The organism is Streptococcus sp. HMSC074F05 (assembly GCF_001808725.1).
In the GTDB taxonomy this organism is placed as follows: Bacteria; Bacillota; Bacilli; order Lactobacillales; family Streptococcaceae; genus Streptococcus; species Streptococcus parasanguinis_I.
This window is the reverse complement of sequence record NZ_KV794411.1, coordinates 812,486-870,156: the sequence shown is the minus strand read 5'-3', so window position 1 is coordinate 870,156 and position 57,671 is coordinate 812,486. Positions and strand designations below refer to the sequence as shown.

Sequence of the window (57,671 nt, the reverse complement as noted above, 5' to 3'; positions counted from 1 at the left end):
TTCGGATGGCTTGTCGAGTAGATTTTGAAAGATCTTGCTCGGTGAAAAACTCTTTGTGGATATTTGCTTGAAAGCGTGGTTGGATATTTTCTGCCATATCACTGGTTCGGCCAGTCCATTCAACCCCTTCTTTAGTTAAGGTGTCGATCATCGCTTGCACAGTAGGAGCTTCCGTCTTTTCTTGTCCAATCAAGTGTTTACTCAAGAAAAGACTTGGATCAAATTTCACAAACAAGGCCTTGTATTGTTTGGCTATCTTTTTAAGGGACTGGATCACAAATGAAACCAGCTCTTTGTTTTGGTAATCCATGATTGGACCTCGAGGAATGTAGAGCATGGAAAAGCCAAGTGGCAGGGGTTGAATCAAGATGCTAGCAACAGCGACTAATTGGTCTTCTTGATAAAAACCAACCCGTTCATTTCCCCAATTATCTTTGATTTTTGCCCATGAGCTGCTTTGTAAGAGATTAGTTTGGTCACTCTGAATAACAAAGTCATCATGCTCACTAGCAGAAATTCCTAGCTGGTAATGGTACATTTCTTATAATACCCACTTTCTAATGGCGTATGCAACGCCAGATTCATCATTTGATTTGGTAATAGTTGTAGCAATTTTTTTAAGAGCTGGATTGCCATTCTCCATAACGACGGCATGTCCCACGACTTCTAGCATGGAACGGTCATTTTCCTCATCTCCGATGGCCATGGTTTCTTCTTGCTGAATTCCAAGTCGTTCAGCTAGATGAAGAACAGCTGATCCCTTATTGGTTGTTTTCCCTAGAATTTCTAAATAAAAAGGGGCTGATTTGACCATAGTGAAGCGATCCTTGAATTCTTTAGGGATTTTTGCAATCGCAGCATCTAGAATATCTGGTTCATCGATATACATGGCCTTGACAAATTCTTTCTCACGAACTTCTTCAGGCGTCCGGTAATAAAGGGGCATATTGACCAGTTGAGATTCATGAATGGTGTAGCGTCCGATATCGCGATTGCTGGTATAGATGCCGTCTTTAGTAATAGCATGAGAGTGGATTTGGAGTTTGTTAGCAAGAGACTCGATATCGAGATAGTCCTCATAATGTAAAAGGTCTTTGATGAGTTCTTTTCCAGTAGCAGTTTCTTGCACCAGACCGCCATTAAAGGTAATGACATAGTCTCCAGGATCCATCAAATGGAGTTCTTTTAAAAGTTTTGAGACCCCTGCGATAGGACGACCGGTTGTGATCACGATTTTAACGCCTGCGGCTTTAGCATCTTGAATGGCTTCAAATACGGAAGGTGTGATCTCTTTTTTTGAATTGAGGAGTGTACCATCGATATCGATCGCAACTAATTTAATGGACATCCGTCTCTCCTGTAAAATAATCATTGGTAATGTAAGAAGTGAATTCTTCTACTTGCTTACTGAAAAGTCCATTAACCTCCAGCATTTCTTTTGGAAAATAGAAGCGGTTGTCCCCATAGCGAGTTCCTGCTAAAGCAGCGACGAGTGGAGACAACTGAGATAATTCAGCGAGACTCCCATCTTTTCGGATCATCTCGATCTGGGTCCGCGGTTTTTCAAGCTCTGGTCGATAAATATCGTAGGGCAGATCGAAATTTTGATGAATAGCGGTGTAGTAGGTTGGATTAAACCCAACCTCTTTAATCAGTTTTTCAAGGATTGCTAAGTCTTTTCGTTTATCTTCTGTAAATAGAATCGATTTAAAGACTTTCCGATTAATATATCGCTGAGCAAGATCAGACAAGATGGTATCCGGACTATCCATCCAGACTTGGAAATAGGTATTCATCACACCGTCATCTAGATTTAGGTAGTCTTGAATGGTGACCTCTTCTTCAAAAAATGGAATCAAGCGAGGTGAAGTCAGTTGAAAATACTCTTTCTGATCTGGATAAATGGTTCTAGCTCGTTTGAGAAGATTTTGAAGGAGGACTTCCATGGCACGAGTAGCCGGGTGGAAGTAGACCTGCATATACATTTGGTAACGGCTGACCACGTAATCCTCGACAGCGTGCATGCCATTTTGTTGGAAGGCAATGCCATTTTCAATCGGTCGAATGACGCGCAAAATACGGGTCAAGTCAAATTTTCCATAGGAAGCACCCGTAAAATAGGCATCCCGCAGTAAATAATCCATTCGGTCCACATCAATCTGACTAGAAATTAATTGCACCACTTGTTTATTGGGATAGGTATGATCAATGACGCTGGCTACACGATTTGGGAAATCAGGAGCCACTTGCAAGAGGATCTGATTGACCTCCGTCTCTGGGCTGGTGATGATCAGCTGGGTCATTTTTTCATGATCGGTTCCAAAGAGTCCTTCGAAGGTATGAGAATAAGCACCATGTCCAATGTCATGAAGAAGAGCGGCTGTCATGGTCAGTAAGTTTTCATCAGAATTCCATTGCTCTGCATACTTCTCCTCAAAAATGGATAGAATGCGTCTTGAAATTTCATAGGCGCCAAGACAGTGAGAAAAACGACTATGCTCCCCACCGTGGAAGGTAAAACCAGATGTCCCCAGTTGTTTGATGCGGCGTAGTCGTTGAAATTCTTTACTATTAATTAATTGATAAATGATGGGATGATCCACATGAACGTAATCATGCACGGGATCGCGAAAGACTTTTTCATTCATGGGTCTATTATAGCAAAAAAAAGCCTATTTTGCGATATAGAGGCTAATAGGGGCAGTCAAAATGCGTAAAATTTGATAGAATAGTAAGGCAAGAAAAGAAGAGAAGGAGACAAAGATGCAGATTCGCATTCAAAATACCATTCGATTTGGAGAAGAAATGGAAATCGTTGATCAGTACTATCAAGGTGAATGGAAGGAAAAAGCAGGTTTTCAGTATCTCTTGTATACCAATGAAGAAGATGAAAAGGTTGCTTTGAAATTTTCCAATGACGAATTGGTCATGACACGTTTCTCAAGTCCTAAATCCATCATGCGTTTCTACAAAAATGAAGATGGTGGGGCAATCATCCCAACTCCGATGGGCATTCAGCAGTTTTTGATTACAACAGATTTCTTTCAATTAGAAGCAGGTCATTTGCAAGTCTCTTATCGCTTGTTAACTCTCGATGGAGAACAGGAATTTGCTAATTATCAATTACTAGTGGAATGGGAAGAATAGACCTCATTAAATTATTAGAGATCCCGCTTGCTTTATTCTATAAAAATGGTATAATAAAACCACTCAAGGGAGTAGCTGGCGGTTTTCCGCGATAGTGTCGTCATTACGAATTATTTCCGGCACTATATTAAACAGCGAGACTTGTTTTTTTAAAAAACAGGTCTCTTTTTTTGTAAAAAGAGGCCAAAAAGGAGGAGACTGTTTTGTCAAAAGAACAAAATAAAGATTTGTTTTACACGCAATCTTCTGAGGAAGTCCTAAAGAACTTGGACTCATCTGTCGAAGGTTTGTCAACCGCCCAGGCTCAAGAACGCTTAGCGAATTATGGTCGTAATGAGTTGGAAGAGGGTGAAAAACGTAGCCTACTAGCTAAATTCCTTGATCAATTTAAGGATTTGATGATTATCATCTTGCTTGTGGCAGCGGCACTTTCTGTGATTACAGAAGGAATGGACGGTCTAACGGATGCCATGATCATCTTGGCCGTTGTTGTCTTGAATGCTGCCTTTGGGGTTTACCAAGAAGGGCAAGCAGAAGCAGCCATTGAAGCTCTGAAAAATATGTCTAGCCCCATGGCTCGTGTTCGTCGTGATGGCCATGTTATTGAGATTGACTCAAAAGAATTGGTACCCGGAGATATCGTCTTGCTTGAAGCGGGAGATGTCGTGCCTGCAGATATGCGTTTGTTTGAAGCAGCTTCTCTTAAAATTGAAGAAGCAGCTCTTACAGGGGAGTCTGTGCCAGTTGAAAAAGATGTGACAGGACTTGTTGAAGCAGATGCTGGTATTGGGGACCGCGTTAATATGGGTTACCAAAACTCAAATGTAACTTATGGTCGTGGTATTGGTGTCGTAACAAACACTGGTATGTATACAGAAGTTGGTAAGATTGCAGATATGTTGGCTAATGCCGATGAGACTGAAACACCATTGAAGCAAAGCTTGGAACAATTATCTAAAGCCTTGACTTACTTAATTGTTGTGATTGCGGTCATTACTTTCTTAGTTGGTGTCTTCGTTCGTGGGGAACATCCATTGGAAGGCTTGATGGTAGCTGTTGCCCTTGCGGTTGCGGCGATTCCAGAAGGACTTCCTGCCATTGTAACCATCGTTCTTTCTTTGGGAACAACAACCCTTGCCAAACGCAATTCGATTGTTCGTAAATTGCCAGCCGTTGAAACACTTGGTTCAACAGAAATCATCGCATCTGATAAAACAGGTACTTTGACCATGAACCAAATGACGGTTGAAAAAGTCTATACCAACGGTCAATTACAAAGTGCAGCAACTGAGATAGCTGCTAGCAACAATACCCTTCGTATCATGAACTTTGCCAATGATACCAAAGTGGACCCATCTGGCAAGTTGATTGGGGACCCAACAGAAACTGCCTTGGTGCAGTTTGGCTTAGATCACAACTTTGATGTTCGTGAAGTCTTGAAGGATGAGCCACGTGTAGCTGAATTGCCATTTGACTCAGACCGTAAGCTTATGTCTACCATCCATAAAGAAGAAAACGGTTCTTACTTTATCGCTGTGAAGGGTGCGCCTGACCAATTGCTCAAACGTGTGACGCGTATTGAAGTCAATGGGGAAGTTCGTCCTATCACGGATGAAGATAAGAAAGCTATCCTTGCTACCAACAAAGACTTGGCTAAACAAGCCCTTCGTGTCTTGATGATGGCTTATAAGACAAGCAAGGAAATTCCAACTTTGGAGTCTGAAATTGTTGAGTCTGACCTGATCTTCTCTGGTTTGGTCGGTATGATTGACCCTGAGCGTCCAGAAGCTGCAGAAGCTGTCCGTGTCGCTAAGGAAGCGGGTATCCGTCCGATCATGATCACTGGTGACCACCAAGATACAGCAGAAGCTATTGCCAAACGTCTGGGAATCATCGATCCAAATGATACCGAAGACCATGTCTTCACAGGGGCTGAGTTGAATGAACTCTCTGACGAAGAATTCCAAAAAGTCTTCAAGCAATATTCTGTCTATGCGCGTGTATCACCTGAACACAAGGTTCGGATCGTGAAAGCTTGGCAAAATGAAGGCAAAGTTGTTGCCATGACAGGGGATGGGGTCAACGATGCACCATCACTTAAGACAGCTGATATCGGTATCGGTATGGGGATTACAGGTACAGAAGTTTCTAAGGGAGCTTCAGACATGGTCCTTGCAGATGATAACTTTGCAACCATTATCGTAGCGGTAGAAGAAGGACGGAAGGTCTTCTCAAATATCCAAAAATCTATCCAATACCTCTTGTCTGCCAATATGGCTGAGGTCTTCACCATCTTCTTTGCAACCCTCTTTGGTTGGGATGTATTGCAACCAGTGCATCTTCTCTGGATCAACTTGGTAACCGATACGCTTCCAGCCATCGCTCTTGGTGTGGAACCAGCTGAGCCAGGTGTCATGAGCCACAAACCTCGTGGACGTAAATCTAACTTCTTTGACGGTGGGGTCTTCGGAGCTATTCTTTATCAAGGTATCTTCCAAACCATGCTGGTTCTTGGTGTTTATGGCTGGGCTTTGCTCTCTCCAGAACATGCGACTCGTGCCGAAATCCATGCAGACGCTTTGACCATGGCATTTGCAACTCTTGGTTTGATCCAATTGCTCCATGCCTTTAACGTTAAATCGGTTTACCAATCGATCTTTAAAGTGGGACTCTTCAAGAACAAGAGCTTTAACTGGTCGATTCCAGTTGCCTTTGTTCTCTTGATGGCGACCATCATTGTCCCTGGATTTAACAAACTCTTCCATGTCTCTCATTTGAGTTTGACACAATGGTTAGCAGTTATGATTGGTTCGCTCTTGATTGTTGTTCTCGTTGAGATTGTTAAAGCCGTTCAACGTGCACTTGGAAAAGATAAAAACGCCATTTAAACATAAAAAAAGTCATCTTTGGATGGCTTTTTTTGCGGGCAAAATAGACTGGGCATATTTCTTGAGGTACGTGTGGATTTTTGATAAACTAGTCAACAGTTTGAAGAAAGGAAACTTAGTTATGAAAAAGTTTTTTGCTGAAGTAATCGGCACATTTATGCTTGTCTTTATCGGGACTGGCGCAGTTGTTTTTGGAAATGGGACAGAAGGTCTGGGACATTTAGGAATTGCCTTGGCATTCGGTTTATCCATTGTTGCAGCAGCTTACTCAATTGGGACTGTTTCTGGTGCCCACTTGAACCCGGCTGTTTCGATTGCCATGTTTGTGAACAAACGCTTGTCTTCAAAGGACTTGGTTAATTATATTGCAGCGCAAGTAGTGGGTGCGGTTCTCGCGTCTGCAACAGTTCTCTTCCTCTTGTCAAATTCAGGTATGTCAACAGCTAGTCTTGGTGAAAATGCCTTGGCTAAAGGAGTGACTCCATTTGGCGGTTTCTTGTTTGAAGTGATTGCGTCCTTTATCTTTATCTTAGTCATCATGACAGTGACATCAGCTAGCAAAGGTAATGGGAAGATCGCTGGTCTTGTGATCGGTTTGAGCTTGACTTTGATTATTCTTGTTGGTTTGAACATTACAGGACTTTCTGTTAACCCAGCTCGTAGCTTGGCGCCTGCCCTCTTTGTTGGTGGTGCGGCTCTTCAACAAATTTGGATCTTTATCTTGGCTCCAATTGTCGGTGGTGTTCTGGCTGCAATCGTTGCAAAAAATCTCTTGGATACAGAAGAGTAAAAAATTGGTTCCGAAGGAACCAATTTTTTTATAGTTTAAGGATCGTCATGGCTTGAGAAAATTCATGAGCGAGCTGTTTTTTCTTGTATGCTTTAAATTCGGGGAGGTCTTTGATTCTGCGATAGCGTTTGTAGGGATCGTATCGTTTTGGAAAATCATATTCAGGAAAAGCTTCGAAAAATTGCTTGCAGAGCTCCCATTCTCGGACATAGCCTAAAGGTCTGGCATGATAGGTGATGGTGTCAATCGTTGTTGCTGGCATTCGGTGATGGCTATGACCAAAAATCACTTCTCTGACAGGATATTGTCTAAACAGTTCATGAAAGGCTTGGCTCCCTAGAAAAGCATTAAAGCGTTCAAAATAAGGGTGGCGCAGGAGAAACTGACTATGAGGAACAAAGTGCATAGCGATGATCAAGGGTTGGTCTACACGCATGAGTTCTGTTTCGAGCTCTTGCAACAGACGTTGGGTAATGGCTGGATCAGATCCCCTTCGTTGGAGACGTCTGTCAAACCAAAACAGATTCTTGGTTTGGAGATGTTTTTGGGGAGAGATAGTAGGAACAAAGCTGTAGTCATACCAGCCCGAAAAGGCAAGGAGTGTATGCTTTGAAAAAGGAATCTTTTGAAATTCAAAAGGTCTCATGGCTTCTTCTGATAGGCCCAGCATATCATGATTTCCCAAGCTAAAGGTCACTGGAAGATGACAATGAAGTTGGTCTAAAAATTTCTGTGAGGTCTTTTCAAAGCCGTTGGCAATATCTCCTGCAATATGGAGATGTTGAATTTTTTTGTCCTTGAAAAGAGTGATCAGGGTCTCTAATTCTTCTTTACCGAAGTTGTTCGAATCAATATGTAAATCGGACATAAAAGCTACTATTGTCATGCTACCAGTCTAGCATAAGAGGATCTTTTTTTCTAACAATTAGGTTACAAATGAATGGAAAAATGTTGAAAATTAGCTGGCTTGGCAGTAGTCAACCAGCAGATCCAATATTGGAAGGTGGGCAAATAGTGAAGGTTATGATATAATAGACTAGATACATAGAAAGAGGTACTTATGGACATTTCAGAAATTCGTCAAAAAATTGACGCAAATCGTGAAAAATTAGCTTCTTTCAGGGGGTCTCTTTGACTTAGAGGCATTGGAAGAAGAAATTGCCATTTTAGAAAATAAAATGACAGAACCTGATTTTTGGGATGATAATATTGCTGCGCAAAAGACATCTCAAGAATTAAATGAACTCAAGCAGACCTATGAAAATTTCCATCAAATGGTGGATCTCTTTGATGAGTCAGAAATCTTACTGGACTTTTTGGCAGAAGACGATTCGGTCAAGGAAGAATTGATCGAGAAGTTGGAGGAGCTGGATAAACGTATGACCAGCTATGAGATGACCTTGCTATTGTCTGAACCCTATGACAATAATAATGCCATCCTAGAAATCCACCCAGGTTCAGGAGGAACAGAAGCTCAGGACTGGGGCGACATGCTTCTTCGGATGTATACTCGTTTTGGAAATGCCCACGGATTTAAAGTTGAAGTCTTGGACTATCAGGCTGGAGATGAGGCTGGAATCAAGTCTGTGACCCTATCCTTTGAAGGGCCACATGCATACGGTCTTCTGAAATCTGAAATGGGCGTTCACCGTTTGGTTCGGATCTCTCCATTTGACTCCGCTAAACGTCGTCATACCTCCTTTACATCTGTTGAGGTCATGCCCGAATTAGACGATACCATCGAAGTCGAAGTTCGTGATGATGATATCAAGATGGACACCTTCCGCTCTGGTGGAGCTGGTGGACAAAACGTCAACAAGGTCTCTACAGGGGTGCGCTTGACCCACATTCCGACAGGGATTGTAGTGGCGTCCACCGTGGATCGGACCCAATACGGGAACCGTGATCGTGCGATGAAGATGTTGCAAGCTAAACTCTACCAATTAGAGCAAGAGAAAAAAGCAGCAGAAGTGGATTCTCTAAAAGGGGATAAAAAAGAAATCACCTGGGGAAGTCAAATCCGCTCCTATGTTTTTACCCCTTATACCATGGTTAAGGACCACCGGACCAACTACGAAGTAGCGCAGGTGGACAAGGTGATGGATGGAGATATCGATGGCTTTATCGATGCCTACCTTAAATGGCGTCTCCAATAACCTCGAGGGAATCAACCAGAAAAGAATGAGAGGAATTTCATTACATGTCAATGATTGAAATGAAAGATGTTGTCAAAAAGTATGACAACGGGACGACGGCCCTTCGCGGGGTCTCTGTCCAAATTGAACCAGGAGAATTTGCCTACATCGTAGGACCTTCTGGTGCAGGGAAGTCGACCTTTATTCGACTTTTATACCGTGAAGTCAAACACGATAAAGGAAGTTTGAAAGTAGCTGATTTTGATTTGGATAAAATCAAAAAACGCGATATTCCTATGTTGCGACGCAATGTGGGAGTGGTCTTCCAAGATTATAAATTGCTTCCAAAGAAAACCGTTTATGAAAATATTGCCTACGCAATGCAAGTTATCGGTGAGCGCCGTCGCAATATTAAAAAGCGTGTTATGGAAGTTTTGGATCTTGTCGGATTGAAACACAAGGTCCGCTCATTCCCGAATGAATTGTCCGGTGGGGAGCAACAACGGATTGCGATTGCTCGTGCGATCGTCAACAATCCGAAAGTCTTGATTGCGGATGAGCCAACGGGGAACTTGGACCCAGATAATTCATGGGAAATCATGAATCTTTTGGAGCGGATTAATCTGCAAGGGACCACAGTATTGATGGCGACCCACAATAGCCAGATTGTAAATACTTTACGTCACCGTGTCATCGCGATTGAAAATGGTCGTGTAGTGCGTGATGAAGCGGAAGGAGAGTACGGATACGATGATTAGAAGATTTTTCCGACACTTAATCGAATCGCTTAAAAGCTTGAAACGAAATGGTTGGATGACGATTGCAGCGGTCAGCTCGGTTATGATTACCCTTAGCTTGGTTGCTATTTTCGCCTCAGTTATTGCCAATACCATCAAGCTTTCAGATGATATTCAAAACAGTGTGCGGGTTGTAGTATACATGCGCAAGGATATTCAAGATCAGAGCGAGCAGATTGAAAAAGACGGTCAAACCGTGACCAATGAAAACTACCATAAGGTCTACGATGCTCTGACAGCCATGAAGCATGTTGACAAGGTTGATTTTTCTAGCAAGGAAGAGCAGTATGATAAACTGATCAAAACGGCTGGGAACAACTGGAAGATTTTTGATGGAGATGCCAATCCTCTCTATGATGCTTATTATGTAGAGACAACAGCTCCTAAATATGTAAAGCAAGTTTCGGCTGATGCCAAAAAAATTGAAGGGGTCTCTGAAGTTAAAGATGGTGGGGTCGATACCCAACGCTTGTTCGCTCTTGGAACCTTCATCCGAAACTGGGGCTTGATTGGTGTAGCTTTATTGATCTTCATCGCAGTCTTCTTGATTTCAAATACCATTCGGATTACCATCATTTCACGTAGTCGTGAGATTAAGATTATGCGACTGGTAGGAGCAAAAAATGGCTATATTCGTGCACCATTCCTTTTAGAAGGTGCTTGGATCGGTCTTTTGGGAGCCTTGGTTCCTTCAGCTTTAGTCTTCTACGTTTATAATGTTGTCTATACATCTATGAACAATAATTTGGCAGATCAAAACTTGTATCTCTATAGTCCTCATCTCTTGGTACCGATCATGGTCGGTGGCCTCTTTGGATTAGGAATTTTGATTGGAGCGATTGGTTCTTCAATCTCCATGAGACGTTTTCTTAAGATATAATAAAAAAGCAAGTTCGCACTTGCTTTTTTTGTTTACTTTGATGAGGACAGGAAGGATGATAAGGACTCTTTAGGATTATCTAAAGAAGGGATTGAACATCTTCTCGTGACCAATAGAAGTTTCAGGGCCATGACCGGGATAGACAGTGTAGGAAGATGGAAGGGTAAAGAGCTCTTCTCTGATACTGCTAAGTAACTGTGTCGCGTTCCCTGTCGGAAGATCGGTCCGTCCGATAGTTTCGCGAAAAAGGGCATCACCGGATAGAACCAGGTGATCCTCAGGAAAGACGATAGAGACTCCTCCTGCAGAGTGGCCTGGTGTCTCCAGAACATAAAAGTGGAAATCAGCTATTTGGTAATCAGAGCGAATGTCATAAAGGAAGTCGGCCTCCTTGCATACAACATCTTCTAAATCCGCATGACGATCCAAACCAGATAAATTATCGACAGGAGAAGACAACCAACTGGCTTCTGCTGGATGGACATAAACAGGTGGGAAATGATAGGTCTGACGAACCTTTTCAAGACTCATAATGTGATCATAATGCGTATGGGTTAAAAGAATTGCTACGATTGGTTTTCCGATGCGATCTATTTGTTTTTGAATAGTCGCCCAGTCGCTCCCTGGATCGACAAGAATGAGGGAGTGATCATTTTCAAGGTAGTAGGTGTTTTCATAAGCTATAGGATTAACAGTACGATAGATTTTCATAAGGACTCCTTTCTAGAATAGTGTATCAAATTGTAAGGAAAATAACAGGATTGAAGTCAGCCTGAAAGGAGAAAAAAATCTGCAGAGCTTGCTCAAACGTGATATAATTTTAAGTATTATGACAAGACAGAAACGGAAATATGCCATTGTGGATCTGGAAGCGACCAGTGCTGGAAGCAATGCTAAGATCATTCAGGTTGGGATTGTCATCATCGAAGATGGGAGGATTATGCAATCCTATGAGACGGATGTGAATCCCCATGAACGATTGGATGAGCATATCAAACAATTGACTGGCCTGACAGATGCTCGCTTGAAAAAAGCACCAGAGTTTGCACAAGTGGCAAAAGAAATTTTTGAATTAATAGAAGATGCCGTCTTTGTGGCCCATAATGTCAAATTTGATGCGAATTTATTAGCAGAAGCCCTCTTTTGGGAAGGATTTGAGCTAACGACTCCTCGGATTGATACGGTTGAATTGTCTCAAATTTTCTATCCGACTTTAGAACGCTACAATTTAGGAGCGCTTGCAGCTGAACTGGAAATTGAGTTGCACCATGCTCACTCCGCTTTAGCGGATGCTATGGCAACAGCCCAGCTGCTGTTGAAATTGAGAGAGAAAATTGCGAGCTTACCAAGAGGATTGATCGAAAAACTTCTTTCGATGGCAGATTGTTTGATTTATGAATCGCGACTCTTAATAGAAGATGCGCTTAAAGACAGTAGCCTTTTTTTACCAGCTCATTTAGTAGAAGTTCATGGTCTCTATCTGCGCAAGCCACAGCAGTTCTTAGAAAGTCACTATTTGTCTGAACAGTTTGAACTCAATATGCAGTTGTTGGGAATGGAAGCTTATCCGGAGCAGAGAGAATTTGTTGCCTATATCGAGGACAGTTTGCACCAGCCGCTTCCAAGTTTTATCGAGGCGCCAACGGGAATTGGGAAGACCTACGCTTATCTGTTAACGCTTTTGGCGAAAACCTCCAAGCGCATTCTTGTGAGTGTTCCAACTAAAATTCTTCAGGATCAAATTATGAAGAAAGAAGGAAAGACCATCCAGGATCTTTTCCAAATTCCCTTTCATAGCCTTAAAAGTCCCAAGGATTATATCCAACTCGATAAATTTTATGAGACCTTACAGATTGAGTCAGATAATGGGATGATTCGACGCTTTAAAATGCAACTGTTGGTTTGGCTGACCATGACTGAATCAGGAGAGTTCAGTGAAATTGGCCAACTCTATCGTCATCTTCATTTTGTAGCTGACATTTGCCACGATGGTCAATTGTCGAAACGTTCACTGTTTTATCAGGAAGATTTTTGGCGTCTTGGTCAGGAAAAAGTGAAAACTAGCCGTGTGATTTTGACCAATCATGCTTATCTGCTAACCCGTCTAGAAGATGATAAGAGTCTACTTCAAGAGTCTGTTCTGGTCGTGGATGAAGCGCAAAAACTCTTCTTTGCTTTAGAGCAATTTTCACAGAGAGAAGAAACCTTGCAATCTCTTCTTTTAAACTTGCAACACGCTATTGAAGAGGAAAAAGATCTTCTACAACGACGTTTGCTGGAGAGTATTCAATTTGAGTTAAATGCCTGCTCCAAAGAAGTCGTGCAAGGAAAAACGGCAGTCTTATCAGATCAAACGGTGGCAAAAATTCGGCAGGATGTATCGGAATTGAAAACCGAATCTCTAGAGAATCTAAAGGAATTGTTTGATGAGCGCTACCAAACCTTTTGGATAGACAAAGAAGTGGTTGAAAGCCACCAGATTCTTCGTCTCCATGGAGGAGTGGAGGACTTACTATCCTTTAAGGAATTTGTACCTGAAGAAGTGACCGTGCTCTTTGTATCAGCGACGATTGCTATCAGTAAAAAAGTGCATTTACCTGCTCTTTTAGGATATCAAAAGCAGCAAATCTATCGGGTACCGATAACAGTCAAACAACACCAGGAATTGCTGGTGCCGATTGATTTTCCAGATGTTGTTTCTTTATCTTCAGTGGAATACGCAGGGGAGATTTGTCAGCTCGTCGGTGAACTCCTTCCTTTACGAAAGCCAATTTTTCTTTTGTTTACTTCAAAAGAATTGTTACTGGAGACGTCAAACGCATTGAAGTTTCCTCACTTGGCCCAGTATCGAAATGGGGATGCAGCCAATATTAAGCGACGATTTGACCGAGGAGAAAGCTCCATTTTATTGGGAACAGGAAGCTTCTGGGAGGGAGTCGATTTCTCCCAACAAAAAGAAGTGATTCAAATCATCACGCGCCTTCCTTTTGACAATCCTAAAGATTATATGGTTCAAAAGCTGAATACAAAACTCAGAGAACAGGGGAAAAATCCCTTTTACGACTATAGTCTTCCAGTCGCGATTTTAAGGCTCAAACAGGCTATTGGGAGAACCAGCCGTTTTCAAGATCAGGAATCTTTGGTGCTTTTATTAGATCAGCGGGTGGTAACCAAGCGATATGGAAAACAAATTTTGGATGGTTTGCAACAAGTGTTGCCCCTTCACACGACAGTGAGAGAGCGGCTTGTTGAGCAAGCAGCTGACTTTTTTGAAAGGAATTGAGAAAATGAAAAATAAAGGATTTGGACTTGCAATTGCATTTGTACTGGCACTTTGTGCTATGTTGTTGGGAACTTTCTTTCCCATTATTGGCTCCAGTGTTTTTGCCTTAATTTTAGGAATTGTCCTTAATGAATTTGTGGATTTGCCGGAGAATTCACGACCAGGCTTGAACTGGTCCGGTAAGAAATTGTTGCAGTATTCGATTATCTTCATGGGATTTAGCTTGCCCATTGCGACAGTTGCCTCTACAGGTTTGTCTTCTTTAAAGATTAGTCTGCCAACGATAACCGTTGCCTTTCTTGCAGCTATTATTTTTGGGAGAGTCTTCCACCTGAAATCTCATCTACGGACCTTAATTGGGTTTGGTACAGCTATTTGTGGTGGATCTGCTATTGCAGCAGCAGCGCCGATCATTGAAGCAGACGAAGAGGAAATTGCCCTATCTATGTCAACTATTTTCTTCTTCAACATTTTGGCTGTCTTTATCTTTCCAGTATTAGGGCATTTATGGCATATGTCTAATTTCCAATTTGGCCTCTGGTCAGGAACAGCCATTAACGATACGTCATCTGTTGTAGCAGCAGCATTTTCTTACAGTAAAGCAGCGGGGCAAATGGCTACAATTGTTAAGTTAACACGCGCCCTGATGATTGTACCAGTTTGTTTGGGCTTGATCGGTTTAAAATGGTATCGGAGTAAACAACAAGGAAGAAACAAAGGAATGTTAAAGAAAATTATTCCTTGGTTTATTATCTGGTTTATTGTGGCTTCCATTCTTTCTTCTATTGGCCTGGTACCTAAAGTGGTCCTACCTTACCTAAATGACCTTTCTCACCTCTTTATGGCCATGGCCTTGGTTGGAATCGGAAGCAAGGTTTCTTGGAAACAGTTCCGTGCAGCAGGAGCAGCCCCTCTTTTAGTAGGGTTGATTGCTTGGTTTTGTGTAGCAGGATCTAGCTTGGTTCTACAAATGTTGTTCTATTAATTGATTTGATGATTCTCACAGAAAGGAACGTGAATGAAGAAACATCATTTTTGGACGATTCACCTGGATTATTCCATCATTGGGATTGTCTTCACCCTTCTTATGATTGGGATCTTATCTGTTTATGTAGCAGTTTCTCACGACTATCCCCAAATGGTGTGGTCTTTTTTAGGGCAGCAATTGGCCTGGATTGGTGTGGGATGCGTCATTTGCCTGATTGTGACGATTTTTAGCACGAAATTTCTTTGGAAAATCACTCCCTTTCTTTACCTGCTTGGCCTAGCCTTGATGGTTCTTCCCCTTGTGTTTTATAATCCCAACTTGGTAGCTTCAACAGGAGCTAAAAACTGGGTGGCTTATGGGAACATCACCTTATTTCAGCCCTCAGAATTTATGAAGATCCCCTTCATCCTGATGCTGTCACGCTCTATTGTCCGATTTTTGCAAAGAAATAAGGGGCGTGAGCGATTATTACGACAAGATTGGTTTTTGATTCTAGAGTTGACCATCTATACGATTCCGGTCTTTGCCTTATTGGCTCTCCAACAGGACTTGGGAACGGCCTTAGTATTCTTGGCCATTTTTGCGGGCTTAGTGCTCGTTTCAGGAGTTTCCTGGAAAATTATCTTGCCGGTCATCTTGCTTCTGGCAGGTGGGTTAGCAGGCTTTCTCTTCCTCTTTCTTTCAGAAGGGGGGCGAGCTTTTCTGCACCAGCAAGTAGGGATGCCAACCTATCAGATGAACCGTATTTTAGCCTGGTTAAATCCTTTTGACTATGCACAAACCACCACCTACCAGCAGGCGCAAGGACAGCTAGCTATTGCTAGTGGTGGTCTCTTTGGGCAAGGCTTTAATGTCTCCAATTTATTGGTTCCCGTACGGGAAAGCGATATGATTTTTACGGTCGTCGCAGAAGACTTTGGCTTTGTTGGAGCTCTGGTGCTGTTGATTTTATATGTGACCCTGATTTACCGCATTTTAAAAATTACCCTCCAGTCCAATAACCAATTTTATACCTATATTTCCATCGGATTTATCATGATGCTGGTCTTTCATATTTTTGAAAATGTCGGAGCAGTAACGGGTCTTCTCCCTTTGACGGGGATTCCCCTCCCCTTTATCTCACAAGGTGGATCGTCTATTATTAGTAATCTGATTGGTATTGGTCTGGTCCTCTCAATATATAATCATAGTAGCAAAAAGAAAGAGCCAGAAGAAGGGCCTCCAATCCGTAAAAAAGTAGTCCTTAAAAAGGCGCAATAGATAGAAAGAAGGAATGAAAATGAAAAAAGTAGCAACGATTTTAGCAAACGGTTTTGAAGAAATTGAAGCCTTGACCATTGTCGATGTTTTGAGACGCGCTGGGATCGACTGTGACCTTATTGGCATGGAAGAAACGGTCACAGGTTCTCACCAGATCACAGTGGAAGTCGATCGCCTCTGGAATGGGGACCTGTCAGATTATGATGGAATCTTTTTACCAGGTGGGATGCCAGGAGCTGCAAATTTGCGTGATAATCCGGAATTGATTGCAGCTCTTCAAGAAGAAAGTAGGAAGGGAAAAATCATTTCTGCGATTTGTGCAGCACCAATTGTCTTGGCGCGTGCCGGCCTCTTAAAAGATAAACACTATACGTGTTACGATGGTTTTGAAGAAGAGATTCAAGATGGACACTATCAGAAAGAAACAGTAGTGAAAGACGGGAATCTCTTGACCAGTCGTGGTCCTTCAACGGCACTTGCCTTAGCCTACGCCTTGGTAGAGCAATTTGGAGGAGATGCCCAAAGCCTTCGTCAAGGAATGCTCTATCAAGATGTCTTTGGAGATGCTTAACAAAGCTCTTTTGGACACCATATTTTCTGGTGAAAGATCACATTCTATGTCGGAAAATGACTTCTCTTTGATTTAAAATGAAATGACCGTAAAAAATGGCTAAAATCCCCCCTAAATGAGGGTTTTTAGCTTATTTTTTTGTCCATTTGTGGTATAATATTGACTATGAATTATCATGATTTTATATGGGATCTTGGTGGGACGCTATTGGATAATTACGAAACGTCCACAAATGCCTTTGTAGCGACATTGAAGGACTTTCACATCCAAGCTGATCATGATTCTGTTTATGCAGCATTAAAAATCTCAACACAGGATGCAATTCAAACCTTTGCCCCTCATATTTCCAATTTTCGTACGGAATACAAGAAAAAAGAAGCCTTGGGCTTGCAAGAGCCGGTCTTATTTGAGGGAGCAAAAAAGTTACTAGAAGAGATCCAAGCACATGGAGGACGCCATTTTTTGGTATCTCATCGGGATCGCCAAGTTTTGACCCTTATTGAACAGACAGGTATTGCACCCTACTTTACGGAGATTGTAACAGCAGACGAGGGCTTTCCTCGAAAACCAGACCCAGCCTCTATGCTTTATTTGAAAGAAAAATATGGCATTCAAGACGGTCTGGTCATCGGAGATCGTCCGATCGATATAGAAGCTGGGAAGGCTGCAGGGCTTTCGACCTATTTATTTGATTCCATGCCACGCTTACACCAGTTTATATTTGAATAGAAAAGGGAAATTATGACAGAGGATAAACAGCAAGAAAATCAAGCACAAGAATATGATGCCAGTCAGATTCAGGTCTTGGAAGGACTAGAAGCCGTTCGGATGCGTCCGGGAATGTATATTGGTTCTACCTCAAAAGAAGGTCTTCATCACCTGGTCTGGGAAATCGTAGATAACTCGATTGACGAAGCCTTAGCTGGTTTTGCTAGCCATATTGAAGTTTTCATTGAAGCAGATAATTCTATCACGGTTGTCGATGATGGTCGTGGGATCCCAGTGGATATCCAAGAAAAGACAGGTCGACCTGCCGTTGAAACTGTCTTTACCGTGCTTCACGCCGGAGGAAAATTCGGCGGAGGTGGCTACAAGGTTTCTGGTGGTCTTCACGGGGTAGGATCTTCCGTAGTAAATGCCCTCTCCACATCCCTCGATGTTCGTGTCTATAAAAATGGCAGTATCCATTACCAAGAATATCGACGCGGACATGTTGTAGATGATTTAAAGATCATTGGAGAAACAGACCGCACAGGAACAACCGTCCACTTTATTCCAGACCCAGAAATCTTCACGGAAACCACCGAGTATGATTTTGAAAAATTAAATAAACGAATTCAAGAACTAGCCTTTTTGAATCGTGGCTTGCGTATTTCTTTGACGGATAAGCGAGAAGGCCTAGAGCAAGAAAAGCATTACCACTACGAAGGTGGGATCTCAAGTTACGTCGAATACATCAATGAAAACAAAGATGTCATCTTTGAAAAACCAATCTACACAGATGGTGAAATGGATGATATTACAGTTGAAGTAGCTATGCAATATACCACAGGCTACCATGAGACGGTCATGAGTTTTGCGAATAACATTCATACCCATGAAGGTGGAACGCATGAACAGGGCTTCCGTACAGCTCTCACTCGTGTGATCAATGATTACGCTAAGAAGAATAAACTCTTAAAAGAAAACGAAGACAATCTAACTGGGGAAGATGTTCGAGAAGGCTTAACAGCAGTGATCTCGGTTAAACATCCAAATCCACAGTTTGAAGGACAAACCAAGACCAAACTTGGAAATTCAGAAGTTGTTAAGATTACCAATCGACTCTTTAGTGATGCCTTTTCTGATTTCCTTTTGGAAAATCCGCAAATTGCTAAGAAAATCGTCGAAAAAGGGATTTTAGCAGCGAAAGCTCGCGTAGCTGCTAAGCGAGCGCGTGAGGTGACCCGTAAGAAATCAGGGCTTGAGATTTCCAACCTACCTGGTAAATTGGCAGATTGTTCTTCAAATAATCCACAAGAAACAGAACTCTTTATCGTCGAAGGGGATTCAGCCGGAGGATCTGCAAAATCTGGTCGAAATCGGGAATTCCAAGCGATTTTACCAATCCGTGGTAAGATCTTGAACGTTGAAAAAGCAAGTATGGACAAAATTCTAGCCAATGAAGAGATCCGTAGTTTATTTACTGCTATGGGAACTGGATTTGGTGCCGAATTTGATGTTACAAAAGCGCGTTATCAAAAATTAGTCATCATGACCGATGCCGATGTCGATGGCGCTCATATCCGAACCCTTCTATTGACTTTGATCTATCGCTATATGAAACCAGTCTTGGAAGCGGGATATGTTTACATTGCGCAACCACCAATCTATGGGGTCAAAGTCGGTAGTGAAATCAAAGAATATATCCAACCTGGTGCCAACCAAGAAGCCGAATTAGCTGCAGCTTTGGAACGTTATTCAGAAGGTCGCTCAAAACCAACCATCCAACGCTATAAAGGTCTTGGAGAAATGGATGATCACCAATTATGGGAAACAACCATGAATCCAGAACACCGCTTGATGGCACGAGTATCAGTAGACGATGCTGCGGAAGCAGATAAGATCTTTGATATGTTGATGGGGGACCGTGTGGAACCACGTCGTGAATTTATCGAAGAAAACGCTGAATATAGTACACTCGATGTATAAAATTCACCGAACGCTTCCCATTAATGGATATTTTATGGTATAATTACTAGGATTACGTTCAAGTAATACGATGAAGGAGTTTTTATATGTCTAGTGGACTAATTGTTCTCATCTTTATTGTCGCCCTTATCTTGATTGTAGGATATGTGGTTGCAGTCATTTTGAGAAAACGAAATGAAGCCTTACTGGCAGCACTGGAAGAACGAAAAGAAAAGTTATACAACCTTCCGGTCAACGATGAAGTAGAGGCCGTAAAAAACATGCATTTGATTGGTCAAAGTCAAATTGCATTTCGTGAATGGAATCAAAAATGGGTAGATTTATCCTTAAATTCATTTGCTGATATTGAAAACAATCTGTTTGAAGCGGAAGGCTATAATAATTCTTTCCGTTTCATGAAGGCTAAACAAGCCATTGACAATATCGAAAGTCAGATCCAGTTGATCGACGAAGATATCAAAGCGATTCGCCAAGCCCTTTCAGATCTTGAAGAGCAAGAACAAAAAAATAGCGGACGCGTGGTTCATGCCTTAGATATGTTTGAAGAACTTCAAAAAGAAGTCACTTCAGATCCAGATCGTTATGGCAGTGCGCTTCCTGAAATTGAAAAGCAAATTGGAAATATTCAATCTGAGTTTTCACAATTTGTCACCTTGAATTCTTCAGGTGACCCTGTTGAAGCAGCTGAAATCCTTGATACAGCTGAGAATCATATTGTGGCCTTAAAACAAATTGTTGAGCGAGTGCCAGAAATTGTCACCGCTCTTCAGTCAAAACTTCCAGACCAATTAGAGGATTTGGAAAGTGGCTACCGCAAGCTTTTGGAATCTGGCTACCACTTCACTGAAACAGATATTGAATCTCGTTTCCAACAGTTGCATGCTTCCTTGAAGAACAATATGGCAAATGTATCCGCCCTTGAATTGGACAATGCTATTTACGAAAATGAGCAAATTCAAGAGGAAATCGATGCATTGTATCACATCTTTACTCGTGAAATCGAATCACAAAAAGTCGTGAAGAAGTTAGTGAAACAACTGCCTGGCTATTTGAAACACGCAAAAGATAACAATAGCAACCTTGCAGCAGAAGTGGAACGCCTTAGTAAAACATTCGTCTTGAATGAAAGCTTCAGCCAACAGTTAAAAGAGTTGGAAGCTGAGCTATCTTCACAAGAAAATGTGGTAGAAGATGCCTTGAAAGATTCATCTGAAACACAAAAGGCCTATTCTATTGTAGAAGAAGAATTAGAAGCTATTGAAGCTCGCTTGAAAGAAATCGAAGATGAGCAAATTGGCTTAAGTGATTCCCTTTCAAAAATTGAAAAAGACGATGCCAATGCTCGCCAAAAAGTTAATATCTATGCCAACCGTTTGCATGCCATTAAACGCTATATGGACAAACGAAACTTGCCAGGAATCCCTCAAGAATTCTTGGAATTATTCTTCACAGCAAGCAACAATACAGAGGCTTTGATGGATGAGTTGGAAGGGGATAAAATCAACATCGAATCAACCAATCGTTTGTTAGATATTTTGACCAATGATATGAATGAATTGGAAGAAGCGACTTATCGAATTGTACAAAATGCTACTTTAACGGAGCAGTTGTTGCAATATTCAAATCGCTATCGTTCATTTGATGATCATGTTCAAGCTGCCTTTGATGAGTCCCTTTATATTTTCGAAAGAGAATATGACTATGCGGCTTCCTTCAAAGTCATCTCAGATGCTTTGGAGATGGTAGAAGCTGGAGTGACCGATCGCTTTGTTACTTCGTATGAAAAAACTCGGGAGCAAATTCGCTTCTAATAACAAAAAAACGACTTTTTAGGAGGTCGTTTTTTTATCTTCAAATGATCATTGAAACTTGAAATTTAAACCCTATTTTTGTATAGTAAGGGAGAAATAAGAAAGGAAAGCGATGAAAGAAGTAACCGGTCTCCTCGTTATGGATGTAGATGGAACTTTGATCCAACAAGAAGGAATTGATTTACTAGCTCAAGAAGCTGGCGTGGGACAAAAAGTAGCAGAGATTACGGCACAAGCAATGAATGGAGAGTTGGATTTTAAAGCATCTTTACAGGCGCGTGTCGCTTTATTGAAGGGATTAGAGGCCTCTATTTTTCCGAAAATTGTAGAGCAGATGGACGTCACACCGGGAGCTAAGACCTTAATCACGGAACTTCATCAAAGAGGTTACAAGGTTGGCCTTGTTTCAGGGGGATTTCATGAAGTCATCGACCCCATCGCGAGGTCTTTAGGAATTGATCTGGTCCGCGCCAACCGTTTGCAGGCTTCTGATGGTTGTTTGACAGGTAAAGTCCTCGGTGGGATAATCACACCTGAAAGGAAAAAAGAGTCCCTCCTGACATGGGCGAAAGAAAATCATGTCCCACGAAGTCAGACGATTGCGATGGGAGATGGTGCCAATGATCTTCCGATGATTGAAACAGCCGGTATCGGGATTGCCTTTATGGCCAAGCCAATCGTCGCTGAGCGAGCCCTATATCGTATTGAGAAGAGGGATTTAAGCCTTGTTCTTGAAATTTTAGACCAGCATAGAAAGGAAACAGCATGCATATCCTACTAGCCCCGGATTCATTTAAAGAATCCTTATCTGCCAAACAAGTAGCAGAAGCCTTGAAAAAAGGATTTCAAGAGGCTCTACCAGATGCAACTTTTGACCTCCTTCCTATTGGGGATGGTGGCGAAGGCACCATGGAAACCCTAGCTGGAGTTCTGGATGTAACGGAGTACCAAACTCAAGTAACCGGACCATTTGGACAGCCTGTTTCAATGTCTTACTACCAAAAAGATGAGATGGCTTTTTTTGAGATGGCTTCACTTGTTGGTTTAGGCTCCATTCCAGCTGAAAAACGAAATCCTCTTGAACTGGAAACACGAGGAATTGGTGAACTCATTTTGCAATTGGTTGACCAAGGGGTTAAAACGATCTGTGTGGGAATTGGCGGTTCTGCAACGAATGATGGTGGGATTGGGATGGCAGCTGGATTAGGGGTAGCCTTCTATGATGATCAAGGCCATCTGCTTCGTCCTGTTGGGGCTTCGCTCGGTCGTGTGGCTAGAATAGATACCAGTGCGATTCCAAAAGCTTTAAAAGACATCGAGCTCCAAGTCTTAACGGATGTAACCAATCCTCTCTGTGGCAGTCAAGGAGCAACCTATATCTTTGGCGGGCAAAAGGGTTTGAATCCCCTTCTGTTTCCAGCTGTCGACCAGGCTATGCAGGATTTTTACCAGCTAGCAGATGCCCGAATTTTATCCATGGCTGGCGCCGGAGCTGGAGGTGGCATGGCAGCAGGCTTGGTCGCTTTTGCGGGAGGTCAGATTTCCTCAGGAATTGAGAAAAGTTTGGATCTAATCGACTTCGATCGTAAGGTTCAAAAAGCGGATCTGGTCGTCGTGGGAGAAGGTAGGATGGACCTCCAATCTTTGTCTGGAAAAGCTCCTGTCGGGGTAGCCAAACGAACACCAGAGAAGATCCCAGTGCTTGCTATTTGTGGCGCCTTATCAGAGGATTTGCCAGCTTTCCCAAGTCATCATATTGAGGCTGCCTTCTCTATTGTACCAGGTCCTTGTGAGGTGGCAGATGCACTCACTCATGCTGAAAAAAATCTGATTTCCTGTGCCCGAAATATTGGGAACCTCTTAAAAATGAAAGCAAACTAAAAAACCAATTGAAAAGGAAATTCCTTTTCAATTGGTTCTTTCTTTAGCCAAAGAGGCGTTTCCAAAATGATTTTTTTTCAGGTGCTGTGCTCTCTTCTTTCTTTTCAAACAAATTTGGATACTGGAGGCTGATATCGGTTGGAGAAATTCCAGATGGGTGGTCAGTATGGATGATGAGACCAAAGGGAGAATGGCGACAGTCATCCGAAACGATGCTTGCCACAAGTCCAAGATCCTTGGTTTTTTTCAAATATTGTAGCTGGCTGCTTTCATCTAAAGCTGGGGAGATCTTGACCAAAACAGGATGAAAGTGCTCTGAAATATCAGAGAGGATTGTCGAATACTGCTCCAGGTATATCTTGTCCCTTGCCTCCTCCAAGGTGCATGAAGCAATCACCCGCTCCTCATAAGTCTCCAAAAATCGACGTTGCTCATCCGGATTGAATCGAGTAGGACCAGCAGCTTTTTCTAAAATTGTTTTATTAATATCTGTCATAAGCTTAGTATAGCATAAAGCGCAGCAGAAGAATAGAAGAATGCGAAAAAATTAAATAAGGAGGGGAAATGGCAGAAAATAAGATAGTGGAACCGTTTTCTTGTTAAAAACTTCTCAATTTTCGTAGATTTCCTTGTTTTTTCTTGAAAAAATAGCCTAATTACGATATGATAGAGGAGTAAAAAATATAACTCAATAAGGAGAGTAAGAAATGTCAATTATTACTGATGTTTACGCTCGCGAAGTCCTAGACTCACGCGGTAACCCAACACTTGAAGTAGAAGTTTATACTGAATCAGGTGCTCATGGACGTGGTATGGTTCCATCAGGAGCTTCTACTGGTGAACACGAAGCAGTTGAACTTCGTGACGGTGACAAATCTCGTTACGGTGGTCTTGGTACTCAAAAAGCTGTTGACAACGTAAACAACATTATTGCTGAAGCTATCATCGGCTATGATGTACGTGATCAACAAGCTATCGACCGTGCTATGATCGCTCTTGACGGTACTCCTAACAAAGGTAAATTGGGAGCAAACGCAATCCTTGGTGTGTCTATCGCTGTAGCTCGTGCTGCTGCTGACTACCTTGAAATCCCACTTTACAGCTACCTTGGTGGTTTCAACACTAAAGTTCTTCCAACTCCAATGATGAACATCATCAACGGTGGTTCTCACTCAGATGCTCCAATCGCTTTCCAAGAATTCATGATCGTACCTGCTGGTGCACCAACATTCAAAGAAGCTCTTCGTTGGGGTGCTGAAATCTTCCACGCACTTAAGAAAATCCTTAAAGGTCGTGGTCTTGAAACAGCCGTTGGTGACGAAGGTGGATTCGCTCCTCGTTTCGACGGAACTGAAGATGGTGTAGAAACTATCATCGCTGCTATCGAAGCTGCTGGTTATGTTCCAGGTAAAGACGTATTTATCGGATTTGACTGTGCATCATCAGAATTCTACGATAAAGAACGCAAAGTTTACGATTACACTAAATTCGAAGGTGAAGGAGCTGCTGTTCGTACTGCTGAAGAACAAATCGCTTACCTTGAAGGATTGGTTGATAAATACCCTATCATCACTATCGAAGATGGTATGGATGAAAACGACTGGGACGGTTGGAAAGCTCTTACTGAACGTCTTGGTGGTAAAGTTCAATTGGTTGGTGACGACTTCTTCGTAACAAACACTGACTACCTTTCACGTGGTATCGAAGAAAAATGTGCTAACTCTATCCTTATCAAAGTTAACCAAATTGGTACTCTTACTGAAACATTCGATGCTATCGAAATGGCGAAAGAAGCTGGTTACACTGCCGTTGTATCACACCGTTCAGGTGAAACTGAAGATTCAACAATCGCTGACATCGCAGTTGCAACAAACGCAGGACAAATCAAGACTGGTTCACTTTCACGTACAGACCGTATCGCTAAATACAACCAATTGCTTCGCATCGAAGATCAACTTGGTGAAGTAGCTGAATACCGTGGATTGAAATCATTCTACAACCTTAAGAAATAATCTAGTTTACTAGACTAAAAAGATCCTTGAGTCTTCTCAAGGATCTTTTTTGCGATTGGTATAAACAAAAACTCCTCAACTAAAGCGTTGAGGAGTAGTTCTATTAGAACAAGCCTTTGATTTTGTCCAAGGCACCGCTGACCATTTCATTTCCAGATACAAGCCCTTTGGCTTGTTCAAGGTAGTCACCGAGGTTGTCTTTGTTGTCATCAACAAATTTCTTTGCAGCGTCGAAATCTTTCTTTTCGATCATTTCTTTCACTTGGTTAAATAAGTCCAATGGATTCATGTTAGGGTCTCCTAAAATATAAGTTGTGAAGTCAGGCTCACGCCTTTTTCTCATCTATTTAATCATTTTTTTAGAGGTTTGACAACTAAAACGACTTAATGAAAAACCGTACAAACGGCCTCTGGAACATAGAAGTCGTCGGATAGAAGGGTCAATTTTCCGCTAGCAGAATCTCGTTTGAAGACGGTGGCATTAGGTGAATCTTGATGGGCTGCGATCAAATAGTTTTGATCAGGACTAAGTGTGAAATCACGTGGATTGAGCCCTTGAGTTGGAACAATTTCAATCAGTTCTAGGCTACCATCAGCCAAAACTTTGAAGACAGCAATGGAATTGTGAGCACGGTTAGATGCATAGAGGAATTTTCCATCAGCTGAGAGCTTGATCGCAGAAGCCCATTTTTGACCATCGTAGTCTGATGGAAGTGTGGAAACAGTTTGGAAGTGTTCGAATTCACCCATACCGTCATAAAAGAGTACATCGATCGTAGCATTTAATTCATTGATGAGGTAAGCAGTCTTATAGTGGGGATGAAAGACCAGGTGACGAGGTCCTGCTCCTGGAGCTGTTTGATACTGATTGATCAGGGTTAGGTTTCCTTCCTCACTGACATCATAGACATGCAAACTGTCTGTTCCTAGGTCACACGTGATCAAGTACTGATCTGGTGTAAGGTCTGCATAGTGGGTATGTGGACTTGCTTGATTGGCATGAGGACCACTTCCTTGGTGAGTGTCCTCATCGACAAAGGACAAACGCCCATCTGACTCTAGCTGATATACGAGAACTTGGCCTTTGTGATAGTTGGCTCCATAGACCAGTTGACGCTTGTCATCGACAGAGACATAGCAGAGTGGTGCTCCCTCTTCAACAACGTGATTGAGCGGCTGAAAATCAGCTGTAAAACTTGCGATTCCTCCTTTTCCCTCTTCAGCTCCGACACTGTAGAGGTTGCCTTTTTCAGAAAAAGCGATATAGGTTGGATTGGGCTCAGCTGCCACTAGTTCAAGTTGGCTCAATGCTCCTGTTTCAGGATCAAATTGTGCCTTGTAAATTCCTTTGGATTCTTTTTTGGTATAGGTACCGAAATAAATGGTTTGAGACATAGGTCACCTCGTATGATTTGTTAGGTTTATTATATCAAAGGTCCTATTGGAAGGCAATTGCTAGTTAAAAAGGCGAGGGCCTTTCTTTCTTATTTTGCTAGTTTTTTCGTAACTTCAAGCTCAAAAAATGCTAAAATAGAAACAGATTGAAATGAAAAGGAGATCTCTGTGGATAATAAAGAAAAACAGTTTAGTTTATCCTGGTTTTTTAGATGGTTTTTAGACAACAAGGCCATTACCGTATTTTTAGTTACCTTGCTGTTGGGCTTGAACCTTTTGGTTTTGAGTAAAATCACCTTTATTTTTATTCCTATTTTTGAGTTTGCAGGAGCAGTCATGCTGCCTGTCATTATTTCTGGTTTGCTCTATTACCTGCTTAACCCCATTGTTGACTTTCTTGAAAGAAAAGGACTCAAGCGGATTTTTGCGATTTCCTTAGTCTTTTTCTTGATTGCAGTGCTTTTAATCTGGGGTCTAGCTGTAGTGATTCCATCCGTCCAACGACAAGTGGTGAGTTTCTTTCATAACCTGCCAACTTATTTGGAAAAGGCCAATGCAACCATCGATGATTTTCTAGATAATCGCGTCTCCTCTGATATCAAACCCCAGTTAGATGAGATCACCAAGGAATTGTCTGCAAACATTACTTCTTGGGCCAGTTCGATCTCTGGGCGGGCTGTCAATTGGGTCAGCAACTTGATTGGAGTGGCTTCGCAAGTCATTGTTGCCTTGATCATCATGCCTTTTATTGTCTTTTATCTTCTTCGAGATGGAAAAAATTTAAAGGGCCACATTGTTCGCTTCTTACCGACTAAGATTCGTAAACCGGCTGAACAGGTTCTCTCAGATGTCAATACCCAGCTCTCCAATTATGTTCGAGGGCAAATTACGGTAGCCATTGTCGTCGCCATTATGTTCATCATCTTCTTTAAGATCATTGGTTTGCGCTATGCGGTAACGCTTGGGATCTCTGCGGGGATCTTGAATTTGATCCCTTACTTGGGTAGTTTCTTAGCCATGTTACCTGCTTTGGTATTGGGCTTGGTAGCAGGGCCAGAGATGTTTATTAAGGTCTTGATTGTATTTGCAGTGGAGCAAACCATTGAAGGACGTTTTGTATCACCTTTGGTTTTGGGAAGCCAGTTAAATATCCATCCGATTACCATTTTGTTTGTGCTCTTGACGTCAGGATCTATGTTTGGAATCTGGGGAGTTTTCCTTGGAATTCCAGTCTATGCATCTGCTAAGGTGGTGATCGGAGCTATCTTTGAATGGTATAAGGTTGTCAGTGGTTTGTATGAAGAACATAATGAAGTAGAAGAGGAAACACACAGTGAGTCATAGTCAACAAATGGTAGAGGCTCTCGATCGGCAGGAGCTAGAAGAAGCAGAAGTTCAATTTCAACAGGCTTTGTTAGAAGATAGTGAAGCACAATTATTGGATTTAGGTCAATATCTTGAAAGTATCGGTTTTTACCCTCAGGCAAAGGAGATCTATGAACAGATTGCAGAAACCTATCCAGAAGTGTATCTAAGTTTGGCAACCATCCTTGCAGAGGAAGGTCAAATGGAAGAGGCCTTTGCTTATTTAGAAGAAATTGAGCCAGACTCTAACTGGTATGTGGCCAGTCTCTTGGTTAAGGCGGATCTCTATCAGATGGAAGGCTTAGCAGATGTGGCGCGTGAAAAATTAGTTGAAGCAGCCCGTCTGTCTGATGATCCCATCATTCAATTAGGCCTAGCTGAAATTGATCTGGAATTGGAACGCTACCAAGAGGCTATCCAAGAGTATGCCCAGTTGGACAATCGGGAGATTTTGGAAGCAACAGGAATTTCCACCTATCAACGAATTGGTTTTGCCTATGCCAATCTTGGTAAGTTTGAAGCAGCTGTTCCCTTCTTAGAGAAAGCTCTGGAGATTGAGTTTGATGACCAGATTGCTTACGAATTAGCGACCTTATTGTCTGACCAAGAAGAATTCCAAAAAGCCCTGATCTACTACAAACAAATTGATACCTTGTCGCCTGATTTTGAGGGCTATGAGTATGGTTATGCTTTAGCTTTACAGGCTGAAAATGACCGTGAAAAAGCACTTGAGATTGCTAAACAAGGGATCCAGAAGAATCCATTTGATGCCCAATTGAAGCTCCTTGCTTCTCAGCTTTCTTATGAACTCCACCAGCCTGAGCAAGCAGAAGCTTATCTATTAGAGGCTAAAGAAGTGGCAGATGATCTCGAAGAGATTGCTCTTCGCCTGACCACCCTTTATTTAGAACAGGAACGCTTTGACCAAGTCTTGGCTTGGCAAAATGAAGAAGTCGAAACAGTTGTCACTCGGTGGAACATTGCCCGTGCCTTGGCTGCTTTGGAGAAAACAGAAGAGGCCGTCTCAGCCTACCAAGAGCTTTATGAGGATTTAAAAGACAACCCAGAATTCCTCGAAGCCTATGTTTATTTGTTGCGTGAGGCTGGAGATGTGACGAAGGCGCGTGAAGTGGCCAACCAGTATTTGGCGATCGTACCAGACGATGTGCAGATGCAAACCCTCTATGATAGCCTCTAATCAAAACCATATCGTGAAGATTCGGAATAGTTTGTGGTATACTGGTAGAAGATAGAATGAGGAGAGAAAAACATGGAACCAGTGAAACTTTTTCAATACAATACCTTAGGTGCCCTAATGGCGGGTCTGTACGGGGGTTCATTTACGATTGGAGAACTCTTGGAACACGGAGATCTAGGAGTTGGGACGCTTGATTCTATTGATGGAGAGTTGATCGTATTAGATGGTAAGGCATATCAGGCCAAGGGATCAGGGGACCATCCTGAAATAGTCGAAGTTTCTCCGGATGCCAAGGTTCCTTATGCAGCAGTCGTCCCTCACCAAGCAGAAGTCATTTTCCGCCAACGCTTTGAAATGACGGACGAGGAATTGGAAGCCCGTATTGAGTCTTATTATGATGGGGAAAATCTTTTCCGCTCTATTAAGATTCGTGGTGACTTTGCCAAGATGCATGTCCGTATGATTCCAAAATCAACACCAGAGATGAAGTTTGCAGAGGTTGCAACCCATCAGCCAGAGTATACACGGGAAAATGTCACTGGAACCATCGTCGGTTTTTGGACACCCGAAATTTTCCATGGCGTGAGTGTGGCTGGTTATCATTTGCACTTTATCTCAGATGACCACACCTTTGGTGGGCATGTCATGGATTTTGTCATCACAGAAGGGATTGTTGAGGTGGGGGCCATCGATCAGCTGGATCAACGTTTCCCAGTTCAAGACCGTCAGTACCTCTTTGCCAAATTCAATGTTGATGAGGTCAAAGAAGACATCCATAAAGCAGAATAAAAAGAGGCTGGGACAAAAGTCCTAGCCTCTCAATTATTTTTGGATTGTCGAGCAAGACGCAGTGGTTGAGTGGGCTCTACTACGCTGATTTCATCAGCTTTTACAGCCCTACTCAACTGTGCGGAGGTGGGACGACGAAATCGAATTCTAACGAATTACCGATTTCTGTCCCACTCTCTTTTATTTTTGAAATCAGTCCGTTAGTTTCATGGCTTTGATTTTTTCTTCTTCTGGGGTGACCCGCAGAGTCTTTTGGCCAGTGTAGGTGACAAAGCCGGGTTTTCCACCAGTTGGTTTATTAAGTTTCTTGGCTTCGATCATATCTACTTGGACCAGGTTTGAGAGACGGGCCTTGGAATAGTAGGCAGCCAACTCTGCAGCATCGGTTTTCACTTCATCTGTTGGATCGAGATTTCCGGTAATGACCACGTGGCTACCTGGGATATCCTTGGCATGGAACCAGAGCTCGTCTTTCTTAGCGATCTTAAAGGTTAGTTCATCGTTTTGCAGATTGTTGCGTCCAACTAAAATAATAGTTTTTCCATCGCTGGCCAGGTATTTCTCAGGTTTTTTCCGTTTATGAATTTTTTCGCGGTTGCGCCGTTTGATAAAGCCGGTCTGGATTAGCTCTTCTCGAATCTCTGCCACCTCAGCCAGACTCGCTTGAGAAAGGGCTGTTTCAACCGTTTCAAGATAAGAAATGGTTTCCTTGGTTTCTTGAATGAGGATGGTCAAATGTTTGACGGCTTCTTTTAACTTCTGGTAGCGTTTAAAGTAGCGTTGGGCATTTTGATTGGGGGTCAGGGCCTTGTTGAGTTGGATGGTGATCGGTTCATTTGTATAGTAATTATCCAAAACAACCTGGTCTTGGTCGTTTGGTACCTGATGGAGGAAGGTTGTCAGCAATTCTCCTTTTTGGCGGAATTCTTCCGCATTGTCGGTCGCCGCTAACTCCGCTTCTTGCTTGGCTAATTTTTTCCGGTTCTTTTCAAGATCGTTTTCGACCTTGCGGATCAATTCACTGGCCTGTTGTTGCACCCGATCGCGCTCAGCCTTGTCTCGGTAATAGTCATCCAGCAGATCGGAAAGTGTCTCAAAGGTTTGACTAGTCGCATCCGCAAAGGGGATAGCCGAGAAGGATTTGGTTGTTAGGCGTGGCTCAGTTGGAGCTTGGAAAAAGGCACGGAAGGTTTTTAATTTTTCATCCGTCTCAAGTCGCTTGGCTAATTCTTGAGCCGTATCTCGCCCCAAACCTTGGAAACATTTTTGAAGGTTCTTTGGGCTTAACTCTTCCTTGTGAAGAAAGGCAAAGAGGGCTTCATCTCCAATTGTAAAAGGATTGACCGCGTCAGTTTTCGGAGGAGCTACATAGGTCGACCCAGGGAGAATGGTCCGGTAGCTATTTTGTGAGAAGCCGACATGTTTAATGGCTTCGATGATTTTATTGCTGGTGCGGTCCAGGAGAATAATATTACTGTGCTTGCCCATGATTTCGATCATGAGGCTGACAGAAATAGCATCTCCAATTTCGTTTTTATTGGAGACACGGATTTCGAGAATCCGGTCGTTTTCCATTTGCTCAATCCCTTCGATGACAGCGCCCTGAAGATATTTGCGCATAACCATAATAAAGGTATTGGGAAAGGCAGGATTTTCAAAGTTGGTCTGGGTCCGTTGAATCCGTCCAAAGACAGAATGGGCAGAGAGCAAGAGTTTTTGGTTTTTCCGATTGCCTCGGATTTGGAGCACCAATTCTTGCTCGAAGGGTTGGTTAATTTTTTGAATGCGACCACTCAAGAGTTCGGCCTTCAATTCTTCCACCATATGGTGTAAAAAAAATCCATCAAAAGACATGGGATTCCTCATCATTCTAGCGTTTATTCTAGTAAATTATATCAAAATTAGAGCGGAAATCCCAGAAAGAAGCAAGAGGATGTAAAATAGAAAATGCGAACGTTTCCAAAAAAATACAGAAAAAGTATTGACATTTTTGAAAGAAAACTTTAAAATGTAAGAAATTAGAAAAGTAGTAAATGAAAGTTTCAAGAGAGCCCACGGTTGCTGAGAGTGGGTAGCGGCAGTTTATGAAATTGGACTAATGATGAGATGAATTTGAAACAATAAAAATTCGGTTGGCACACCTTATCGTGCAACTTGTTGCTAGACAAGACAGAGATATGGGGGAGACTATCCTTTTCCCATAAGTGAGGTGGCACCGCGATGACACGTCCTCACATAGCTTTTGCTATGTGTGGGCGTGTTTTTTGTTTTAGATGAGAAGGGAGAAAAGATATGAAGAAACGATGGCGTCGTAGTCTTTAAATGATGGAAAAAAAGAAGAAAATGAAAAATAGAAGAGGTATTAAAAATGAAAAATAAACGTTTAATGGGAATTATTGGTTTGATTGCAGCAGCAGTCATTGGGACAGCGATCTATTCAGCTACAGCAGGCAAAGACAACAAGGCAGCAAGCAGCAATGAAAAGGCTAAAGTTGGGGTCTTACAGCTGGTCAGCCACCCTTCGCTTGATTTGATTTACAAGGGAATTCAAGATGGTTTGGCTGAAGAAGGTTATGACAAAGACAAAGTGGACATTGATTTCCTCAATGCAGAAGGCGACCAAAACAAGGTTGCAACCATGAGTAAACAATTGGTAGACAAGGATAACCAAGTCTTGATTGGAATTGCAACCCCATCTGCTCAAGGTTTGGCTAGTGCAACCAAAGACAAACCAATTGTCATGGGTGCTGTAACCGATCCAGTCGGCGCAAACTTGGTCAAAGATTTGAAAAAACCAGGTGGCAATATCACTGGGGTATCTGACCACAATCCAACTGAGCAACAGTTGAAATTAATCAAAGAATTGACTCCGAACGTGAAAACAATTGGGATCCTGTACTCAACCAGTGAAGATAACTCAAAATCTCAAGTAGAAGAATTTACAAAATTGGCTGAAAAAGCAGGCTACAAGGTCGTTCCTTATTCTGTTCCTTCTACAAACGAAATTGCTTCCACTGTGTCTGTAATGTCAGGCAAAGTTGATGCCATCTGGGTTCCAATCGACAATACCATCGCTTCAGCCTTCTCAACAGTTGTCGAAGCCAACAAAACAGCTAAAAAACCAATCTTCCCAAGTGCGACAGCTATGGTAGAAGCTGGTGGTCTTGGTTCAGTCGTTGTCGACCAACACGATCTTGGAGTAGCAACTGGTAAAATGGCTGCGAAGATCTTGAAAGGTCAAAAACCTGCGGATACACCTGTTGAAATCTTTAGCCAAGGAAAATCTGTCATCAATAAAAAAGTCGCAGATGAATTGGGTATTACTATTCCAGAATCTGTCTTGAAAGATGCTGGACAAGTCATTAAATAAAAAGAAAACGAATCACAAGAATGGCGGGGGAATTTGGCTTTGGCAGGTCTTTAAATCGTGACCTTTGAAAATGTCTACCAGTGCCCAGAACCAACTTTGTTACTCTTGGTAGAGGAGAAAGAAATGGAAGTCAAGATAACAGATCTTCATCCGACCCAACTTTATTTATCAGAAAAGAAGTTACAAGCTATCCAGATGCTGGATCAGTCGGCAGACATCATCAATGTGGATCCAATTAGTGTTCTTGCATTTGGAAATCGCTTCTTGATTACAGACGGGCATCACAGGGCTTATCAGGCTTTATTGGCAGGTCGGGATACGATTTCTGCTGAGTTTGATAGAGATGGTGGCGATGAATTGTATGCTCTCTATGCGCAAGCTTGCGAGGAAAGAAAGATATCCTCTGTTTTGGATTTAAAACATCGTATCTTACCTCAAGATGAGTATGAAGCAAAATGGTATAACTGGTGTGATGGTTTTAACCAAGCAGCAACTCTTCTATTGAAAAGGCAATCAGATGAAACAGACAAGGCAAATAGATAATGCACGGCCTCTTGTTCCTTTGTATATTGAAATTAGTCTCATCTAACTTGTTTTTTAACAAAAAATCTGCTAAACTAGATAGTAATCGAATAGAAATCTGCAAGACTAGTATCTCAAGGGAAGTGCGACAGGGAGAAGAGCCGTGACTGAAAGCTCTTTGCATGAAAGCTGAGTGAATTCACTTGCGTAAAGGATTTAGAAATTAAGGTCTGGTTTACGGATAAAAAACGGATGGTACCGCGTGTCAACGCTCCGAATGAGGGTGTTGGCGCGTGGTTTTTTCTATGTCTGTAGAGGGACCATGATGGAGGAAATATGTCAACGATTGAAGAACAATTAAAAGCGCTTCGTGAAGAAACGCTGGCAGCTTTGAAGCAGATTTCTGCTGAAAATGAAAAAGAGATGCAAGAACTACGGGTCTCTGTTCTTGGAAAAAAAGGATCTCTGACGGAAATTCTTAAAGGGATGAAGGATGTCTCTGCTAAGATGCGTCCGGTTATCGGGAAACACGTCAATGAAGCGCGTGATGTCTTGACGGCTGCCTTTGAAGAAACGGCCAAACTTTTGGAAGAAAAGAAAGTCCAAGCCAAATTGGCTAGTGAAAGTATCGACGTGACCCTACCAGGTCGTCCAGTTGCTAGTGGTTACCGTCATATTTTGACCCAAACCAGTGAAGAAATCGAAGATATCTTTATCGGGATGGGCTATCAAGTCGTAGACGGCTTTGAAGTGGAGCAAGACTATTATAACTTTGAACGGATGAATCTGCCTAAAGATCACCCAGCGCGGGATATGCAGGATACCTTCTATATCACAGAAGAAATCTTGCTTCGGACCCATACCTCACCTGTACAGGCGCGGGCTATGGATGCGCATGACTTTAGCAAAGGACCATTGAAGATGATCTCTCCAGGGCGGGTTTTCCGTCGGGATACGGATGATGCGACCCACAGCCACCAATTCCATCAAATCGAAGGTTTGGTTGTTGGGAAAAGCATTTCTATGGCCGATCTTCAAGGAACGCTTCAATTGATCGTGCAAAAGATGTTTGGTGCAGAACGCCAAATCCGTTTGCGTCCTTCTTACTTCCCATTCACTGAGCCATCGGTTGAGGTGGACGTTTCTTGCTTCAAATGTGGTGGTGCTGGATGTAACGTATGTAAGAAAACTGGTTGGATTGAAATCATGGGAGCCGGTATGGTTCACCCACGCGTCCTTGAGATGAGTGGGATTGATCCAACAATCTATTCAGGATTTGCCTTTGGACTTGGTCAAGAGCGTGTGGCCATGCTTCGTTACGGAATCAATGATATCCGTGGCTTCTATCAAGGGGATATCCGTTTTTCAGAACAATTTAAATAATTATGTTAGTAAAAGTTAAGGCGAAAGATTTTCATATTTTAAGGGAATTAGAGGTGGAAACCTATGGGGATACCTTTGGTCCCTACAACTCTGATGCCGATATGGAAGATTACTACCAGATGGTTTTATCGCTAGAGCAAATCCAAAAGGACCTAGCAGACCCGGAATCAGAGACCTATTTTGTCCTTGATCACCATCAGGAAATTTGTGGTTTCCTCAAGTTTAACTGGGGCAAGGCACAAACGGAGCCAGTAGAGATGGACAATGCTTTTGAAATTCAGCGCATCTATGTCAAAAAAGAACATCATGGCAAGGGCTATGGCAAGGAAATGTTTACCTTTGCCTTAAAAGAGGCTCAAAAACGTGGATTTGACTGGGTCTGGCTGGGTGTCTGGGAACGGAATTTTAAGGCCCAAAACTTTTACAAACAATTCGGATTTGAACGATTTAGCGAGCACCACTTTATCACAGGGGAAGCTGTGGATATCGACTGGTTGCTGCGCAAGCATTTGAAGGAGAATCCGCAAGCTTAATTGTGGGTCCAAATTGAGAGAAAGGAATTGAGAAGATCTCACCAAGTGGGATCTTACGATCAGAATAATGTTAGTATCATATAAATGGTTAAAACAATTGGTGGACGTGGATGTGCCATCAGAAGAGTTGGCTGAAAAAATGTCAACTACAGGGATCGAAGTAGAAGGTGTAGAATCTCCTGCTGCTGGTCTCTCAAAAATTGTCGTCGGAGAAGTCTTGTCTTGTGAAGATGTGCCAGAGACACACCTTCATGTCTGCCAAGTTAATGTGGGGGAAGAAGAAGCGCGTCAAATCGTCTGTGGAGCACCAAATGTGCGAGCAGGCATCAAGGTGATGGTGGCTCTTCCAGGTGCTCGCATCGCAGATAACTACAAGATTAAAAAAGGGAAAATCCGTGGTTTGGAATCCCTTGGGATGATCTGTTCACTTGGTGAGTTAGGCATTTCTGACTCAGTTGTACCGAAAGAATTTGCGGATGGCATCCAAATCTTGCCAGAGGATGCTGTTCCAGGAGAAGAAGTCTTCTCTTACCTAGACTTGGATGATGAAATCATCGAGCTTTCTATCACTCCAAACCGTGCAGATGCTCTTTCGATGCGTGGGGTAGCACATGAAGTAGCAGCCATCTATGACAAGGCAGTCAACTTCAAAGAATTTACTTTAACAGAAACAGACCAAGTTGCAGCGGATGCTCTTTCTGTCAGCATCGACACAGATAAGGCTCCTTATTATGCAGCTCGTATCTTGGACAATGTAACCATCGCACCAAGTCCACAATGGTTGCAAAACCTCCTCATGAATGAAGGCATCCGTCCCATAAATAATGTGGTTGACGTGACCAACTATATCTTGCTTTACTTTGGTCAGCCCATGCATGCCTTTGACTTGGATACCTTTGAAGGAAATGACATCCGTGTACGTGAAGCGCGTGCAGGTGAGAAATTAGTGACCTTGGATGGGGAAGAGCGTGAGTTGGAAACAAGTGACCTCGTGATTACGGTTGCTGACAAACCTGTTGCCCTTGCAGGTGTCATGGGGGGAGAGGCTACAGAAATCTCTGAAAAGTCTACTCGTGTAGTTCTTGAAGCGGCTGTTTTCAATGGCAAATCGATCCGTAAGACTAGTGGTCGCCTCAACCTACGCTCTGAATCATCTTCTCGCTTTGAAAAAGGCATCAATGTGGCAACTGTTAATGAAGCCCTTGATGCAGCTGCAAGTATGATTGCTGAATTGGCTGGTGCAACCGTACGTAAGGGCATCGTTTCAGCAGGCCAGTTAGACACTTCTGATGTAGAAGTTTCTTCTACTCTTGCAGACGTGAACCGTGTCCTTGGAACAGAACTTTCCTACGCGGATGTCGAAGATGTCTTCCGTCGTCTTGGTTTTGGCCTTTCTGGAAATGCAGAAAGCTTCACAGTCAGCGTTCCTCGTCGCCGTTGGGACATCACTATCGAAGCGGACCTCTTTGAAGAAATTGCTCGAATTTATGGTTATGACAAATTACCAGCAACCCTTCCAAAAGATGACGGGACAGCAGGTGAATTGACAGCGACTCAAAAATTGCGTCGCCAAGTTCGGACTATCGCTGAAGGGGCTGGATTGACTGAAATCATTACTTATGCACTGACAACTCCTGAAAAAGCAGTGGAGTTCACGACTGCACCAAGCAACTTAACGGAGCTCATGTGGCCAATGACTGTGGATCGTTCGGTCCTCCGTCAAAATATGATCTCAGGAATCTTGGATACTGTAGCTTATAATGTCGCTCGTAAGAACAAAGATTTGGCCCTCTATGAGATCGGAAAAGTCTTTGAACAGACAGGCAATCCAAAAGAAGACTTGCCAAACGAAATCAATAGCTTTGCCTTTGCTTTGACTGGCTTAGTTGCTGAAAAAGACTTCCAAACTCCAGCTGTTCCAGTTGACTTCTTCTATGCCAAGGGAATCTTGGAAGTCCTCTTTACTCGCTTGGGTCTTGAAGTGACTTATACAGCAACACAGGAAATCAAGAGTCTCCACCCAGGACGTACAGCCTTGCTCTCACTTGGTGACCAGGTGATTGGGGTCTTGGGACAAGTCCACCCTGTAACAGCTAAGGCTTATGATATTCCAGAGACTTATGTGGCTGAGCTTAACCTTTCAGCTATCGAAGCAGCCCTTCAACCAGCTGCTCCATTTGTGGAAATTACGAAGTTCCCAGCGGTCAGCCGTGATATCGCCCTTCTCCTCAAAGAAGAAGTGACTCACCAAGAAGTGGTCGATGCCATCCAAGCTGCAGGCGTGAAACGTTTGACAGATATCAAACTCTTTGACGTCTTCTCAGGTGAAAAACTGGGTATCGGAATGAAGTCCATGGCTTATAGCTTGACCTTCCAAAATCCAGAAGATAGCTTGACCGACGAAGAAGTCGCACGCTACATGGAAAAAATCCAAGCATCACTTGAAGAAAAAGTAGACGCAGAAGTGCGTTAAATCGTAAAAATATGAAACAGTTGAGAATTTCTCAGCTGTTTTTTTCTTACAGGATTTGCAAGTTATAGGCTTTGAAACCCTATTAAAATAGAGAAATTCCTTTAAGTACTCAAAATATCTATGTCAAGCATTCTTCTATTTTTGACAAATATTTTTATTTTTTTGTAAAATATACTTGTCAAAAAGAAAAAGAAGTGTTACAATGATTTTAGTTGAAAAAAGGGAGGTTTTCTTATGGGAGCCGTGTGGATTATTTTTATCCTTTTTCTGATTATCATTTATGCAAGCTCAGAAAAGAAGATAAAAAGGTTGAACAAACGCATCAAAAGATTAGAAAAACAAGTGAAAGGAAATCAAGACATGTCTAGACTTTTAGAAGAATTGAAAGGCCAAACGGCCACTGTTTTAGTGAGTGGTGTTGGATTCGAGTATGAAATTTTGGATATCGACGAAGATTGGGTCAAACTGACTCGTGTGAATAATAAACAACAAAGAGAGACAAAATTAGTCCGCATCGAAGATATTCAAGGTATTCAACTATAAGGGGGCGAAAGCCATGATCTTAAAAAATCGACTGAAAGAGCTGAGGGCGCGTGATGGGCTCAACCAATCCGAGCTAGCTAAGCTAGCAGGGGTCTCGCGCCAGTCCATCAGTCTCTTGGAGCGGGGGGAATACACCCCTTCGGTTATCATTGCCATCACCATCGCCCAGATTTTCAAGGAACCGGTGGAGAATGTATTTAGTCTAGTAGAGGGAGAAGAATAAAAGTGAAAAAGCGACAACAAGAACGATCTGATCGTTACCGTTTTTGGAGAAATGTGGGAATCATCACAGTTTCCTTTTTGATCGGAGGAGTCATCGGATTTTTGACAGTGATGTTTGGATCCAAAAAGCCCCTAGAAATCCAATCCTTCTTTAGTAAAGAGATGCTCCTTTTGGGCTCAGTAGTTTTATTCTTGGTCGTGTTTATGATCACGATGGTCCTATTGATGCGGGTAAGTAAACTTCATTACAAGATTCTCCATATAGAAGACGAGGATGAAGCTTATCACTATGATATCCAGAAGGAAAAACTGTATGGGTTAGCGACCATCTTTAAAGGAATCATGATCTTGCCATACTTTTTTGTTATCATCTTTTATATTCAATTGGTGTATTTGGATAAACCTGCGGCTTTTATCTTTGGACCTTTTACCATGCTCTATCTTTTTCTTGCCTTGATTGTCCTATTTTTCCTAGTGGGTATCTTCTATCGTAAGACCTTTAACTTGGTTTACGGGAAACCGATTCCCCGCAATGCCGATGCCAAGGAAATGCGTGAATTTATGATGAGTATGATGGATGAGGCAGAAAAACAGATAAACTACGAGGAAAATTTCGAAGTGGTGATTAAGTTAAGCAATTATATCTTGCCGAGCCTTCTCCTTGCTCTCCTCCTCATTGGAGTTGCCTTCAAAACGGATATCCTCTTAGCTTTGTTCGTCGTATCCATTCTCTATATTTATATCCTTATTTCACAATACAAAATTACCAAACGTTATTATAAAGAGTAAAGGAGTCATCCATGTTAGAAATTAGAAATTTAGAAAAAAGCTTTGGGAATAAACAGGTTCTCTTCGGAGTGGATCTGACAGCTCAACAAGGTCATATCCTTGGCTTAGTTGGGAAAAATGGGGCAGGGAAAACAACTATTTTCCACAGTATCTTGCGCTTTTTGGACTACAGCGGTGAGATTCGCCTAGGTGGCAAAGCGATTACCCAAGAGACCTACAAGGAAATTGGCTATTTGCCAGAAGAGCGGAGTCTCATGCCTAAGTTGACCATCTACGAGCAGGTCCGCTATTTGGCTGCCTTAAAAGGAATGAGCACCGCCGAGGTTAAGGAAAAATTACCGATTTGGATGGAAAAACTCCAAGTAAAAGGGAAATTGACCGATAAGATCAAGAGTCTCTCAAAAGGGAACCAACAGAAGGTGCAACTGATCATCACCTTGATCCATGAGCCTAAATTGATCATTTTAGATGAACCCTTTAGTGGCTTGGATCCGGTCAATACAGAAGTGCTCAAGCAGGTCATCTTTGAAGAAAAAGAGCGTGGGGCAACCATTATCTTTTCTGACCACGTCATGACCAACGTCGAAGAATTGTGTGATGATATCCTAATGATCCGTGATGGTTCGGTTGTCCTTTCAGGGCCTGTCCAAGAGGTCCGGAATAGCTATGGCAAGACTCGCCTCTTTGTCTCTAACGACTTTAGCAAAGAAGAGCTAGAAGCTCTGCCACACGTGACCAAGGTCAGCATGACCAAGCAAGGGACTTGGAAGTTGATCTTGGATGATGCGTCAGCTGGTCCAGAATTATTTGACCACTTGACCAAGGGCCACTACCTAGCAACCTTTGACCACCAAGCCCCAACTATTGATGAGATCTTTAAACTTGAATCAGGAGTAGAAGTATGAAACAGATGTTTGTCGTAATGAAAGAAACCTATATCAGACAAGTGAAATCATGGAGTTTCCTCTTCATGGTCTTCGGTCCCTTCCTCTTTTTAGGATTGAGCATTGGAATCGGTTATCTGACAGGTTCTTCTACAGATGCCAAAAACCAAGTGGCCTTGGTGACAGAAGTGCCAGCTGTCAAAGAAAGCCTCAAAGGAACCGATGGCTTGACCTTGGACTACAAGGATGAAGCTGCAGCTAAAAAAGCCATTAAGGATGAGAAAGCAGCTGCTTACCTAATGGTTGATGAAAAAGATGGCCAGCTAGAAGCGACTTATGTGGGTGACCAAGCCATGAAAACAGATTTAAAATCGCTTGTCACTGCGAAATTAAGCCAGGTCCAACAAGGGATCAATCTAGCGCGTGCCAATCTAAGCAAAGAGCAGCTGACAGCCTTGTCTCAACAGGTTTCTCTCAAAGAAAAAATTGATGAGAAAAAAGAAGGCTTGAAAATGGTGCAAACCATGGTTGCAGGTGGTCTAGGAATGTTGCTTTATATGATTTTGATCTTCTACTCGAGTATCACAGCCCAAGAAGTGGCTAGTGAAAAGGGAACTAAGATCATGGAAGTGGTCTTCTCTAGTATTAAAGCAACCGACTATTTCTTCGCACGCATGCTCGGACTCTTCGGAGTGATTTTTACCCATATTTTTGTCTATGTAGTTGGGCTAGTAGCTGTTTGGATCTTTAGAGCAGATATCCCAGTTGTCAAGGATATTCTTGCTCCAAACTCTCCAATTACCCAACACCTAGCAGAAGCGATCTCGCTTAATACCGTCTTCTTCATTATCCTTGGGATCTTTATGTATGTGGTGCTCTCTGCCTTCTTAGGCTCCACAGTTGCACGACCAGAAGATTCAGGAAAAGCGATTTCACCACTGATGATGTTAGTTATCTTTAGCTTCCTTGGGGTAACCACCTTGGGAAGTGCCGGTGACGTCTTCTTATTGAAAATCGGTTCCTACATTCCTTTCTTCTCAACCTTCTTCATGCCTTTCCGTACCATCAATGGCTATGCGACTGGTCTTGAATCTTGGGGTTCATTGGGAATTGCAGTTCTCTTTACCATCGTGGGAACAGTTCTCATCGCTCGTATCTATGCGAGCCTGATCCTTCAGACCGATGACCTCGGACCATGGAAGACCATTAAACGTGCTCTTAGCTATCGCTAATTAGATAAGCTCTCAGTTACAACTGAGGGCTTTTTGATTTCAAATTGACTTTTGCAAGCCTTTTCACTACAATAGAACTACAGAAAAGGAGGCGGACATGAACTATATTGAGTTTGCTGAAAATGAGCGTCTATCCACGATTGTCCTTGGGATGATGCGGATCAGTCAGATGAGTGAAGACGAGGTGGAGGCCTTGGTAGAGGCAGCTTTGTCGATTGGGATCAACACTTTTGACTTAGCGGATATCTATGGCGATGGCCAGTGTGAGGTCCTCCTGGGTAAGGTTCTCAAGCGTCGTCGGGATCTACGGGACCAGATGTGGATCCAGTCCAAGTGTGGGATTCGCAAAGACGGTTTTACTTATTTTGACTTTTCTAAGGACTATATTTTGGGCTCCGTCGACGGCATCCTCGAGCGTCTGCAGATCGAGCGCTTAGATAGTCTTCTCCTTCATCGACCGGATGCCCTCATGGAGCCTGAAGAAGTGGCAGCAGCTTTTGATCAGTTGGAGCAAGCGGGCAAGGTTCGTCATTTTGGGGTGTCCAATCAAAATCCTATGATGATGGAATTGCTTAAGACGGCTGTCAAACAACCTCTCAAGGTCAACCAGTTGCAGTTGAGTGCCGCCTTTACACCGAGCTTTGAAGCTGGTTTTCATGTCAACATGGAAGGGCCTAAAGCAGCCGTGCGAGATGGCAGTGTCTTTGAGTATTGTCGCTTAACTGATACGGTGATTCAGGCCTGGTCTGTTCTCCAGCATGGCTATTTCAAGGGGAATTTTGTCGGTAAGGAAGAGTTTGCGGCTCTCAATCACGTCCTTACTGACTTGGCGAAAAAATACCAGGTCACACCGACAGCTATTGCCCTCGCTTGGGTCCTTCGCTATCCAGGTAAGGTGCAGGCCGTCATCGGAACGACCAAGCCCAAGCATGTCCTTGAAGCAGGGAAAGCAGCAACAGTCACTTTGACGCGCAAGGAATGGTACCAAATCTACTTGGCGACGGGAAATGATTTGCCTTAGAATCTTGTTAGTAAACCAGATTCCACTCTTATCGGTGGTCTGGTTTTTTGTTTTGTGATTTTCAGATTTTTCTTGACAAGTCTTTCTTTTTTATGATATCCTTTATGCAACAAGTGTTGCGCAACGAATGTTGCGCGAAAGGAGTCTTATGCCACCAAAGGTTAAATTCAGTAAAGAGGCTATCATTGGGACAGCTTTACAATTGGTGAGAGAAGAGGGAATGGCTAGTTTAACGGCTCGAGCATTAGCGGAACAACTGGGAGCCACACCGAGAGTCATTTTTGGGCAATTTGCTAATATGGCTGAGTTACAAGCAGAGGTTATTGGTGCTGCGGAAATGGTCGTGGTGGAGTATATTCGCAAGGCCTTAGAAGATGAAAAGCCTTTCCGATCTGTCGGGGTTGCTTATATCCTTTTCGCCTCAAAAGAGCCCCAACTTTTTCAATTGCTTTTCCAAAATCCTAGCAAAGATCCGATTCGTCGCTTTCAAGATTTTCTTCCCATGAAGGATCATAGTTACCAATTGGTTCTGGATTCGATTGTTGCAGACTATCCTTTGACTGTAGAGGAAGCTAGTCGCTTGTACCAGCATCTATTTATCTACTCACACGGGATGGCCTCTATGGTTGCTTCTGGTATTTATCAGTTCGGCATGGAAGAAGTGATTGGATTACTGACAGAGGTTTGTCAATCTCTCATCAAAGAAATGGTAGGAAAGAAATGATTCAACTAGAAAATGTGCACAAAAGTTACGGCCAAACCAAGGTTTTAAAGGGGATTGATTTGCAGATTCAAGACCAGGATGATGTGGTTATCCTCGGCCCTTCTGGATCGGGGAAATCAACTCTCTTAAACGTGTTATCAGGCTTAGAAAAGGTAGATGAGGGACATATCCTCATTCAAGGACAAGATTTGTCTCAACTCACGGATGCTCAATTGACGGCCTTTAGACGGGAGAAGATTGCCTTTATTTTCCAGCAGTATTATCTATTGCCGAATCTAACGGTCAGACAAAATGTAAAAATGGGGGCTGACCTGGCAAACAATCATGATTTTTTGCAGATCATCGAGGATTTGGGGCTTGGCGATAAGCTGGACAAATATCCGAGTGAATTGTCTGGTGGGGAACAGCAGAGAGTCTCCATTGCTCGGGCCTTGGCCAAAAAGCCAGAGATTCTCTTTTTAGATGAGCCGACGGGAGCTCTCGATGAAGAAACAGGGCGCAAGATTCTGGACTATATCTGGAAGTTAAAGGAAAAGCTGGGCTTCACCCTCATCATGGTGACGCACAACCAAAATATTGCGGATATGGCCAGAACCATCATTCGTGTCAATAGTGGCAAAATTACCGAAGTTGTGTCCAATGATCAACCTCAGACTGCCTATGAGATTGGATGGTAAGCCATGTTTTCAGTAAAAGATATTCGAAAATTAGTTGTCGTCAGTATCATTGGAGCCTGTGCGGTCTTTGTGGCTAATCTCTTCTTGAATTTTTACCTAGATATCGAGCAGTTGGAGATTTCGAAAACCAATCCCATGATTCAGACCTACTATGATGCCCAGGTTTCGCTTTCCTGGATGGTGGCCATGGTCAGTGGGGTCGTCTTGTCCTTGACGTCGGTCCTTCTCATGTGTTTTTATATCAAACAATTTGTCGATGACCACAAGGAACAATTAGGAATTTTAAAGGCCTTGGGCTACAGCAATGGCCAGTTAGCGAAACGGTTTTGGGCCTTTGGACTCAGTTTTGGAGCTGGAGCGCTTCTTGGCTATTTTGCTTCTTTTCTTATGATGGGACATTTTTACGACTTTCGAAATGAGAAGGGGATTCTGCCAGAAATCACCATTCATTTTCACTGGCAGCTCTTGCTTGCTTTGGTAATGCTACCAACGACCTTCTTTATGGTTCTCGCGATTGGTTATGCTAGAAGACAACTCCAAACCCCGGCTCTTCGATTATTGAAAAAGTCCCCAAGTCCTATCAAGGTCAAAAGGAGAAAGAGGGTTCCTAAGAAAGAGAATGGCTTCTTAAAAGAGCTGTCCTCATCACTGATTTGGGGGAGAAAATCGATCTTGTTTTTTGTGGTCTTTGGCTCCATGTGTTTTGCGGCCATGGTTCAATTGTCCTTTGGCCTCAGGGATTACACAGATGATATCATCCAAACCATGATGATCATGATTGGCTTAATCCTCTCTTTCTCGATTCTCTTTTTGTCATTGGGGATTGTGGTCTTAGAAAGCCGCGAAACCTTGGCTCTTATGAAGGCTTTTGGCTACACCGATCGTGAATGCCAAAGTCATATTCTCGCTCCCTATCGTTTCTGGGCTTATCTAGGATTTGTTCTTGGGACGGTTTACCAATACGGTATCATGGAGATTTTGATCGGTGTGATCAAAGATACGGTTCCTGAAAAGATTGAGCATCACTTTGATGGGAATGTGTGCTTTTGGACCTTGCTTGGTTTTGCGGTGGTTTATGAAAGCCTCTTTTATCTATCCAACAGAAAACTCCAAAAACAAACCATCAAAGAAGTGCTCTTAGCAGAATAAATAGAAGAGAGAGTGGGACAGAAATCGGTAATTCGTTAGAATTCGATTTCGTCGTCCCACCTCCGCACAGTTGAGTAGGACTGTAAAAGCTGATGAAAGCAGCGTAGTAGAGCCCACTCAACCACTGCGTCTTGCTCGACAATCCAAAAATAATTGAGAGGCTAGGACTTTTGTCCCAGCCTCTTTTGTACTGGATAAACAGAAAAACGGATGCTGTCTAAAAATCTTGCATTTTTTTGCAATTTAGGTTACAATGAAGACTATAAAAAATGCGTAATCCCTAGGGTCTTTCCCTCAGGGAATTTTGTGTGTTTTGACCTATTTTCGATGGAAAGAAGCTTTGCTTCTACCGCAGGAAAAAGTATGAATAACATTGGAGGTAATAATGATTCGATCCTTAATTTCCGAGATCAAAGAATTTAAGAAGCCCTCGATTTTGGCTTCCTTGTTCATGGTCTTTGAAGTCATGTTTGAGATTTCGATTCCCTTTGTCATGGCGAGTCTTTTGGACCAGGGTGTTCAACAAAGAAACATGAACAATATTTTGTTTTACGGTGGGCTCATGCTGGTCTGTGCCTTTCTCTCCCTCTTTTGTGGGATGCAGTCTGCCCGTTATGGCGCCTATGCATCGGCTGGTTTTGCCAAAAACCTTCGTCGGGCTATTTTCAAAAAGGTTCAAACCTTCTCATTTGAGAATATTGATCAGTTCTCATCTGGTGGTCTGGTTACTCGGATGATGACGGACGTGACCAATGTGCAAAATGCTTATCAAATGGTCATCCGGATCTGTGTGCGGGCACCGCTCAATTTGATCTTTGCCATTGTGGCTTGTTTCTTGATCAATCCGGAAATGGCCATGATCTTTGTCTATGTGACCATCTTTTTGGCAGCGGTCTTAAGCATCATTATGAAGATTGTGTATCCGCTCTTTACAGAAGTATTTGAAGCTTATGACAATCTCAACAACAGCATTCAGGAAAACATCACCAATATGCGAGTGGTGAAGTCCTACGTTAAGGAAGCAGATGAAACGGTTAAATTCAAGAAGGCTTCGCGTTTGATTTATAACATGTTTATGAAGGCTATCCGTGTCGTTGTCTTGAGTAGCCCAGCTATGATGCTTTCCATGTATGCTTCTTTCCTTTTGATCTCTTGGATTGGGGCTCATCTGATCGTTGGTGGCCAACTCTCCACTGGGAATCTGACTTCTATGTTTAGCTACACCATGACCATTCTCATGTCGCTCATGATGTTTATGATGATCTTTGTCATGTTGTCGATTTCCATGGCCTCTGTCGAGCGGATCAATGAAGTCTTGACGACCAAAACGACGATTGACTCTCCAGAAAATGGGATCAAAGAAGTTGCTGATGGTTCCATCAACTTTGAGGATGTGACCTTTGCTTATACCGATGAAAATGGCGACAAGACCCATGTCTTACAAGGGATTAATCTTTCTATTCGTTCAGGGGAAGTGATTGGTATCTTGGGAGGAACAGGATCAGGAAAATCAAGCTTGGTGCAGTTGATTCCTCGTCTCTATGATGTCGAGTCTGGTCGGGTGACAGTAGCAGGCCACGATGTCAAAGAATACGATCTGGATTCCCTTCGTAAGCAAGTGGCCATGGTTCTTCAGACCAATGTCCTTTTCTCTGGTACGATTAAAGAAAATATGCGCTGGGGAAATAAGGATGCGACAGATGAAGAGATCATCGCAGCTTGTAAGATTGCCCAAGCCGATGAATTTATTCAAGATTTCAAAGAGGGTTATGACACCATGATTGAGCGTGGGGGATCTAATGTCTCCGGTGGCCAACGCCAGCGTCTCTGTATCGCGCGTGCCCTTCTCATGAATCCGAAGATCTTGATCTTGGATGATTCGACTTCAGCGGTCGATACCAAGACAGATAGTTTGATTCGTCAAGGATTGGCAACCAGATTGAAAGAGACTACCAAAATCATCATTGGTCAACGGATTTCCTCTATTCAAGATGCAGATCGTATTATTGTGATGAATGATGGCCAAATCGATGCGATCGGTCGTCACGAGGAATTGCTTGCGACCAATGCCATCTACCAAGAAGTATATGAAATGCAAACACAAGGGAAAGGAGAAGCAGATGAAAACTAAGAAAAAAGCAAATCTAGGCTCTATCCTTCGCCTGCTCGACTTCCTTTGGAAAAACTACAAGGTGTCCTTGATTGTTTCCTTTATCTTAATCATTCTATCGTCACTTGCGACGGTCAATGTGACAGCTTCGATTCAGTCCTTGGTCGACGTCTATGTGGAGCCCATGCTGACAAGCAACAGCCATGATTTTGGACCGCTCTTGTCCTTCTTGACACGAGTTGGTTTGATCTGTTTGATCGGGGTACTTGCCAACTATGGCTTTACCTTGATCATGGCGACTGTTTCACAAGACTCACTTAGAAGTCTTCGAAATCAGTTGTTTGCTCGCATGCAAAAACTACCCGTTCGTTACTTTGATACCCACCAACACGGGGATATCATGTCTATCTATACCAATGATATTGATGCTCTTCGCCAAGCGATTGAACAATCCATTCCTCAACTTCTATCCTCAGCGATTACCATCCTTGGGGTAACGATTACCATGCTGACGGTTAGTCCACTCCTGTTCTTGATTGTTCTTTTCATGGTTATCGTCATGGTCTTTATCATCAAGGATGTTTCTGGTAAATCAGGTCGTTACTTTGGGGCCCAACAAAAGAACTTGGGGATTGAGAACGGCTTTATTGAAGAAATGATGTCTGGTCAAAAAGTGGTCAAGGCCTTTGTGCACGAATCTGAAAGCATTGAAGATTTTGATCGGATCAATGACCAGCTCTTTGAATCCTCTTATCTAGCCAATCGCTATGCCAATGTCCTCATGCCGATTCTTGGGAACTTGGGAAATGTTTCCTTTGTTCTGACAGCCTTGATCGGTGGACTATTTGCGCTAAACGGCGTCGGTGGTTTAACCATTGGTGGTCTCATGGCCTTTCTGCAATTGAACCGTTCCTTTACAGGTCCGATTGCCCAGGTTTCTCAACAATTGAACTTTGTCCTCATGGCCTTGGCTGGTGGAGATCGTGTCTTTGATCTTTTGGACGAAGAAGAAGAAGTCGACCAAGGAAAAGTGACGTTGGTCAATTATGAACTGGTCGATGGAGAAATGGTCGAAACCGATCAGAAAACCAACAAATGGGCTTGGAAACACCCTCGTCCAAATGGGGATTACCAGCTTGTGAAAATGGTCGGAAATGTGGTCTTTGATGATGTTGACTTCTCTTATGATGGGAAGAAACAAATCCTTCATGGCATCAACTTGTACGCGGATAAGGGGCAAAAAGTGGCCTTTGTCGGAGCGACTGGTGCAGGAAAGACAACCATCACCAACTTGATCAACCGCTTCTATGATATCCAATCCGGAATGATTACTTATGATGGGATCGATATTAAATTGATTGAGAAAGATTCTCTGCGTCGTTCCCTCGGAATCGTTCTTCAAGATACCCACTTATTCACTGGTACGATTGCGGAAAACATCGCTTATGGCCGTGCTGATGCAACACGGGAAGAAATCCTTGAAGCAGCTCGGATTGCCAATGTGGATTCCTTTGTTAAGCACTTAGATCAGGGCTATGAGACAGTCTTGACGGATGATGGGGCTGGCCTATCAAATGGTCAACGACAATTGATCGCCATTGCCCGTGCAGCCCTTGCCAATGCGCCTGTCTTGATTCTGGACGAAGCGACGTCTTCGATTGATTCACGGACAGAGAAGATGGTGCAAGAAGGGATGGATCGCCTGATGGAAGGTCGGACAGTCTTTGTTATCGCCCACCGTCTATCGACGATTGTCAATTCCGATGTCATCATGGTGATGGACCACGGACGCATTATCGAACGAGGCAACCATGCTTCCTTGATGGCAGAACGTGGCACCTATTACCGCTTGTACACCGGTGGACTTGAAATTGATTAATAATAAAAAAAGCTTGAGCGTTAGCTCAGCCTTTTTTGGCTTATGGATAATGACTTCTTAGAAACTTTCCTTAGGTGAGTACGGACGTCAGCGAACTTCGAAGAAGTTCCATGACTAATTATTGAGCCCCTTCGCTCTTTAATTTCTGGGCTCAGGCTAAAACAGTTTCCCAAACTGTTTTACTCTCAAAATTCCTGAGTGCCTGAAACGTTATTGTTTCAGGCACTTTTCTCACAGCGGAAAGTCTCGAAAATAAATAGCCATTCATCAAAAATCCTGACTACACTTTCAGGCTTTTTGCTTATTTCTCAAGTAAGTCTTGGATCAAGTCTTCCATGGCAGCTGGCTCTGTTTTGGAGGAGAAGCGTTGGGCAACTTGGCCTTGTCGGTCGATGACAAATTTTGAGAAGTTCCATTCGATGCGTTTGCTCAGTGGTCCAGCCGCTTGACTTTTGAGCCAGTCATAGAGAGGAAGGGCTTCTTTACCATTGACCTTGGCTTTAGCGAATCGTGGGAAGGTGGTCTGGTAGTTGAGGCTGCAGAAACTATTGATTTCTTCTGCAGTTCCTGGTGCCTGCCCCATGAATTGGTTACAGGGAATGTCTAGGATTTCCAGCCCCTTTTCCTGGTAGCGCAGGTAGAGATCTTGCAGTCCTTGGTATTGCGGGGTCAAGCCACAGCCTGTTGCTGTATTGACCACGATGAGGACCTTACCTTGGTAGTGAGAAAGGGGAATCTCCTCCCCATTCTGGTTTTCTAAAGAAAAATCATAAATGCTGGTCATCGGGATCATCCTTTCTGTTTCTTTAACTTCTATTGTAGCACAAATGTCCTAAAATTGGGGCAAGAGGACCATGACTTCTTGCTTTAGTCCCTCCTGTGAAAATGATATAATAAGAAGATAACAAGCTCTCAAGAAAATGCCAAAAGGAGAACGGATCGGATGAAATTACTCTATACGGATGTTCGGACCCCCTTGACCCAGGTCCTGACACAAGAAGCCGTAGGGTTAGTAGAAAAGGGCAAGCGTGTGTTTTACATTGCACCCAACTCTCTTTCCTTTGAAAAAGAAGCCAAGGTCTTATCCTATTTAGAAGGTCAGGCTTCTTTTGCCATTGCCGTCACGCGCTTTGCGCAAATGGCCCGTTATTTCATCCTGAATCAGGTTTTTGAGGAGCAACCTTTAGATGACATCGGTCTCGGCATGCTATTTTTTAAAGCTCTTTCCCAGATGAAGGAGCAGGATCTCAAAGTTTACGGGGCCCTGCGCAAGGATCCTCAGTTTATCCAGCAACTGGTCCAGCTCTATCATGAATTGCAGACGGCCCAGATGGATTTTACCGATTTGGAGTTGCTCGAGGAAGCTGAAAAAAGAGAGGACCTCTTGGCGATTTTTGAAGCGGTCTCTGAGATGCTGGTCCAGCACCGGTATGAATCCCAGTCCAAGATGGCCTTTTTCCTCAATCAGGTCGAAGAAGGGCACTTGGAAGAGCAATTACAGGATGTAGCGATCGTCGTCGATGGCTTCACGCGTTTTTCTGCGGAAGAAGAGGCTTTGATTGGTCTCCTTCACCGAAAAGGAGTGGAGATTGTCATCGGGGTCTATGCCAGTGAAAAAGCCTATCGGGCAAGTTTTAGAGAGGGCAATCTTTACCAGGCCAGTGTTGACTTTCTCCTCCAGCTGGCAAAGACTTTTGAGGTTCAGCCTCAGTATTGTGGGCAAGCGATTGAAGACTCCTTTAGTCGCATTACCCGCATGCTAGAAGCGCGCTACGATTTTTCACAAGTGGAAGATGAGCTGGAGGACCAAGATCGAACCGCTGTTCAACTCTGGCAAACCAATACGCAAAAGGAAGAGTTGGAATTTGTCGCTAAATCCATCCGTCAGCGTCTTCATGATGGGGCCCGCTATCGGGATATTCGGGTCTTGTTAGGCGATGTAGAAGCTTATCAACTGCAGCTCAAGACCATTTTTGACCAGTATCAGATCCCTTTTTACTTGGGACGAAGTGAAGCTATGGTCCACCATCCCTTGATTCAGGTCATTGAATCATTAGGCCGGATCAAGCAGTTCAATTACCAGACGGAAGACGTCATCAACTTGTTAAAAACGGGTCTGTATAGTGATCTGACGCAAGAAGAAGTTGATGCTTTTGAGCAATACCTTCGCTTTGCGGACGTAAAGGGCGCTACAAAATTTCACAAGCCTTTTACTAGCAATCGTCAGGGCAAGTTTGATCTGGAAGCACTCAATGACCTCCGGGAACGCGTCGTAGAACCTCTAGTCCCTTTCTTTTCACAGCGCAAACAAAAGGTGACCCAACTCTTAACCGCCTTTACAGAGTTTCTGCAAGAGGCCCAGCTTTCTCAGAATCTACAAGCTTTGATCAAGGATCTAGCCTTGGAGGAGCAGGAGCGCTATGATCAGGTCTGGAAGGCCTTTCTCCATGTCTTAGAGGAGTTGAACGTGGTCTTTGAGGACCAAGAGCTGACAGTGGATGACTTTTTGGCCCTCCTCTTATCGGGGATGCAATTATCTCAATATCGGACAGTTCCTGCTACGGTCGATGTGGTGACCGTTCAGTCCTATGACTTGATTGAACCCTTGACAGCGCCTTATGTCTACGCGATCGGGCTGACCCAGGAGCGTTTTCCAAAGATTGCTCAGAACACCTCTCTACTCAGTGAAGAAGAGCGCCAGCAGCTCAATGAGGCCACCCAAGAAGGAGCAGAGCTCCAGGTGGTGACCAGCGAAAATCTCAAGAAGAATCGCTTTGTGGCGGTTTCGCTCCTCAATGCGGCGACCAACCAACTGGTCCTATCGGCCCCTAGCTTGGTCAATGAAATGGAAGATAGTGTCTCTCCTTACCTTGTCGAATTGACCAAGGAACCTATTGCCATCGAGTGGACGACCAAACAAGCCCAAGCCTCGAGTGATGATATCGTGACTTACCGGGCCCTCCTAGCGCGCGTGATCGAACTCCATCAAGAAGAAATTACGAGTGAGTTGTCTCCTGAAGAAGCCAGCTTTTGGGGTGTGGCGGTACGGGTCTTGCGCAAGAAATTAGCCGCTGAAGGTATCCAGATTCCTCAGATTTCAACGGAATTAAAGAGCCGTCAGCTTCAGTCGGATACGCTTCAAGCGCTCTATCCAGAGGGCAAAGCCTTGACCTTATCCGCTTCTGCCTTGAATGAATACTACAAGCACCAGTATGCCTTTTATCTGCGCTATGTCTTGGGCTTACAAGAGGATGAAACCATCCGGCCAGACGCTCGTAGTCATGGGAATTTCTTGCACCGGATCTTTGAACGAGTCTTAAAAGATAGTTCCGATCAAGCCTTTGATCGGCGTTTAAATGAGGCGATTCGAGAAACCAGCCAAGAAGCAGAGTTTCAGCAATTGTATACAGAAAGTGGAGAGACCGAGTTTATTCGCAACTTGCTTCTTGATACTGCGAAAACAACGGGGCGTGTCCTCGCCCAGCAAAATGGCATCGAGACCATCGGTGAGGAGACCCTCTTTGGTGGAAGTACCCACACCTCTTATCCATTGTCCGATGGCCGTCTCCTGCAGCTACGAGGCAAGGTGGATCGCATTGATCAGTTAAGTGATCGGGGAGCTCTTGGCGTTGTGGATTACAAGTCGAGCTTGACGCAATTCCACTATGACAAGTTCTTTAATGGACTGAATTCTCAATTGCCGACCTATCTCTCTGCGATTCAGGATTTGAAGGAATACCAAGAGGAGCAGGGGATTTTCGGGGCCATGTATTTGGAAATGGGAGATCCCCTAGTGGATCTGAAAAAGACCAAGACAATAGAGGATGCCATCAACCAAACCATGAAAAGTCAACAGTACAAGGGGCTCTTTATGGCAGATCAGGCGCCTTATCTGGGCGAGGCCTATGACAAAAACAAGGCCATGATGCTGAGTAAGGAAGAGCTGGACTTGCTCCTCTTGTACAACGCTTATCTCTATAAAACAGCAGCAGAAGGGATCCTCAAGGGGCAATTTGCCATCAATCCCTATAGTGAAAATGGGCGCAATATCGCACCATTCGTGGAGCAGTTTAAATCCATCACAGGATTTGAAGCGGATCGTCACCTCGGTCAGGCACGGTTCTTGACCAAACTAGACCAAAAAGGAATACGCGGTGAAAAGGTGAAAGCCGCTTGGATCGAGAAGATGAAGGAGGTCTTGAACAAATGATCAAACAAGCATTTTTGACAAGAGAAGAAATCAAGGCCCTCCAGGTCCAAGAGGCAGCTTCTACCAAAGAGCAAAAGCGGACGCCAGAACAGATCGATGCCATCTATAGTTCGGGGACCAATATCCTGGTGTCGGCCTCTGCTGGATCAGGAAAGACCTTTGTCATGGTGCAGCGGATACTGGATCAGATGCAGCGTGGCATTTCGATTAAGGAGCTCTTTATCTCAACCTTTACGGTCAAGGCAGCAGGGGAGCTTAAGGAGCGTTTGGAAAGTGAACTTGGAAAAGCCCTGCAAGCGAGCGATGACCCAGAGCTCAAGCAACACCTGGCCCGTCAAATCGCAGATGTCGCAACGAGCGATATCGGAACCATGGACTCCTTTACCCAAAAGGTCCTAACGCGCTATGGCTATTTGCTTGGGTTGACACCCCAGTTTCGGATTTTACAAAATGCCAGTGAGCAACGTCTCTTACAAAATGAAGTCTTTCAAGCTGTTTTTGACCGCTATTACCAAGGGGAAAATCAAGAAGCTTTTGTCCAGATGGTCAAGAATTTCACGGGACAGCGCAAAAATTTGACCTTGTTTAAAGAGCAGGTCTACCAGATCTATGATTTTCTTCAGTCGACCAGTGATCCAGAGAAATGGTTGGAGGAGCATTTCCTAAAAGGTTATGAGGAGACTGATTTTGAACAGGTTGAAGGTGCTCTGATGGAGAGCATCCAGCAGGCCCTTTATGAGGCAGAAAGCTTTTTTGCCTTTCATTTGTCCAATGAGGGCCAAGCATTTGGCAAGGCCAAATATTTGGAAGCGGTGCAAGAGGTGCTCGATCAAATTGGAAGCCTGACAGGTCCCACCAATAAAGAGCAACTGACCTCTGTCCTAAAGGCAGTCGTGGCGATTAGTCGGGCTTCAAATGGGGGAGCCTTGACCAATAGAGCTCGTAAGGAAGAGTTGAAAGAGTTAGTCACGGCTTATAACCAGGATAAAACCATACATATCAACCGCCTCAGAGACTTGGACAATCAGCTCTATCAGCTGGAATTTCAACAAACCTTCCACCAAGAAGAAGGCCCCATGCTCTCCTTGCTGCGGGACTTTATCCGAGACTTTGCTCGCGCTTATCTGGAGCGAAAAATCCAAGAAAAAGCTTATGAATTTGGGGATATCAGTCATTTTGCGATTCAAATTTTAGAGCAATTCCCAGAGGTGAGACAAGCCTTTCAAGAGCGTTATCATGAGGTCATGGTCGATGAGTATCAGGATACCAATCACACCCAAGAGCGGATGTTGGACTTGTTGTCAAATGGCCACAATCGCTTCATGGTGGGGGATATCAAGCAATCGATTTATCGCTTCCGTCAGGCAGATCCACAGATTTTCAATGATAAATTTAAAGCCTACCAAGAAGAAGGGGCGAAAGGGAGGTTGATCCTCCTCAAGGAAAATTTCCGGAGTCATGTGGAAGTGTTGGATGCGACCAATGATGTCTTTCGCCATTTGATGGACGAAGAGGTGGGCGAGATTGACTACAATCAAACCCACTATCTGGTCGCAGGAAGCGACAAGCAGCGGATGGCCTTGCCACAACATCGGGCAGAATTTTTGCTTTATGATGGCTCCCAAGACCAGGAAGAAAAGACCGAAGACGAGGAAGCTCCTCTTGGAGTAGAGACGATTTCCAAGGGAGAAATTCTCCTGGTCATCAAAGAAATTTTACGTCTCCATCGGGTAGAAAAAGTGCCCTTTAAAGAGATCACGCTCTTGACTGCGACTCGAACGCGAAATGATGCGATTCTGGAAGCTTTTGACCAGTACCATATTCCGATTGTGGCAGATAGCGGACAGGCGCATTATCTTGAGTCACTGGAAGTGATGGTCATGTTGGATACCTTGCGGACCATTAACAATCCCTTGCATGATTATCCCTTGGTTGCTCTCATGAAATCACCCATGTTTGACTTTGATGAAGATGAATTGGCACGGATTTCCTTGCAGACCCTTCCAGAGCAAAAGCAAGTGGCCTTCTACCACAAGGTCCAGTTAGCCCTTGAAAAAACTGCAGAGCATGCAAATCTGATTGATGCCAAGCTCTCAGCTAAAATCGAGAACTTCCTCAAGGTTTTATCTACTTGGAGAGCTGCTGCCAAGACCTCTTCGCTCTATGATTTGCTGTGGAAAATCTATGAGGATCGCTATTACTATGACTATGTCGGCGCCCTTCCAAATGGGGCCCAGCGCCAGGCCAATCTCTATGCCTTGACGCTTCGGGCCAATGATTATGAGAAGGCCAGCTTTAAGGGCTTGTCGCGCTTCATTGCCATGATCGACAAGGTGATCGAAAATGAACACGATTTGGCTAGCGTACCTCTTGCGGCTCCAAAAGATGCCGTCCAGCTCATGACCGTCCATAAGAGTAAGGGGCTGGAATTCAAGTATGTCTTTATTCTCAATATGGACAAGGCTTTTAACCGTAAGGATCAATCGGGGCCAATTATTCTCAGTCGTCAAAAAGGGATTGGCTTTAAATATGTTGCGAACTTGCCGGTTGAGACAGAAAATCCAGCTGCTCCAGAGACTATTCGCCTGCAGATCGAAACACCTTGCTACCAACGCAATGTGGAAGAAACAAAATTGGCCACGATTTCTGAGCAGATGCGTCTTCTTTATGTCGCCATGACACGGGCTGAGCTCAAGCTCTATCTTGTCGGAAAAGGCCGGGAGGACAAACTGCGTGATACTGATTGGGGGACTAGTCGCAATGGCAAATTGGATCCAGAGAAGCGAAAAGAATGGACCTCTTATCAGGACTGGCTCTTTGCTATTCAAGATGTGTTTACCAAAAATACCCTGGCCTATGACACGCGTTTTGTGACAGATGAAGACCTGACACCAGACCAGTTGGAACCACTAGAGAAGGAGAAGGATTCCCGGCTTGATCAGCTCAAGGATGTCCGTCAGTCAGAGGATATTCGTCGGGCCTTGGATATCTTGGAAAATGTTGATCGGCTCAATCAGCTCTATGCTCCGGCCATTCATTTACCAATTGTTCGTACACCAAGTCAGATCAAGAAATTCTACGAGCCGGTCATGGATGCCAATGGCGTCCAGATCATGGATGCGAAGACTATGACGCCTGACTTTGAGCTGCCAACTTTTGGTCAAGAAAAAGCCGTGACAGGAGCCCAAGTCGGTAGTGCTGTCCATGAACTCATGCAGCGCATGCCGCTTGAAGAAGAAATCACGTTGGATACACTGCGTCAAGCCTTGGAGCAAGTTCAAGCAGAGCCAGCGGTCAAAGCCCGCATCAAGCTAGAGGCCATCCTTGCTTTCTATGAGACACCTTTGGGGGCCTTGCTTCAAAAAGAAGCCCCACGAGTCCGTCGCGAAGCTCCCTTTGCCATGCTGAAGAAAGATCCAGCCAGTGGAGAGGACTTCGTCGTGCGGGGGATCCTGGATGGTTACGTGGTGCTAGAAGACCGGATCCTGCTCTTTGATTATAAGACGGATCACTACAAGGTTCCTAGCCAATTGGTCGAACGCTACCGGGATCAGCTCGATCTCTATGCAGAAGCTCTTCGTCGTTCTTATGGCCAAGAACAAGTAGAAAAATATCTCGTGCTTCTAGGTGGCCCCCATCTAGAAGTGGTGAAAGTGGAGTAAACCATGGCAATTGCACAGGAAAACATCGAACGCATCCAAAGAATGGAAGGTTATTTGAATGACTATGCCAAGACCTTGGAAGAAACCAAAAAAGCAGTGGATAAACTAAGAGAGCATCAAGAAAGCTATATCCAACTGCGCGATTATTATAGTAGTCAGGCCTATTTTGATGATTTGGACTTGTCCAATCAGGCTGACTTTCCAGCAGATCTTCCTTGTGGTGTCTTGTCTGAAGATGCTGTCTATGATTTGTTAGACGAGCATTTTCAGATGGGGGTCGAACTCTTGGAGATCGCAACGAAAATGATCAAAGAACGGTGAATTCATTCTTTATATTTTATCTTTCCTTAGGTGACGGCGGACGCTAGGTGAAATTATCCAGTGGATGATTTCAGCAATCCAGGAAG

Annotated in this window: 48 protein-coding genes and 1 other annotated feature (1 of these 49 cut by a window edge); of the genes, 38 read left to right on the top strand and 10 right to left on the bottom strand. The window is 43.4% G+C overall.

The genetic code is table 11. The annotated features are described in order from the left end of the window. The 3 genes in view from HMPREF2685_RS07925 to HMPREF2685_RS07915 are tightly spaced (at most 3 nt apart) and all read right to left on the bottom strand, a layout consistent with a single transcriptional unit that may run on beyond the window. Positions 1–538: the 5' portion of an aminoacyltransferase gene (locus tag HMPREF2685_RS07925; protein WP_031574026.1), read on the bottom strand. 674 nt of this gene lie to the left of the window's left edge; the window shows 538 of its 1,212 coding nt (coding positions 1–538); it begins with the start codon at positions 536–538; its stop codon lies beyond the left edge, outside the window. A gap of 3 nt (positions 539–541) precedes the next feature. Continuing rightward, positions 542–1,348, bottom strand: a complete 807-nt coding sequence (gene yidA / locus HMPREF2685_RS07920; protein WP_049507679.1) for a sugar-phosphatase — start codon at positions 1,346–1,348, stop codon at positions 542–544. After that, positions 1,338–2,648 carry an HD domain-containing protein gene (locus HMPREF2685_RS07915; RefSeq protein ID WP_013903868.1) on the bottom strand — a complete coding sequence of 437 codons (1,311 nt, stop codon included), beginning with the start codon at positions 2,646–2,648 and terminating at the stop codon, positions 1,338–1,340. Before HMPREF2685_RS07915 ends, yidA begins: the two co-directional genes overlap by 11 nt. A 115-nt stretch (positions 2,649–2,763) precedes the next feature. Between HMPREF2685_RS07915 and HMPREF2685_RS07910 the strand changes: the two genes are divergently transcribed. The 3 genes from HMPREF2685_RS07910 (at position 2,764) to HMPREF2685_RS07900 (ending at position 6,825) form a co-directional block, all read left to right on the top strand. Continuing rightward, positions 2,764–3,147, top strand: coding sequence for a YwiB family protein (locus HMPREF2685_RS07910; RefSeq protein WP_049475354.1), 384 nt, complete (start codon positions 2,764–2,766; stop codon positions 3,145–3,147). Positions 3,148–3,350: 203 nt separating this feature from the next. Further along, positions 3,351–6,035 (top strand): cation-translocating P-type ATPase, encoded by a 2,685-nt coding sequence (locus HMPREF2685_RS07905; protein ID WP_070466285.1) that lies wholly within the window; start codon positions 3,351–3,353, stop codon positions 6,033–6,035. 121 nt (positions 6,036–6,156) lie between these two features. Continuing rightward, positions 6,157–6,825, top strand: coding sequence for an MIP/aquaporin family protein (locus tag HMPREF2685_RS07900; RefSeq protein WP_049514648.1), 669 nt, complete (start codon positions 6,157–6,159; stop codon positions 6,823–6,825). A gap of 28 nt (positions 6,826–6,853) precedes the next feature. Here the strand turns inward: HMPREF2685_RS07900 and HMPREF2685_RS07895 are convergent, their stop codons facing one another. Further along, positions 6,854–7,711 (bottom strand): metallophosphoesterase, encoded by an 858-nt coding sequence (locus tag HMPREF2685_RS07895; protein WP_070466283.1) that lies wholly within the window; start codon positions 7,709–7,711, stop codon positions 6,854–6,856. 174 nt (positions 7,712–7,885) lie between these two features. Here HMPREF2685_RS07895 and prfB point away from each other — a divergent pair. From prfB to ftsX, 3 genes are all read left to right on the top strand, one after another. Further along, positions 7,886–8,981, top strand: a protein-coding gene (gene prfB, locus HMPREF2685_RS07890) for a peptide chain release factor 2 (protein ID WP_100209015.1) whose coding sequence is annotated in 2 segments (ribosomal slippage) — positions 7,886–7,957 and positions 7,959–8,981 — 1,095 coding nt in all. Because the reading frame shifts where the segments join, the coding sequence is not laid out codon by codon here. 44 nt (positions 8,982–9,025) lie between these two features. Continuing rightward, positions 9,026–9,718, top strand: a complete 693-nt coding sequence (gene ftsE / locus HMPREF2685_RS07885; protein ID WP_003008021.1) for a cell division ATP-binding protein FtsE — start codon at positions 9,026–9,028, stop codon at positions 9,716–9,718. After that, on the top strand, positions 9,711–10,637 hold the full coding sequence (ftsX, locus tag HMPREF2685_RS07880) for a permease-like cell division protein FtsX (RefSeq protein ID WP_042759907.1): 927 nt from the start codon (positions 9,711–9,713) through the stop codon (positions 10,635–10,637). The genes ftsE and ftsX overlap by 8 nt, the downstream gene beginning before the upstream one ends. A gap of 75 nt (positions 10,638–10,712) precedes the next feature. On the opposite strand, the gene HMPREF2685_RS07875 is transcribed toward ftsX, so the two are convergent. After that, positions 10,713–11,348: an MBL fold metallo-hydrolase gene (locus HMPREF2685_RS07875; RefSeq protein WP_070466280.1), complete on the bottom strand. Its 636-nt coding sequence runs from the start codon at positions 11,346–11,348 to the stop codon at positions 10,713–10,715. Positions 11,349–11,466: 118 nt separating this feature from the next. On the opposite strand from HMPREF2685_RS07875, the gene HMPREF2685_RS07870 reads away from it, so the two are divergent. The 9 genes from HMPREF2685_RS07870 (at position 11,467) to HMPREF2685_RS07830 (ending at position 23,122) form a co-directional block, all read left to right on the top strand. Continuing rightward, positions 11,467–13,920 carry a bifunctional DnaQ family exonuclease/ATP-dependent helicase gene (locus tag HMPREF2685_RS07870; protein ID WP_070466712.1) on the top strand — a complete coding sequence of 818 codons (2,454 nt, stop codon included), beginning with the start codon at positions 11,467–11,469 and terminating at the stop codon, positions 13,918–13,920. Between the two features lie 4 nt (positions 13,921–13,924). Next, positions 13,925–14,905, top strand: a complete 981-nt coding sequence (locus HMPREF2685_RS07865) for a YeiH family protein (protein ID WP_070466278.1) — start codon at positions 13,925–13,927, stop codon at positions 14,903–14,905. 33 nt (positions 14,906–14,938) lie between these two features. Further along, a complete protein-coding gene (locus tag HMPREF2685_RS07860; RefSeq protein WP_070466276.1) occupies positions 14,939–16,168 on the top strand; it encodes an FtsW/RodA/SpoVE family cell cycle protein in 1,230 nt (409 codons plus the stop codon). 19 nt (positions 16,169–16,187) lie between these two features. Then, on the top strand, positions 16,188–16,739 hold the full coding sequence (locus HMPREF2685_RS07855; RefSeq protein ID WP_024055774.1) for a DJ-1 family glyoxalase III: 552 nt from the start codon (positions 16,188–16,190) through the stop codon (positions 16,737–16,739). A 165-nt stretch (positions 16,740–16,904) separates the two neighbouring features. After that, on the top strand, positions 16,905–17,468 hold the full coding sequence (locus HMPREF2685_RS07850; RefSeq protein WP_049491087.1) for an HAD-IA family hydrolase: 564 nt from the start codon (positions 16,905–16,907) through the stop codon (positions 17,466–17,468). Between the two features lie 12 nt (positions 17,469–17,480). Then, entirely contained in the window at positions 17,481–19,430 is a 1,950-nt protein-coding gene (gyrB, locus tag HMPREF2685_RS07845; RefSeq protein WP_070466275.1) for a DNA topoisomerase (ATP-hydrolyzing) subunit B, read from the top strand. A gap of 86 nt (positions 19,431–19,516) precedes the next feature. Beyond that, positions 19,517–21,241, top strand: a complete 1,725-nt coding sequence (ezrA, locus tag HMPREF2685_RS07840; RefSeq protein ID WP_070466273.1) for a septation ring formation regulator EzrA — start codon at positions 19,517–19,519, stop codon at positions 21,239–21,241. 112 nt (positions 21,242–21,353) lie between these two features. Then, positions 21,354–22,022 carry a phosphoserine phosphatase SerB gene (gene serB, locus HMPREF2685_RS07835; protein ID WP_070466271.1) on the top strand — a complete coding sequence of 223 codons (669 nt, stop codon included), beginning with the start codon at positions 21,354–21,356 and terminating at the stop codon, positions 22,020–22,022. Next, a complete protein-coding gene (locus tag HMPREF2685_RS07830) occupies positions 22,007–23,122 on the top strand; it encodes a glycerate kinase (protein ID WP_070466269.1) in 1,116 nt (371 codons plus the stop codon). Before serB ends, HMPREF2685_RS07830 begins: the two co-directional genes overlap by 16 nt. Before the next feature lie 43 nt (positions 23,123–23,165). On the opposite strand, the gene HMPREF2685_RS07825 is transcribed toward HMPREF2685_RS07830, so the two are convergent. Continuing rightward, positions 23,166–23,618, bottom strand: a complete 453-nt coding sequence (locus tag HMPREF2685_RS07825) for a DUF1694 domain-containing protein (RefSeq protein ID WP_070466267.1) — start codon at positions 23,616–23,618, stop codon at positions 23,166–23,168. A gap of 211 nt (positions 23,619–23,829) precedes the next feature. Here HMPREF2685_RS07825 and eno point away from each other — a divergent pair, with 211 nt between their 5' ends. Further along, entirely contained in the window at positions 23,830–25,134 is a 1,305-nt protein-coding gene (gene eno, locus HMPREF2685_RS07820; protein WP_070466265.1) for a surface-displayed alpha-enolase, read from the top strand. A 103-nt stretch (positions 25,135–25,237) separates the two neighbouring features. Here eno and HMPREF2685_RS07815 read toward each other — a convergent pair whose 3' ends face one another. Together HMPREF2685_RS07815 and HMPREF2685_RS07810 are read right to left on the bottom strand one after the other, a co-directional pair. Further along, positions 25,238–25,423, bottom strand: coding sequence for a hypothetical protein (locus HMPREF2685_RS07815; RefSeq protein ID WP_003002861.1), 186 nt, complete (start codon positions 25,421–25,423; stop codon positions 25,238–25,240). Positions 25,424–25,518: 95 nt separating this feature from the next. After that, positions 25,519–26,529 carry a lactonase family protein gene (locus HMPREF2685_RS07810; protein WP_070466263.1) on the bottom strand — a complete coding sequence of 337 codons (1,011 nt, stop codon included), beginning with the start codon at positions 26,527–26,529 and terminating at the stop codon, positions 25,519–25,521. A 168-nt stretch (positions 26,530–26,697) separates the two neighbouring features. On the opposite strand from HMPREF2685_RS07810, the gene HMPREF2685_RS07805 reads away from it, so the two are divergent. The 3 genes from HMPREF2685_RS07805 (at position 26,698) to budA (ending at position 29,881) form a co-directional block, all read left to right on the top strand. After that, the gene (locus HMPREF2685_RS07805) at positions 26,698–27,873 is read left to right on the top strand and encodes an AI-2E family transporter (protein ID WP_070466261.1); all 1,176 of its coding nucleotides are present in this window, start codon (positions 26,698–26,700) and stop codon (positions 27,871–27,873) included. Further along, entirely contained in the window at positions 27,863–29,092 is a 1,230-nt protein-coding gene (locus tag HMPREF2685_RS07800; RefSeq protein WP_070466260.1) for a tetratricopeptide repeat protein, read from the top strand. Before HMPREF2685_RS07805 ends, HMPREF2685_RS07800 begins: the two co-directional genes overlap by 11 nt. Positions 29,093–29,164: 72 nt before the next feature. After that, the gene (gene budA, locus HMPREF2685_RS07795) at positions 29,165–29,881 is read left to right on the top strand and encodes an acetolactate decarboxylase (protein ID WP_049491069.1); all 717 of its coding nucleotides are present in this window, start codon (positions 29,165–29,167) and stop codon (positions 29,879–29,881) included. A gap of 192 nt (positions 29,882–30,073) precedes the next feature. Here budA and HMPREF2685_RS07790 read toward each other — a convergent pair whose 3' ends face one another. Next, entirely contained in the window at positions 30,074–31,735 is a 1,662-nt protein-coding gene (locus HMPREF2685_RS07790) for an Rqc2 family fibronectin-binding protein (RefSeq protein ID WP_070466258.1), read from the bottom strand. Positions 31,736–31,885: 150 nt separating this feature from the next. Further along, positions 31,886–32,117, top strand: a binding site (T-box leader). Positions 32,118–32,249: 132 nt separating this feature from the next. On the opposite strand from HMPREF2685_RS07790, the gene trpX reads away from it, so the two are divergent. The 16 genes from trpX to HMPREF2685_RS07710 all read left to right on the top strand — a co-directional run bounded on the left by trpX (position 32,250) and on the right by HMPREF2685_RS07710 (position 49,392). Next, on the top strand, positions 32,250–33,251 hold the full coding sequence (gene trpX / locus HMPREF2685_RS07785; RefSeq protein ID WP_024055230.1) for a tryptophan ABC transporter substrate-binding protein: 1,002 nt from the start codon (positions 32,250–32,252) through the stop codon (positions 33,249–33,251). A gap of 123 nt (positions 33,252–33,374) precedes the next feature. Then, the gene (locus tag HMPREF2685_RS07780) at positions 33,375–33,794 is read left to right on the top strand and encodes a chromosome partitioning protein ParB (protein WP_049482289.1); all 420 of its coding nucleotides are present in this window, start codon (positions 33,375–33,377) and stop codon (positions 33,792–33,794) included. A gap of 315 nt (positions 33,795–34,109) precedes the next feature. After that, on the top strand, positions 34,110–35,156 hold the full coding sequence (gene pheS, locus HMPREF2685_RS07775) for a phenylalanine--tRNA ligase subunit alpha (RefSeq protein ID WP_049482285.1): 1,047 nt from the start codon (positions 34,110–34,112) through the stop codon (positions 35,154–35,156). Between the two features lie 2 nt (positions 35,157–35,158). After that, on the top strand, positions 35,159–35,689 hold the full coding sequence (locus HMPREF2685_RS07770; protein ID WP_024055668.1) for a GNAT family N-acetyltransferase: 531 nt from the start codon (positions 35,159–35,161) through the stop codon (positions 35,687–35,689). Positions 35,690–35,756: 67 nt separating this feature from the next. Beyond that, a complete protein-coding gene (gene pheT / locus HMPREF2685_RS07765; protein ID WP_070466256.1) occupies positions 35,757–38,162 on the top strand; it encodes a phenylalanine--tRNA ligase subunit beta in 2,406 nt (801 codons plus the stop codon). Positions 38,163–38,396: 234 nt separating this feature from the next. After that, complete coding sequence (locus HMPREF2685_RS07760) at positions 38,397–38,705, top strand: hypothetical protein (protein WP_070466254.1); 309 nt, start codon at positions 38,397–38,399, stop codon at positions 38,703–38,705. A gap of 13 nt (positions 38,706–38,718) precedes the next feature. Continuing rightward, positions 38,719–38,928 carry a helix-turn-helix transcriptional regulator gene (locus HMPREF2685_RS07755; RefSeq protein ID WP_003002675.1) on the top strand — a complete coding sequence of 70 codons (210 nt, stop codon included), beginning with the start codon at positions 38,719–38,721 and terminating at the stop codon, positions 38,926–38,928. 2 nt (positions 38,929–38,930) lie between these two features. Then, entirely contained in the window at positions 38,931–39,716 is a 786-nt protein-coding gene (locus HMPREF2685_RS07750) for a DUF3169 family protein (protein ID WP_070466253.1), read from the top strand. An 11-nt stretch (positions 39,717–39,727) separates the two neighbouring features. After that, entirely contained in the window at positions 39,728–40,621 is an 894-nt protein-coding gene (locus HMPREF2685_RS07745) for an ABC transporter ATP-binding protein (RefSeq protein ID WP_070466251.1), read from the top strand. Further along, positions 40,618–41,832 carry an ABC transporter permease gene (locus HMPREF2685_RS07740; protein WP_070466250.1) on the top strand — a complete coding sequence of 405 codons (1,215 nt, stop codon included), beginning with the start codon at positions 40,618–40,620 and terminating at the stop codon, positions 41,830–41,832. Before HMPREF2685_RS07745 ends, HMPREF2685_RS07740 begins: the two co-directional genes overlap by 4 nt. 97 nt (positions 41,833–41,929) lie before the next feature. After that, entirely contained in the window at positions 41,930–42,853 is a 924-nt protein-coding gene (locus HMPREF2685_RS07735; protein ID WP_070466248.1) for an aldo/keto reductase, read from the top strand. 148 nt (positions 42,854–43,001) lie between these two features. Continuing rightward, positions 43,002–43,577, top strand: coding sequence for a TetR/AcrR family transcriptional regulator (locus HMPREF2685_RS07730; protein WP_049486431.1), 576 nt, complete (start codon positions 43,002–43,004; stop codon positions 43,575–43,577). After that, on the top strand, positions 43,574–44,254 hold the full coding sequence (locus HMPREF2685_RS07725) for an ABC transporter ATP-binding protein (RefSeq protein WP_070466246.1): 681 nt from the start codon (positions 43,574–43,576) through the stop codon (positions 44,252–44,254). The genes HMPREF2685_RS07730 and HMPREF2685_RS07725 overlap by 4 nt, the downstream gene beginning before the upstream one ends. 3 nt (positions 44,255–44,257) lie before the next feature. Next, entirely contained in the window at positions 44,258–45,403 is a 1,146-nt protein-coding gene (locus tag HMPREF2685_RS07720; protein ID WP_070466245.1) for an FtsX-like permease family protein, read from the top strand. A 385-nt stretch (positions 45,404–45,788) separates the two neighbouring features. Further along, a complete protein-coding gene (locus HMPREF2685_RS07715) occupies positions 45,789–47,534 on the top strand; it encodes an ABC transporter ATP-binding protein (RefSeq protein WP_070466243.1) in 1,746 nt (581 codons plus the stop codon). Further along, the gene (locus tag HMPREF2685_RS07710) at positions 47,524–49,392 is read left to right on the top strand and encodes an ABC transporter ATP-binding protein (RefSeq protein WP_070466241.1); all 1,869 of its coding nucleotides are present in this window, start codon (positions 47,524–47,526) and stop codon (positions 49,390–49,392) included. Before HMPREF2685_RS07715 ends, HMPREF2685_RS07710 begins: the two co-directional genes overlap by 11 nt. 301 nt (positions 49,393–49,693) lie before the next feature. On the opposite strand, the gene HMPREF2685_RS07705 is transcribed toward HMPREF2685_RS07710, so the two are convergent. Continuing rightward, complete coding sequence (locus HMPREF2685_RS07705) at positions 49,694–50,176, bottom strand: glutathione peroxidase (RefSeq protein WP_070466707.1); 483 nt, start codon at positions 50,174–50,176, stop codon at positions 49,694–49,696. 159 nt (positions 50,177–50,335) lie between these two features. Between HMPREF2685_RS07705 and rexB the strand changes: the two genes are divergently transcribed. The 3 genes from rexB to HMPREF2685_RS07690 are packed head-to-tail and all read left to right on the top strand — an operon-like array spanning position 50,336 to position 57,585. After that, positions 50,336–53,602 carry an ATP-dependent nuclease subunit B gene (gene rexB / locus HMPREF2685_RS07700; protein WP_070466239.1) on the top strand — a complete coding sequence of 1,089 codons (3,267 nt, stop codon included), beginning with the start codon at positions 50,336–50,338 and terminating at the stop codon, positions 53,600–53,602. Then, positions 53,599–57,264 (top strand): helicase-exonuclease AddAB subunit AddA, encoded by a 3,666-nt coding sequence (gene addA, locus HMPREF2685_RS07695; RefSeq protein WP_070466704.1) that lies wholly within the window; start codon positions 53,599–53,601, stop codon positions 57,262–57,264. The genes rexB and addA overlap by 4 nt, the downstream gene beginning before the upstream one ends. A gap of 3 nt (positions 57,265–57,267) precedes the next feature. Continuing rightward, a complete protein-coding gene (locus tag HMPREF2685_RS07690) occupies positions 57,268–57,585 on the top strand; it encodes a DUF4298 domain-containing protein (protein ID WP_070466237.1) in 318 nt (105 codons plus the stop codon). Positions 57,586–57,671 lie beyond the last annotated feature (86 nt).

Coding starts and splice junctions, on each gene's coding strand:
- HMPREF2685_RS07745 (WP_070466251.1), top strand. CDS start 39,728: ATGTTAGAAATTAGAAATTTAGAAAAAAGCTTTGGGAATAAACAGGTT.
- HMPREF2685_RS07830 (WP_070466269.1), top strand. CDS start 22,007: ATGCATATCCTACTAGCCCCGGATTCATTTAAAGAATCCTTATCTGCC.
- pheS (WP_049482285.1), top strand. CDS start 34,110: ATGTCAACGATTGAAGAACAATTAAAAGCGCTTCGTGAAGAAACGCTG.
- HMPREF2685_RS07780 (WP_049482289.1), top strand. CDS start 33,375: ATGGAAGTCAAGATAACAGATCTTCATCCGACCCAACTTTATTTATCA.
- rexB (WP_070466239.1), top strand. CDS start 50,336: ATGAAATTACTCTATACGGATGTTCGGACCCCCTTGACCCAGGTCCTG.
- HMPREF2685_RS07690 (WP_070466237.1), top strand. CDS start 57,268: ATGGCAATTGCACAGGAAAACATCGAACGCATCCAAAGAATGGAAGGT.
- HMPREF2685_RS07715 (WP_070466243.1), top strand. CDS start 45,789: ATGATTCGATCCTTAATTTCCGAGATCAAAGAATTTAAGAAGCCCTCG.
- HMPREF2685_RS07910 (WP_049475354.1), top strand. CDS start 2,764: ATGCAGATTCGCATTCAAAATACCATTCGATTTGGAGAAGAAATGGAA.
- serB (WP_070466271.1), top strand. CDS start 21,354: ATGAAAGAAGTAACCGGTCTCCTCGTTATGGATGTAGATGGAACTTTG.
- HMPREF2685_RS07895 (WP_070466283.1), bottom strand. CDS start 7,711: ATGACAATAGTAGCTTTTATGTCCGATTTACATATTGATTCGAACAAC.
- HMPREF2685_RS07860 (WP_070466276.1), top strand. CDS start 14,939: ATGAAGAAACATCATTTTTGGACGATTCACCTGGATTATTCCATCATT.
- HMPREF2685_RS07900 (WP_049514648.1), top strand. CDS start 6,157: ATGAAAAAGTTTTTTGCTGAAGTAATCGGCACATTTATGCTTGTCTTT.
- HMPREF2685_RS07915 (WP_013903868.1), bottom strand. CDS start 2,648: ATGAATGAAAAAGTCTTTCGCGATCCCGTGCATGATTACGTTCATGTG.
- addA (WP_070466704.1), top strand. CDS start 53,599: ATGATCAAACAAGCATTTTTGACAAGAGAAGAAATCAAGGCCCTCCAG.
- HMPREF2685_RS07825 (WP_070466267.1), bottom strand. CDS start 23,618: ATGACAGATATTAATAAAACAATTTTAGAAAAAGCTGCTGGTCCTACT.
- HMPREF2685_RS07760 (WP_070466254.1), top strand. CDS start 38,397: ATGGGAGCCGTGTGGATTATTTTTATCCTTTTTCTGATTATCATTTAT.
- HMPREF2685_RS07855 (WP_024055774.1), top strand. CDS start 16,188: ATGAAAAAAGTAGCAACGATTTTAGCAAACGGTTTTGAAGAAATTGAA.
- HMPREF2685_RS07725 (WP_070466246.1), top strand. CDS start 43,574: ATGATTCAACTAGAAAATGTGCACAAAAGTTACGGCCAAACCAAGGTT.
- budA (WP_049491069.1), top strand. CDS start 29,165: ATGGAACCAGTGAAACTTTTTCAATACAATACCTTAGGTGCCCTAATG.
- gyrB (WP_070466275.1), top strand. CDS start 17,481: ATGACAGAGGATAAACAGCAAGAAAATCAAGCACAAGAATATGATGCC.
- trpX (WP_024055230.1), top strand. CDS start 32,250: ATGAAAAATAAACGTTTAATGGGAATTATTGGTTTGATTGCAGCAGCA.
- HMPREF2685_RS07755 (WP_003002675.1), top strand. CDS start 38,719: ATGATCTTAAAAAATCGACTGAAAGAGCTGAGGGCGCGTGATGGGCTC.
- pheT (WP_070466256.1), top strand. CDS start 35,757: ATGTTAGTATCATATAAATGGTTAAAACAATTGGTGGACGTGGATGTG.
- ftsE (WP_003008021.1), top strand. CDS start 9,026: ATGTCAATGATTGAAATGAAAGATGTTGTCAAAAAGTATGACAACGGG.
- HMPREF2685_RS07720 (WP_070466245.1), top strand. CDS start 44,258: ATGTTTTCAGTAAAAGATATTCGAAAATTAGTTGTCGTCAGTATCATT.
- HMPREF2685_RS07875 (WP_070466280.1), bottom strand. CDS start 11,348: ATGAAAATCTATCGTACTGTTAATCCTATAGCTTATGAAAACACCTAC.
- yidA (WP_049507679.1), bottom strand. CDS start 1,348: ATGTCCATTAAATTAGTTGCGATCGATATCGATGGTACACTCCTCAAT.
- HMPREF2685_RS07740 (WP_070466250.1), top strand. CDS start 40,618: ATGAAACAGATGTTTGTCGTAATGAAAGAAACCTATATCAGACAAGTG.
- HMPREF2685_RS07730 (WP_049486431.1), top strand. CDS start 43,002: ATGCCACCAAAGGTTAAATTCAGTAAAGAGGCTATCATTGGGACAGCT.
- ftsX (WP_042759907.1), top strand. CDS start 9,711: ATGATTAGAAGATTTTTCCGACACTTAATCGAATCGCTTAAAAGCTTG.
- HMPREF2685_RS07870 (WP_070466712.1), top strand. CDS start 11,467: ATGACAAGACAGAAACGGAAATATGCCATTGTGGATCTGGAAGCGACC.
- HMPREF2685_RS07735 (WP_070466248.1), top strand. CDS start 41,930: ATGAACTATATTGAGTTTGCTGAAAATGAGCGTCTATCCACGATTGTC.
- HMPREF2685_RS07810 (WP_070466263.1), bottom strand. CDS start 26,529: ATGTCTCAAACCATTTATTTCGGTACCTATACCAAAAAAGAATCCAAA.
- eno (WP_070466265.1), top strand. CDS start 23,830: ATGTCAATTATTACTGATGTTTACGCTCGCGAAGTCCTAGACTCACGC.
- ezrA (WP_070466273.1), top strand. CDS start 19,517: ATGTCTAGTGGACTAATTGTTCTCATCTTTATTGTCGCCCTTATCTTG.
- HMPREF2685_RS07815 (WP_003002861.1), bottom strand. CDS start 25,423: ATGAATCCATTGGACTTATTTAACCAAGTGAAAGAAATGATCGAAAAG.
- HMPREF2685_RS07850 (WP_049491087.1), top strand. CDS start 16,905: ATGAATTATCATGATTTTATATGGGATCTTGGTGGGACGCTATTGGAT.
- HMPREF2685_RS07865 (WP_070466278.1), top strand. CDS start 13,925: ATGAAAAATAAAGGATTTGGACTTGCAATTGCATTTGTACTGGCACTT.
- HMPREF2685_RS07770 (WP_024055668.1), top strand. CDS start 35,159: ATGTTAGTAAAAGTTAAGGCGAAAGATTTTCATATTTTAAGGGAATTA.
- HMPREF2685_RS07710 (WP_070466241.1), top strand. CDS start 47,524: ATGAAAACTAAGAAAAAAGCAAATCTAGGCTCTATCCTTCGCCTGCTC.
- HMPREF2685_RS07790 (WP_070466258.1), bottom strand. CDS start 31,735: ATGTCTTTTGATGGATTTTTTTTACACCATATGGTGGAAGAATTGAAG.
- HMPREF2685_RS07705 (WP_070466707.1), bottom strand. CDS start 50,176: ATGACCAGCATTTATGATTTTTCTTTAGAAAACCAGAATGGGGAGGAG.